This window comes from Streptomyces flaveus (genome assembly GCF_014647675.1).
Taxonomy (GTDB): Bacteria; Actinomycetota; Actinomycetes; order Streptomycetales; family Streptomycetaceae; genus Streptomyces; species Streptomyces flaveus.
The window spans coordinates 1-56,651 of sequence record NZ_BMPQ01000031.1 but is presented as its reverse complement, the minus strand read 5'-3'; the positions used below and the strand labels follow the sequence as shown (position 1 = coordinate 56,651).

Annotated in this window: 52 protein-coding genes and 2 pseudogenes (1 of these 54 running past the window's edge); 30 read left to right on the top strand and 24 right to left on the bottom strand. The window is 70.5% G+C overall.

The window, feature by feature from the left end:
- Positions 1-525 (top strand): annotated as a pseudogene (locus tag IEZ21_RS38130) (ATP-binding cassette domain-containing protein); its annotated part reaches 719 nt to the left of the window's first position; the annotation flags it as partial.
- Positions 526-563: 38 nt separating this feature from the next.
- Here the strand turns inward: IEZ21_RS38130 and IEZ21_RS38125 are convergent.
- Together IEZ21_RS38125 and IEZ21_RS38120 are read right to left on the bottom strand one after the other, a co-directional pair.
- Complete coding sequence (locus tag IEZ21_RS38125; protein ID WP_189326410.1) at positions 564-2,822, bottom strand: heavy metal translocating P-type ATPase; 2,259 nt, start codon at positions 2,820-2,822, stop codon at positions 564-566.
- Positions 2,823-2,859: 37 nt separating this feature from the next.
- Positions 2,860-3,168, bottom strand: a complete 309-nt coding sequence (locus IEZ21_RS38120) for a DUF1490 family protein (RefSeq protein WP_246568571.1) — start codon at positions 3,166-3,168, stop codon at positions 2,860-2,862.
- Between the two features lie 220 nt (positions 3,169-3,388).
- On the opposite strand from IEZ21_RS38120, the gene IEZ21_RS38115 reads away from it, so the two are divergent.
- The gene (locus IEZ21_RS38115; RefSeq protein ID WP_189326409.1) at positions 3,389-4,813 is read left to right on the top strand and encodes an alpha/beta hydrolase; all 1,425 of its coding nucleotides are present in this window, start codon (positions 3,389-3,391) and stop codon (positions 4,811-4,813) included.
- Positions 4,814-4,936: 123 nt separating this feature from the next.
- Here the strand turns inward: IEZ21_RS38115 and IEZ21_RS38110 are convergent, their stop codons facing one another.
- From IEZ21_RS38110 to IEZ21_RS38080, 7 genes are all read right to left on the bottom strand, one after another.
- Entirely contained in the window at positions 4,937-5,332 is a 396-nt protein-coding gene (locus tag IEZ21_RS38110) for a hypothetical protein (protein WP_189326408.1), read from the bottom strand.
- A 2-nt stretch (positions 5,333-5,334) separates the two neighbouring features.
- Positions 5,335-7,098, bottom strand: a complete 1,764-nt coding sequence (locus IEZ21_RS38105) for an AbeC-like domain-containing protein (RefSeq protein WP_246568569.1) — start codon at positions 7,096-7,098, stop codon at positions 5,335-5,337.
- A 543-nt stretch (positions 7,099-7,641) separates the two neighbouring features.
- A protein-coding gene (locus IEZ21_RS38100; protein WP_189326407.1) for an IS3 family transposase occupies positions 7,642-8,846 on the bottom strand; the annotation gives its coding sequence in 2 pieces (ribosomal slippage) (positions 7,642-8,606 and positions 8,606-8,846; 1,206 coding nt in all).
- A gap of 92 nt (positions 8,847-8,938) precedes the next feature.
- The gene (locus tag IEZ21_RS38095; protein ID WP_189326406.1) at positions 8,939-9,781 is read right to left on the bottom strand and encodes an alpha/beta fold hydrolase; all 843 of its coding nucleotides are present in this window, start codon (positions 9,779-9,781) and stop codon (positions 8,939-8,941) included.
- Between the two features lie 4 nt (positions 9,782-9,785).
- A complete protein-coding gene (locus IEZ21_RS38090) occupies positions 9,786-10,403 on the bottom strand; it encodes a dihydrofolate reductase family protein (protein ID WP_189326405.1) in 618 nt (205 codons plus the stop codon).
- A gap of 183 nt (positions 10,404-10,586) precedes the next feature.
- The gene (locus IEZ21_RS38085; RefSeq protein WP_246568567.1) at positions 10,587-10,889 is read right to left on the bottom strand and encodes a CPCC family cysteine-rich protein; all 303 of its coding nucleotides are present in this window, start codon (positions 10,887-10,889) and stop codon (positions 10,587-10,589) included.
- Entirely contained in the window at positions 10,889-13,081 is a 2,193-nt protein-coding gene (locus IEZ21_RS38080) for a zinc ribbon domain-containing protein (RefSeq protein ID WP_189326404.1), read from the bottom strand. The genes IEZ21_RS38085 and IEZ21_RS38080 overlap by 1 nt, the downstream gene beginning before the upstream one ends.
- Positions 13,082-13,346: 265 nt before the next feature.
- Here IEZ21_RS38080 and IEZ21_RS38075 point away from each other — a divergent pair, with 265 nt between their 5' ends.
- The 5 genes from IEZ21_RS38075 (at position 13,347) to IEZ21_RS38055 (ending at position 17,177) form a co-directional block, all read left to right on the top strand.
- The gene (locus IEZ21_RS38075) at positions 13,347-13,751 is read left to right on the top strand and encodes a nuclear transport factor 2 family protein (RefSeq protein ID WP_189326403.1); all 405 of its coding nucleotides are present in this window, start codon (positions 13,347-13,349) and stop codon (positions 13,749-13,751) included.
- Between the two features lie 429 nt (positions 13,752-14,180).
- On the top strand, positions 14,181-15,083 hold the full coding sequence (locus tag IEZ21_RS38070; protein WP_189326402.1) for a helix-turn-helix domain-containing protein: 903 nt from the start codon (positions 14,181-14,183) through the stop codon (positions 15,081-15,083).
- The gene (locus tag IEZ21_RS38065; protein ID WP_189326401.1) at positions 15,080-15,265 is read left to right on the top strand and encodes a DUF397 domain-containing protein; all 186 of its coding nucleotides are present in this window, start codon (positions 15,080-15,082) and stop codon (positions 15,263-15,265) included. The genes IEZ21_RS38070 and IEZ21_RS38065 overlap by 4 nt, the downstream gene beginning before the upstream one ends.
- A 243-nt stretch (positions 15,266-15,508) precedes the next feature.
- Positions 15,509-16,204, top strand: a complete 696-nt coding sequence (locus tag IEZ21_RS38060) for a type 1 glutamine amidotransferase domain-containing protein (protein WP_189326400.1) — start codon at positions 15,509-15,511, stop codon at positions 16,202-16,204.
- A gap of 64 nt (positions 16,205-16,268) precedes the next feature.
- Complete coding sequence (locus IEZ21_RS38055) at positions 16,269-17,177, top strand: NAD(P)-dependent oxidoreductase (protein ID WP_189326399.1); 909 nt, start codon at positions 16,269-16,271, stop codon at positions 17,175-17,177.
- A gap of 50 nt (positions 17,178-17,227) precedes the next feature.
- Here IEZ21_RS38055 and IEZ21_RS38050 read toward each other — a convergent pair whose 3' ends face one another.
- The 3 genes from IEZ21_RS38050 to IEZ21_RS38040 are packed head-to-tail and all read right to left on the bottom strand — an operon-like array spanning position 17,228 to position 19,764.
- Complete coding sequence (locus IEZ21_RS38050; RefSeq protein ID WP_189326398.1) at positions 17,228-17,953, bottom strand: FAD:protein FMN transferase; 726 nt, start codon at positions 17,951-17,953, stop codon at positions 17,228-17,230.
- Positions 17,954-17,963: 10 nt separating this feature from the next.
- Positions 17,964-18,416, bottom strand: a complete 453-nt coding sequence (locus IEZ21_RS38045; RefSeq protein ID WP_189326397.1) for an FMN-binding protein — start codon at positions 18,414-18,416, stop codon at positions 17,964-17,966.
- A 10-nt stretch (positions 18,417-18,426) separates the two neighbouring features.
- Positions 18,427-19,764: a ferredoxin reductase family protein gene (locus IEZ21_RS38040; RefSeq protein ID WP_189326396.1), complete on the bottom strand. Its 1,338-nt coding sequence runs from the start codon at positions 19,762-19,764 to the stop codon at positions 18,427-18,429.
- Between the two features lie 155 nt (positions 19,765-19,919).
- On the opposite strand from IEZ21_RS38040, the gene IEZ21_RS38035 reads away from it, so the two are divergent.
- From IEZ21_RS38035 to IEZ21_RS38005, 7 genes are all read left to right on the top strand, one after another.
- Entirely contained in the window at positions 19,920-20,618 is a 699-nt protein-coding gene (locus IEZ21_RS38035) for a response regulator transcription factor (protein ID WP_063741876.1), read from the top strand.
- Positions 20,615-22,057, top strand: a complete 1,443-nt coding sequence (locus IEZ21_RS38030; RefSeq protein WP_189326395.1) for a sensor histidine kinase — start codon at positions 20,615-20,617, stop codon at positions 22,055-22,057. Before IEZ21_RS38035 ends, IEZ21_RS38030 begins: the two co-directional genes overlap by 4 nt.
- Positions 22,058-22,219: 162 nt before the next feature.
- Positions 22,220-22,870, top strand: a complete 651-nt coding sequence (locus IEZ21_RS38025) for a GntR family transcriptional regulator (RefSeq protein ID WP_189326394.1) — start codon at positions 22,220-22,222, stop codon at positions 22,868-22,870.
- A gap of 50 nt (positions 22,871-22,920) precedes the next feature.
- Positions 22,921-23,673 (top strand): PIG-L deacetylase family protein, encoded by a 753-nt coding sequence (locus IEZ21_RS38020; protein WP_189326393.1) that lies wholly within the window; start codon positions 22,921-22,923, stop codon positions 23,671-23,673.
- Positions 23,670-24,380 (top strand): 4-carboxy-4-hydroxy-2-oxoadipate aldolase/oxaloacetate decarboxylase, encoded by a 711-nt coding sequence (locus IEZ21_RS38015; protein ID WP_189326392.1) that lies wholly within the window; start codon positions 23,670-23,672, stop codon positions 24,378-24,380. Before IEZ21_RS38020 ends, IEZ21_RS38015 begins: the two co-directional genes overlap by 4 nt.
- Positions 24,381-24,406: 26 nt before the next feature.
- Complete coding sequence (locus IEZ21_RS38010; RefSeq protein WP_189326391.1) at positions 24,407-25,471, top strand: 4-oxalomesaconate tautomerase; 1,065 nt, start codon at positions 24,407-24,409, stop codon at positions 25,469-25,471.
- Positions 25,468-26,418 (top strand): catechol 2,3-dioxygenase, encoded by a 951-nt coding sequence (locus IEZ21_RS38005; RefSeq protein ID WP_189326390.1) that lies wholly within the window; start codon positions 25,468-25,470, stop codon positions 26,416-26,418. The genes IEZ21_RS38010 and IEZ21_RS38005 overlap by 4 nt, the downstream gene beginning before the upstream one ends.
- Positions 26,419-26,452: 34 nt before the next feature.
- Here IEZ21_RS38005 and IEZ21_RS38000 read toward each other — a convergent pair whose 3' ends face one another.
- Positions 26,453-27,388, bottom strand: coding sequence for an alpha/beta hydrolase fold domain-containing protein (locus IEZ21_RS38000; RefSeq protein ID WP_189326389.1), 936 nt, complete (start codon positions 27,386-27,388; stop codon positions 26,453-26,455).
- Between the two features lie 307 nt (positions 27,389-27,695).
- Between IEZ21_RS38000 and IEZ21_RS37995 the strand changes: the two genes are divergently transcribed.
- The 8 genes from IEZ21_RS37995 (at position 27,696) to IEZ21_RS37960 (ending at position 34,592) form a co-directional block, all read left to right on the top strand.
- Positions 27,696-28,454, top strand: coding sequence for an FHA domain-containing protein (locus IEZ21_RS37995; RefSeq protein WP_189326388.1), 759 nt, complete (start codon positions 27,696-27,698; stop codon positions 28,452-28,454).
- Positions 28,455-28,520: 66 nt separating this feature from the next.
- Positions 28,521-28,925, top strand: coding sequence for a TOBE domain-containing protein (locus tag IEZ21_RS37990; protein WP_189326387.1), 405 nt, complete (start codon positions 28,521-28,523; stop codon positions 28,923-28,925).
- Positions 28,926-28,983: 58 nt separating this feature from the next.
- A complete protein-coding gene (modA, locus tag IEZ21_RS37985) occupies positions 28,984-29,766 on the top strand; it encodes a molybdate ABC transporter substrate-binding protein (RefSeq protein WP_189326386.1) in 783 nt (260 codons plus the stop codon).
- 2 nt (positions 29,767-29,768) lie between these two features.
- On the top strand, positions 29,769-31,709 hold the full coding sequence (locus IEZ21_RS37980; RefSeq protein WP_189326385.1) for an ABC transporter permease: 1,941 nt from the start codon (positions 29,769-29,771) through the stop codon (positions 31,707-31,709).
- 166 nt (positions 31,710-31,875) lie between these two features.
- The gene (locus tag IEZ21_RS37975) at positions 31,876-32,265 is read left to right on the top strand and encodes a cell division protein SepF (protein ID WP_033318765.1); all 390 of its coding nucleotides are present in this window, start codon (positions 31,876-31,878) and stop codon (positions 32,263-32,265) included.
- Between the two features lie 92 nt (positions 32,266-32,357).
- On the top strand, positions 32,358-33,623 hold the full coding sequence (locus IEZ21_RS37970) for an AAA family ATPase (RefSeq protein ID WP_189326384.1): 1,266 nt from the start codon (positions 32,358-32,360) through the stop codon (positions 33,621-33,623).
- Positions 33,620-33,949, top strand: coding sequence for a nucleotide pyrophosphohydrolase (locus IEZ21_RS37965; protein ID WP_189326383.1), 330 nt, complete (start codon positions 33,620-33,622; stop codon positions 33,947-33,949). Before IEZ21_RS37970 ends, IEZ21_RS37965 begins: the two co-directional genes overlap by 4 nt.
- 172 nt (positions 33,950-34,121) lie before the next feature.
- Positions 34,122-34,592, top strand: a complete 471-nt coding sequence (locus IEZ21_RS37960; protein ID WP_189326382.1) for a DUF6099 family protein — start codon at positions 34,122-34,124, stop codon at positions 34,590-34,592.
- A 131-nt stretch (positions 34,593-34,723) separates the two neighbouring features.
- On the opposite strand, the gene IEZ21_RS37955 is transcribed toward IEZ21_RS37960, so the two are convergent.
- The 4 genes from IEZ21_RS37955 to IEZ21_RS37940 form a co-directional block, all read right to left on the bottom strand.
- Positions 34,724-36,328: a polyamine aminopropyltransferase gene (locus IEZ21_RS37955; RefSeq protein WP_189326381.1), complete on the bottom strand. Its 1,605-nt coding sequence runs from the start codon at positions 36,326-36,328 to the stop codon at positions 34,724-34,726.
- A gap of 12 nt (positions 36,329-36,340) precedes the next feature.
- Positions 36,341-36,778, bottom strand: coding sequence for a DUF350 domain-containing protein (locus tag IEZ21_RS37950; protein WP_189326380.1), 438 nt, complete (start codon positions 36,776-36,778; stop codon positions 36,341-36,343).
- 98 nt (positions 36,779-36,876) lie between these two features.
- Positions 36,877-37,281 (bottom strand): DUF4247 domain-containing protein, encoded by a 405-nt coding sequence (locus tag IEZ21_RS37945; protein ID WP_189326379.1) that lies wholly within the window; start codon positions 37,279-37,281, stop codon positions 36,877-36,879.
- Positions 37,278-37,784 (bottom strand): DUF2617 family protein, encoded by a 507-nt coding sequence (locus tag IEZ21_RS37940; RefSeq protein WP_189326440.1) that lies wholly within the window; start codon positions 37,782-37,784, stop codon positions 37,278-37,280. The genes IEZ21_RS37945 and IEZ21_RS37940 overlap by 4 nt, the downstream gene beginning before the upstream one ends.
- Positions 37,785-37,969: 185 nt before the next feature.
- Between IEZ21_RS37940 and IEZ21_RS37935 the strand changes: the two genes are divergently transcribed.
- On the top strand, positions 37,970-38,671 hold the full coding sequence (locus IEZ21_RS37935; protein WP_308429684.1) for a 2-phosphosulfolactate phosphatase: 702 nt from the start codon (positions 37,970-37,972) through the stop codon (positions 38,669-38,671).
- Between the two features lie 102 nt (positions 38,672-38,773).
- Positions 38,774-39,697, top strand: a complete 924-nt coding sequence (locus IEZ21_RS37930) for an LLM class F420-dependent oxidoreductase (RefSeq protein WP_189326377.1) — start codon at positions 38,774-38,776, stop codon at positions 39,695-39,697.
- A 120-nt stretch (positions 39,698-39,817) separates the two neighbouring features.
- Here IEZ21_RS37930 and IEZ21_RS37925 read toward each other — a convergent pair whose 3' ends face one another.
- From IEZ21_RS37925 to IEZ21_RS37915, 3 genes are all read right to left on the bottom strand, one after another.
- Entirely contained in the window at positions 39,818-40,471 is a 654-nt protein-coding gene (locus IEZ21_RS37925; protein WP_189326376.1) for a response regulator, read from the bottom strand.
- Positions 40,472-40,475: 4 nt separating this feature from the next.
- Positions 40,476-41,942, bottom strand: coding sequence for a sensor histidine kinase (locus IEZ21_RS37920; protein WP_246568565.1), 1,467 nt, complete (start codon positions 41,940-41,942; stop codon positions 40,476-40,478).
- Between the two features lie 94 nt (positions 41,943-42,036).
- Positions 42,037-43,305, bottom strand: coding sequence for a Clp protease N-terminal domain-containing protein (locus IEZ21_RS37915; RefSeq protein WP_246568563.1), 1,269 nt, complete (start codon positions 43,303-43,305; stop codon positions 42,037-42,039).
- Between the two features lie 351 nt (positions 43,306-43,656).
- On the opposite strand from IEZ21_RS37915, the gene IEZ21_RS37910 reads away from it, so the two are divergent.
- Together IEZ21_RS37910 and IEZ21_RS37905 are read left to right on the top strand one after the other, a co-directional pair.
- Positions 43,657-45,126, top strand: coding sequence for a 3' terminal RNA ribose 2'-O-methyltransferase Hen1 (locus IEZ21_RS37910; protein ID WP_189326374.1), 1,470 nt, complete (start codon positions 43,657-43,659; stop codon positions 45,124-45,126).
- On the top strand, positions 45,123-47,702 hold the full coding sequence (locus IEZ21_RS37905) for a polynucleotide kinase-phosphatase (protein WP_189326373.1): 2,580 nt from the start codon (positions 45,123-45,125) through the stop codon (positions 47,700-47,702). Before IEZ21_RS37910 ends, IEZ21_RS37905 begins: the two co-directional genes overlap by 4 nt.
- Before the next feature lie 8 nt (positions 47,703-47,710).
- Here IEZ21_RS37905 and IEZ21_RS37900 read toward each other — a convergent pair whose 3' ends face one another.
- Positions 47,711-48,610, bottom strand: a complete 900-nt coding sequence (locus tag IEZ21_RS37900; RefSeq protein ID WP_189326372.1) for an NAD(+)/NADH kinase — start codon at positions 48,608-48,610, stop codon at positions 47,711-47,713.
- The gene (locus IEZ21_RS37895; RefSeq protein ID WP_189326371.1) at positions 48,607-49,611 is read right to left on the bottom strand and encodes an SPFH domain-containing protein; all 1,005 of its coding nucleotides are present in this window, start codon (positions 49,609-49,611) and stop codon (positions 48,607-48,609) included. The genes IEZ21_RS37900 and IEZ21_RS37895 overlap by 4 nt, the downstream gene beginning before the upstream one ends.
- A 120-nt stretch (positions 49,612-49,731) precedes the next feature.
- Between IEZ21_RS37895 and IEZ21_RS37890 the strand changes: the two genes are divergently transcribed.
- Positions 49,732-50,958 (top strand): arginine deiminase, encoded by a 1,227-nt coding sequence (locus IEZ21_RS37890; RefSeq protein WP_189326370.1) that lies wholly within the window; start codon positions 49,732-49,734, stop codon positions 50,956-50,958.
- 146 nt (positions 50,959-51,104) lie between these two features.
- Positions 51,105-52,112, top strand: a complete 1,008-nt coding sequence (argF, locus tag IEZ21_RS37885; protein ID WP_189326369.1) for an ornithine carbamoyltransferase — start codon at positions 51,105-51,107, stop codon at positions 52,110-52,112.
- Positions 52,113-52,131: 19 nt separating this feature from the next.
- Here argF and IEZ21_RS37880 read toward each other — a convergent pair whose 3' ends face one another.
- Entirely contained in the window at positions 52,132-52,587 is a 456-nt protein-coding gene (locus IEZ21_RS37880; RefSeq protein ID WP_189326368.1) for an ATP-binding protein, read from the bottom strand.
- Positions 52,588-53,000: 413 nt separating this feature from the next.
- Between IEZ21_RS37880 and IEZ21_RS37875 the strand changes: the two genes are divergently transcribed.
- Positions 53,001-53,828, top strand: a complete 828-nt coding sequence (locus IEZ21_RS37875; RefSeq protein WP_189326367.1) for an enoyl-CoA hydratase family protein — start codon at positions 53,001-53,003, stop codon at positions 53,826-53,828.
- Positions 53,829-53,839: 11 nt separating this feature from the next.
- The gene (locus IEZ21_RS37870; RefSeq protein ID WP_189326438.1) at positions 53,840-56,107 is read left to right on the top strand and encodes a bifunctional salicylyl-CoA 5-hydroxylase/oxidoreductase; all 2,268 of its coding nucleotides are present in this window, start codon (positions 53,840-53,842) and stop codon (positions 56,105-56,107) included.
- 236 nt (positions 56,108-56,343) lie between these two features.
- Here the strand turns inward: IEZ21_RS37870 and IEZ21_RS37865 are convergent.
- A pseudogene (locus IEZ21_RS37865) lies at positions 56,344-56,651 on the bottom strand (sulfate adenylyltransferase subunit CysD); the annotation flags it as partial.

Genomic DNA, 56,651 nt, shown 5'->3' with positions numbered 1-56,651 from the left:
GAGTGCTTCAGGCCCGTACGCGACCTGTCCCGCGAGTGGCACGCCGGGTACCTGGGAGTGTCGGCTGCGGACGGACTCGCGGCGCTGAGCACCGCCGAACCCCAGGTCCCCGACACCGGAACGGCACGAGCGCACTGGCCGGATCCGCCCCAAGTACGTTTCGAACAGGTGGAGTTCAGCTACGACGGTGCTGAGGCACCCGCCCTTCGCGAGGTCACCTTCACCGCCGAGGCCGGGCGCACCACCGCCATCGTCGGCCCTTCCGGCGCCGGCAAGTCCACCCTGCTCGCCCTGCTCCTGCGGCACCGCGACCCGCAGCAGGGCCGGATCACCGTTGACGGCCACGACGTGGCCGCGTACGCGCTCGACTCACTGCGACAGGGCATCGCCATCGTCTCCCAGGAGACCTACCTCTTCCACGGCACCCTCGCCGAGAACCTGCGCCTCGCCGCACCCGACGCGGACGACGAACTCCTCGCCGAAACCACCCGGTTGTGCGGCGTCGACGGCGCGCTCAACCGCGTACTGACCGTCACGCCTTCCTGAAGCTCCCTGCTGGTGGGTCAGCGCACCCGCCGCTCCTCGAGCGGTGCGGCCCGCAGCCGTGCGGCGGCATCGCTCGGCAGATGGGGCTTATGGCCCACGAGCCGGGCGGAGTTGGCGACCACGGCGATGCTGCTGGTGTTGTGGAGCAGGGCGGCCAGTACGGGGTTGATGGAGCCGCCGGCGCCCGCGATGAGGCCGACGAGGTTCACGCCGATGGACAGGGTGTAGTTCTGCCGTACGACGCGCAGGGTGTGCCGGCTGAGTTCCACGACGGCGGCGACGTTGCGCAGGTCGTTTCCGGCCAGGGCGATGTCGGCGGTTTCCAGCGCGACATGGGAGGAGTGGGCGCCCATGACGATGCCGACGTCGGCGAGCGCCAGTGCGGGGGCGTCGTTGGTGCCGTCGCCGACCATCGCCACGCTGTGCCCCTCCGCCTGGAGGTCGCGGATCAGCTGGAGCTTGGCCTCGGGCAGCGCGTGGGCGTGCACCTCCGTGATGCCGAGGGTGTCGGCGACGGCCTGGGCGGTCTCGGGTGCGTCGCCGGTCAGCAGGATGATGCGGGTCACTCCAAGGTCGGTCAGCTGGCGGACGACGGTGTCGGCTCCGCCGCGTACCGCGTCGGACAGGCCGAGCATGCCGATCAGCTTCTCGTCGTGGGCGAGGCAGATGACAGTCTCGCCTCCGGCGCGCAGCCGGCTGGTCCATGCCTCGGCCACCTCGGAGAGTTCCAGGCCATGGCGGCGCAGCAGGGCGGGGCTGCCCACCAGCAGGCGGGTGCCGTCGAGTTCGGCGCGTACGCCCATGCCGAGGACGACCTCGCAGGCCTGGTGGATCGGGATGTGCAGGTGCTGTTCCTCGGTACGCCGGACGATGGCCTCGGCGAGCGGGTGCCGTGCGTGCAGCTCGCCGGAGGCGGCCAGGCTCAGTATCTGGTCGGTGGTGAACGCCTCGTCGAGCTGCACCACGCTGGTGACCAGGGGGCGGCCGAGGGTGAGGGTGCCGGTCTTGTCGAAGACCACGGCCGTGACGCGGCCGATCCCTTCCAGGTGGGTGCCGCCCTTGATGAGGGTGCCCCGGCGGGCGCCGTTGCCGATGGCCGCGCTGATCGCGGTCGGGGTGGCCAGGCCCGCGGCGCACGGGCAGGCGATCAGCAGCATGGTCATCGCCCGCCGGGCGTCCCGGGTCAGCACGTACGTGATCCCGGCGAGGGCGAACGAGACGGGCACGAAGCGGCGCGTGAAGGCGGCGGCGACGGTCTGGATCGGGGCCCGGTCTGCCTGCGCCTCCTCGACCCGGCTGATGATCCGCCCGACGACCGTGTCCTGTCCGACCGAGGTGGCCCGTACGGTCAGGGAGCCGGTGGAGACGAGGGTGCCCGCGTAGACCTCGGTGCCGGGCTGCACGTACACCGGGAGCGCCTCGCCGGTGATCGCCGCTTGGTCCACCAGCGCCTCGCCGGACTCGGTGATGCCGTCGACGGGGATGCGGTGGTGTTCGTAGACCGCGACCACGTCCCCGGTCCTGACGTCCGCGAGATCGATCTCCACCTCCACGCCGTCGCGGACCAGCCAGACGCGCTCCTCGCCGATGGAGAGGAGTTCCTCGATGGCGCGCCGGGTCCGCCGCAGGGTGATGGCCTGCAGGAACTCGCCGATGTTGAGCAGCCACAGCACCATCAGCGCGACCACGTTCTCGCGCAGGACGAGTGAGATGACGGTCGCCGTGGTCACCAGCAGATCGGTGCCCACATGGCGTCTGCCGCCGAGGGTGCGTGCGGCGCCGCGGAAGAACGGCAGCCCGGTGAAGACGGTGACCGCACCGAGGAAGCCGGCCGAGCCCGCCGGGGTCCACGGGGACCGGCCGAGCAGTCGCCGCAGTCCCAGCAGGGCGAGCACCGCACCGCCGACCACCAGCCGCGCGACCTCCCCCGTGGAGGAGTCGGGCACGGAACGGCTGGCTCTGGCGGGCACCCCCGGCGGCGGCGCCTCGGCGAGGGCGGCGACCAGCCGGTCCACGTCGACCAGGTCGGACTGGACCCAGACGATCACGGCGCCGGTCCGCGGGAAGATCCGCAGCGCCCGGAAACCCGGCAGATCGGCGAACCGCTCATCGACGAGTCCGGCGCAGCCCGGCCGCGCCCGCAGCCAGGGAACCATCAGCCGTACGCGGCCCGCGGCGGCGGACCGCACCACCACCCCGGAGCCGGGGCCGGGGCCGGAGGCCGGACCGGGAACAGCGACGTCGCCGGGTGCGGATCGCGGGCTCGTGCCGGACATGGCGACCATCTCTCAGATGCCCACTCGGTGCTCGTGCTCAGTGCTCGTGGTCGTGTTCCTCGACACCGACCGCCGAGGGCGGCGGCGCCTCCTCACCCAGCTGCTCCCTGGCCTCCGCCAGCAGGTCTCCGGCCTTCAGACGGGCCTCCTCGGCAGCCTCCCCGAGCCGCCGCCCCGTCGTGATGCCACCGGCGATTCCGCTGACCAGAAGCCTGCGGGCCGCGGGTTTCGCCTTGGGCGCGACCCTGGCGGCTCCTCGCAGAACCAGGACCCCGGCGGTTCCGGACAAGGCGTAGTGCGTGATGCGGCCCAGGGCCGCACCTGTGAGAGCGGCGGGATGCATCATGGTCTCCTTCCGCGGAGCGGGTTCGACCGTCTTCGATGCGGTATGTCCATTCTCGTCCCATGGTGGACATCGCGCATCAGCCGTATCGGTGTCGACGCCAGATTCCACAGGTAGAGCCGGAGTCCCTGGGGGCTACCCCGGCGCGAGGCCCGCCCGGGGCTCGCGAGAAGGTGGGGACCATCGGTGTCTCACCCCCCAACTTCCAAGGACACGACCGAAAATGACGAACCGTCCGACGCGCGGAAATCCATCCCGCAGGACTCTGCTCGGCGGGACCTTGCTGAGCGGCGTCGCGCTGGCCGCAGGAGCGACCGGGACCGCACAGGCTGCGTCCGCCGGAGGCCGCACCTCCCACACCGGCCGGGCAACGCTCCCCGAGCAGTACACCGCGATACCCGTCGCCCCCGGCGGTGGCCCCACCCCCACCGACCGTGTACACGTCCTCAAGATCGGTCCCCGGAACGCCGCCACCGTGCTGGTGCTGGTGCCGGGAATGTTCGGGGCCGCCAATGATTTCCGGCTCATGGCGAGAGACCTGGTCGCGGCCGTGCCCGGGATACAGGTGTGGGCATTCGACCGCAGGGAGGAGAACCTGACCGACCGGACCGGGTTCGGCCGCTCCGACCCCGCTTCCTACTACCTCGATGGCCACTACCGCTCCCAGGACCCGGCCGCTTCCGCCTTCGCCGCCAAGTGGGGACTGGCACTCACCCTCGACGACCTCCGTACGGTCGTGCTCGCCGCCCGGGCCGGCGGGAGCCGGCGCGTGGTGCTGGGCGGTCACTCCTGGGGCGCCACCAGTGCACTGGCGTACGCCGCCTGGGACTTCGCGGGGCACCCCGGGTTCCGCGATCTGGCCGGCCTCGCAGTGATCGACGGCGGGGTGCTCGGGGCATTCGACGGGACCGGTACGCCCGTGCAGGACTCGCCGGAAGAGGTCCGGCAGCGACTCGCGGCGATCGACGGCGGGGCTGTCTTCGACATGACCCTGACCGGGGTCGGGCTGGGCGGCCGGGCCGAGAGCACTCAGATCTGGTACCAGCTCGCCGGATGGTACGCCCAGCAGAATCCGGGCGCCCGCTCCGTGCTCCAGCCCCGCCTGCCGGACGCCCTGCGGCCCTCGTTCCCGGTCAGCAACGCGGCCCTGCTCGGCCTCCTCGTCGACGCCGGGTTCGGCTGGCCCAACGACATCACCGTCCACTCGGGGCACTTCGCCGAGAGCGCGGACAGCGAGGGCGTACGTGGCTGGGTGGATGCGGGGATCACGCCGATCTCGCGCGTCGCCGAGGCGTACGCCGGTCCGGTACCGGGCGTCTGGGAGTGGTACTGGCCCGCCCGGCTGTCCGTGGACCTCGACGTCGCCGACGTCTACGCCGACACCGACCTCACCCGCTCCCTGGGCCTGCGCCTGCACCACGGCACCGGGATCGACGTACCGCTCTACGCCTTCGGTACCAGCTACTCCAAGGGCACGGTCCTGGAGGCGGCCCGCAAGGTCGCGACCGACTCCAGAGTGCCGTACGGACTCTACGAATTGGACAACGGCATGAATCACCTGGACCCGCTGTTCGCCGCGCCAGCTCACAACACGGCGACGCACACACTTGCGGGGTTCCTGCACAAAGTGCTCGCCACGACCCGCTGAGGCCTGACCGCTCACACCACCGTGCCCCGCACCCGGGCCCAACTCCGATGCGGGGCACAGTCGTTCATCTGGCCCTGTCCCGCCGCGCCTGCCGAGCGGTCGACGAAGGTGGCGCTCGACAGGTCACAGGAACAGGCCGCTTATCGCTTCTCGCAGGGCTTCGGCGACAGCGAGGACATCAGCGGCGGAGCCGATGGCGGCGAGCAGACCGCCCAGGGCCACGTTCAGCATCGGCTGCTGGGGTTGCCCCGTGTTCAGCTGTCCGTCGATCAGGGTGACTGCCGCCTGGCACTGGTCGATGTCGTCGACCTCGCCCGCATGATCCCTCAGCGCCGTGCGCAGCGCGTCGAGTCGCGCCTTGGCGGCCTCGAGCTTCAGATCCCCTTCGGGGATGTCCGCGGACACCAGGTTCTGCTCCAGGTCGCCCCCCGACGCCCCGGAGATGACATGGTTGCCGCTGCCGCTCACTTCGGTGCGGTTGCTCACCGGGTCCTGCCGTTGTCCTCGTCGCAGTGCCATGCTCACCCCTTGGTGTTCGGTTTGGCCGGCGCCTTCTCCGCTCCGGTCTGAGTGCTGCCCTTGCCTGCCGAGGCCGTCATCACTGTGTTGTTGTTGCCGATGGTGATCGTCTGGTTGATGACGCTCGACAGCTGCTTGTCGAACTCGCCGAGATCAGCCCCGTGCTCGTGGAGGAACACCCGCACCCTGGCGAACATCCAGGTCTGGAGGATCGAGACATGACGCAGCACGTCCTCCCACTGGTGCATGTCCTCGACGCTCGTCCGGGAGCAGTATTCGCGCAGGCTGACGGGATTCCCTTTGTCCTCGTCGTCGACCGCCATGGTCAGCGCCCAGTCATCGGTCTTCGCCGGCCGTAGGTTGTGCCGCACCACCTGGTACGCCCGGTGGGCCAGGTCCACCGCATCACCCACCGCATGCAGCGGGACCAGCGCCAGATCACCGGCGAGTTCCCAGCCCCCACGCGCTCCGACGGCCGTCTCTTTGAGAAGAGGCGTCATGATGTGAGGTCGGGTGACGAAATGCAGGGTGCGGCCCTCGAGTGCCGCATGGGCGAAGACCGTGACTACGATGTCCCCGTCCCAGCCGACCACCTGCGCCGCGAGATAGCGGCGCGCCACCACGCCGGACGGTGCGCCTCGCGCGCCACGGACCATCTCGTCCGCTTCCGGCCATGTCGCCGCCTCAGCAGCGGGCATCTCCTTCCACCGCAACTCCGGAACGCCGAGCATCTCCGAGACATCGCAGTTGGGGAGGGAGTGGGTTTCGATGAGGACTTCGCGCAACCGCTCGAGTTCGTCCCGGACCTGGTCCATCAGCTCGTCCGCTTCGAAGTCCCTCAGCCCGTCCAGTTCGTCGTGATTCTGCTTCCGGCCGTCGTCCTCGTCGCTTCCGCCGGCTGCCTTGAGTTGAATGCGCGACGATGCCTTCTGCATGATCAAAAGGCCCGCACCGACGAACCGGTCCTGCTTCTGATACCTCTGGTAGGCGATGGACTGCCAGGTCTCCGTCACCTTGATCGTTTTGATCTTCCTGGCGGCCAGCGGAGCGGCATATGGCCTGTCGCCGATCCTCTTGCGCCCTTCCCGGACCGCGAGGACGTATCCCCAGGCCACCCACCGGTCCAGTGCGTAGACGGCGGTGACGGCCAACGCCAGCAGCAGGGCCGCCCGTTCGCCCTGCCTCACTGCCTGGCGGAGCAACGGCGCATGGGTGCCCACCAGTTGATAAACCCCGACGACCGCGAGCCCGAGCAGCCCGAACGAGACGATCGACGTGGTCCCCCACCTCAGGATCCACCGCACCTTGCCGCCCCTGAGCGCCATGTGCAGCAGCGCCACCGCGGCGATGGCCGCCGCACCGAACGGATACCGAAGGCACGTCACGGCGACCACGGCGACCAGCACGGCGGCACGCAAGCGCCACTGCCTTCGCGCCGCGACACAGTGGCTGAGTACGGGCGCGAGCTCGAACCCGTACGAGGGCACCGGCCGCTTGTCCGCGAACAGCACCTCGCGCAGGGCCCAGCGCGCCAGTTGTTCACCCGCGAACGAACCGAGCTGCGGAATGGCCCGATTCCGCCGACGAAGCACACGGTCCTGCTGGCGACCCAGGAGCGCTTTCAGCTGCTTCAGCCGGTGCGGCCGGTCATGGACGGATGCGGCGATCTGGCGCGTGGCGGCGGTATGGGGGATCGGATCGCGCTCGGCATACGTCCTGCTCCACGCCGCCGGCTTCTCGAGCGGCACCACGGGGATGAGCTCCACCGGCTTCGCATCGGAACGGGATCCCGGGCGCAGTCTTCGCCCGTTCCGCGCACTCTTCCAAGACGGCAAAGCCATGCGCTCTCCCCCACCCGACCGGCCGACGCAGGGGAGCATCTTCCAGCCAGGTGACGGCGCACACCAGACCCCAATCGCGACATTGGGTATAGGTCGGACAGCATCAGGAAATTGGCTGAAACAGAGCACTCTGTCATTCACGGCTCAGGCGATCGGGGACAAAGATCCACTTCAGTACGGACGGGCTTGCCAGGGGTCCGCCGTCCAGGACCTGGCAGCTGCTGTGGCCGCGAAGGGAGGGAGGCTGTTGCGTAGAGTTGTGACACTTTCCCGCTAAGTGTCACAACTCTGCGCAACAGCCTCCCCTTCCCCCGCAGCTCATTACGGAGCATCAGACTCCGCGTTTACGGTGCCGTCGTCGCAGTTCTTGCAGCCTTGCGTGAGCCGTGTCATCTCGCCGCGTCGGCAGGGTTGCATGTGCCGGACGAGGTACTTGTGAGGTGACCCCCGGAGTGTGGACACAGGGGTTCATGCGGCGAGTGAGAGTTTAGCTGTCCTGTGGTGCTGCTGTTCGAACTCCATCGGGGAGAGGTAGGACAGTGCACTGTGCCGGCGTCGGGCGTTGTAGTAGGTGAGCCACGCGAAAATCTCCAGCCTGGCCTGGCTCATCGTCGGGAACAGCTTCGTGTGCATCGTCTCCCTCTTCAGGCCCTGCCAGAAACTCTCGGCCAGGGCGTTGTCATAGCTCGAGCCGACCTTGCCCATGCTCCTGCGGACGCCGTACCGGTCGCAGACCTGGGCGAACGCGGTCGAGGTGTACTGCGATCCGCGGTCCGCATGGAAGATCACTCCGGTGACGTTGCCGCCGCGGGTCGCGACCGCAGCCTGGAGCGCGTCGATGACGAGTTCGGCGCGCATGTGTGGGGCCATGGACCAGCCGAGCACCCGGCGGGATCGGATGTCCAGGACGCAGGCGAGGTAGAGCCACGTAGCGCCGACCTGCACGTATGTGATGTCTCCGCACCACTTCTCGTCCAGGGCGCGGGCGGTGAAGTCCCGCTGGAGCAAGTCCGGCGCCGGTGGCGAGAGCCGGTCTGGGATCGTGGTGCGTCTCTTCCGCCGCAGGTGGCGGCCGACGATGTGGTGTTTACGCATCAGCCTGGCGACCCGCTTGCGGTTGACCGTGTGGCCGAAGCCACGCAGTTCGGCATGGATCCGCAACGCGCCGTAGTTCCCACGGTGTTCGGCATGGATCTCGCGGATCTCCTCGACCAGGGCGTCCTCCTCGGCCTGGCGGGCAGCCCGAGCTTTCGTACCGGCGATCCACCGGTAGTAGCCCGAGCGGGAGACTTCCAGTACCTGGCATATTCGCTTGATGCCGAACCTCTCGGCATGGGCGGAGATGAAGTCCCAAGCGGCGGTCTTCACTTCATCTCCCGGGCGAAATACGCCGCTGCCCGGCGCAGGATCTCCCGCTCGAGCTGCCATTCCTTCTCCGCCTTGGCCAGCCGGGCGTTCTCAGCCCGCAACCGGACCAGCTCGTCCGCGGCATCCGCCGGCACGCCGGCCGCCGCTGGACGGCCGTCGGCGTCACGCACCCAGGTCCGCAGCGTCTCGGGGTTGACGTTCAGATCGGCCGCGACGTCCCTGAACGTCCGTCTGCCGGCCGAAGCCCGCCACAACGCGATCGCGTCGGACCGGAACTCCGGACTGTACTTCGAGGGCCGTGCCATGTGGATCTACACCTTCCTGGACCATCAAGATCCATTGTCAGGCGTGTCCACACCACAGGAGTCACCTCAGACGAGGCCACGACCGGAGTCGGCTACCCGAGCGTGAGCATCGCCTCGGCGACCTCGCCGGCCGCCGCATCGGGGATCGCAGCGGCGGCCTCCTCGAGGACGAGCAGCCGCGCCCCGGGGATCTCGCGCGCGATCGCCTCGCCGTTGCCGACGGGGAAGAACCGGTCGCGGCGGCCGTGGACGACGAGCGTGGGCATCTTGATCTCGGGCAGGCGCTCGCGCCAGCGGGGTTTGCAGTCGAGCCTGGAAAACACCATGCCCATCTGGTTGGCCATCTGGACCGGGGGTGCGGTGCCGGGCGTGCGGTCCCAGATGCGCGCGGCGATCGCGCGCGCGGCGACGGGGTCGTCGCCGAGGATCTCCGCGCCGGCGGCGGCGAACTCCGCCACCGCCTCGCGGTCGGTCCAGTCGGGCATCGGATGCGCGAACAGCCGGCTCATCGTCGCCTGGTCATGGTCGGGGAGGTCGTCGTCGGGCGGGCCGGGCGCAACCGCGCGGGTGCCGGCCAGGGTGAGCGCCGAGAACGCGCCCGGATGGTCGAGCGCGGCCACCTGGGCGACCATCCCGCCGACGCCGATCCCCGCGAGGTGCGCGGGCCCGCCGCCGAGCGCGTCAGCAAGGGCCGCCGCGTCGGCGGCGAGGTCGCGCAGGGTGTAGGCGGGCGCCTCCGGGTCCGCCGTCGTCGACTCTCCGCTGTCGCGCAGGTCGTAGCGCACCACGCGGCGCCCGCCGGCGGCGAGGTGCTCGCACAGCGCGTCGGGCCAGGAGAGCATCGTGGTCCCGCCCGCGAGCAGGACGAGTGGCGCGTCGTCGTCACCGAACGACTCGATGCCCAGGGCGATCTCATTGACGTTGACGGTGGTCATCGGGTCACCTCTGGACGTCGTAGGTCAGGTGCGTCGCGGTCGATGTCGAGGTCACGCTCCGCTGCGCCAGCATGCGCGGCGCTCCGCCGGTGAACAGTGGCGTCCCGGCACCCAGCACGACGGGCGCGAGGTGCAGCGTCAGCGCGTCGACCAGCCCGGCGTCGAGCGCCGAGCCGATCGTGGCGCCGCCGCCCATGAGGACGACGTCGAGGTCCTTGCCGCTGTCCGACGACGCCGCCTCGGCGCGCTCGCGCGCGGCGGTGACGGCGTCGGGCAGACCGGTGGTGACGAACGTCCAGTCCAGGTCGGTGAGCCGCACCGACTCCGGCGGCGAGCTCGTCACGACGACGAACGCGGGCTTGCCGACCTCGCCGGCGCCGTAGCCGGTCTTGTCGTCCCAGCCGTTCGGCCCGTCGACCACGTCGAAGAGGTGGCGGCCGAGGACGACGGCGCCCGAGTGGGCGGTCGCCTCGCGCAGGACCCGGCGGTCGTCGGGGTCGTCGGAGAATGCCCAGGTGTGCAGGGCTTCACCGCCGGTGCCCAGACCGTTGTCCGGGCCGGGGTCGGGCCCGGTGACGAAGCCGTCGAGGGAGACCGAGATGTCAGCGATGATTCGAGTCATGCCAGGGCAGACTCGGTCCGCTGCCCGAACTCATCGCTCACGCATGAAGCGTGTGCCGGAAGTGAAGTGGACGCGGGCCGTCCTTCTGGCGTAGTCGTCACGGAAACGCAGTCACAACCCTCCAGTTGGCCATTCTGAGTGTCCTGGTCGGCCAAGGAGGCCAACCGCGGTGAGCTGCCCGGCTCAGCCCTCCGGTGGGAGAGGAGTTGGGGTTGTCGGGTGCGCGTTGCGTCGCCAGAAAGTGGGGCGCCACCAGTACAGGGCCGCTGGGTCATCGGGCCACTCGCCACTACTGGCCGGCTCTTCGAAGGAGTCCCGAGACGGGTCGATCGGACGCCACCCGGGATCCAGCGGCTCGTCGTGAGCCGGAGGCCGCACGTTCTTCAGGAAGCGCTCCTCCATGGCGCCGAAGCGCCGATAGTTCCGTTGCGCGTCCACCAAGCACACTGCATTGGCTCCAAAACTCCACGGCCACCGCAGCTGCACTAGATCGTCCTCCCAGTTGCACACGAAGCAGATCTCATAGCGTCTCGGGAACTCTGTGTGTGCCTGAGTAACTCAGGCTTTTCGGGCGCGGCGTGGCCGTGTGCCGCCATGGTGGGGTCCGAACCTCGGGGTGAGGGGGTGGACCTCGGTGGCGTGCACGTGGTGGAAGCCGGTCCGCCCGGCGGCGCTGCTGCGCCGCCGACAGGTTCCGCGGGAGAGCCGCCCCAGCCACGCCGGAGGAGGCTCCGGCCGGTTGTCAGGGGCGGGTATTCCATGACCTGGCACCGGCCCGAGTGCTGCTGGTGTCTGGGTGTCATGCCCCGCCGGACGCTGGACCGCCCCGGTGGGGGTGGTGGCGGGGGCCGTACGCACGTCGGGCATACGGCGGGAAGTCTGCGACCGGCGGTTCGGGGAGGGCCGGGCCGGAGTGGGCCGGGATTTGCCGGGGTGGCCTTCGGCCCGGCCGACTGGGGCGATGCGGCCCCTTGTTGGCGGACGCGGCGCAGCCGGCGGGTGGTCTTCCTCGGCCGGCGCACGCAGGTGACGGTGCCCTCCACGGTGGTGCGGATGGTCCGGGCGCCGGTGGCCCGCTCGGTGGCGGTGTGGGCCTGGGCAAGCAGGCCGCGGGAGACGATCCGGCGGGCGGCGGCCTGGTCGCGGTCCAGCGACAAGTGGCAGCCGGGGCAGTGCGCCCAGGCCCAGCCACGCTCGGAAAGCCGGTCCGGGGCCGGGTGGTGGCCCAGCGGGCCCAGGCAGCCGGGACAGCGGGCGGAGGTGCCCCGCGCGGGAACGGTGACCACCGCGATGCCCGCCTTGGCGGCCAGGTGCCGGACTGCCTCGACGACACTGCCGCGGACCTGCCCGGACAGCCTCGCGTTGCCTTGGCGTTTGCCGCGGGCCTCCAGGGTAGCCAGGTCCTCCAGGTAGATGACGCTGGCGCCGAGCGCGAGGGTCTGGTCGACGGCCCAGCGGGCCGCCGACCAAGCCAGTGCCTGGTTCAGACGGCGGATGCGGGCACACACCCGCTCATGCTCGACCTCCAGCACCGCAGCCTTGCTCAGAAGTTCGTCCCAGGCCAGGTGCGGGGCACCGAGTCCGTCCGCCAGCGCCCGGTAGTGGTCGCGTCGGGCGGCGAGGTGTTCGCGGTGGCCGCGCAGCCGGTGCAGTTTCGCGCTGATGGCGGTGGCGTCGAAGAGCAGCGGGCGGCCGTCGGTGACCACCCGCGCCGCCTTGGCTTGTCCGGTCAGTCGGCCGACCGTGCCGGTGAGCAGGGTGTTGATGCCCCAGTCGAAGCCGACCGCCACGGTGTGCCCGGCGGCCGGGACGGCGGAGAGTGGCCGGGAGTGCGGCAGGTCCACGGCGATCCGCCCGCCTGCGGTGGGGCGCAGGGTCGGGGTGTGCAGCACCGCCTCCGGGCCGACGGTGGCGGGCAGCCGCAGGTCGAGCACGTGCCAGGCCCAGTCCCGGCCCGAGGCGGGGGCCGGGCACAGCGGGAGCTTCACCCGCAGCCGGGCCAGCCCCGCGTCCATCCGCTGCAGGGTGACCTGCTGGCGGTCCATCGCGGCCAGCAGCACCTGCCCGGCGATCTCGGGCGGCTCCTCCAGCTCATACAAACCGGCGGGCAGCTTCCCGTGCTCGGCCAGATACGCGCGCACCTGCCGGGTGCGGTTGCGGATCTCCGCCCCGCTGACCCCGGGCGGCAGCAGCGCCCGCAGCGCGGCCCACTCCGCCCCGGTACGCCGGTGGGGGTCGGCGGGCCAGGTGGCCAGCACGGCCGCCAGCAGGGTGCGCCGGTGCAGGGCCAGGCGCAGGGTGCGCGCCGCGTACTCCTCCGCCGCCCGGCGCACCCGGTCCGAGACGTACGCCCCCGCGGCCGGTGCGGCGGCCTTGGCCCAGCCCAGGCGGCGCAGCGCCATCCACCCCTTGGACGGCAGCTTCTCACCGTGCTCGTCGACCCCGGCGGCCAGCACCTCCAGCGAGGCCTCGTCCCACCGGGAAGCCACCAAAGCGGAGGTCAGCTCCCGGCTCAACTCGGCGAGAAACCCCACCCGCTCGTACAGCACCGCTTGGCCGACCCGCTCGCCGCTGCCCTCCACCACGCCACCGAAGGCGGTACACGGCGCCGTCGCCATCAACCGGCCCACACCCGCCACCCCCTGCCGCACCGCCTCGAACAGCCCCGGACCGGGCACATCCCTGCACCCGATCGGCCTAACGAGCGACCCCCGCACAAAGACACGCACCCGGCCGACACCGCCCGAATCGCACAGGAAAACTCAGCAAAACCGCCAACTGTTCAGGACCCTACGAGACGTCCCGATCAAGCAGGTCGACGGTGATATGCAGGGGCGATGCGGCGCGTAGGTGTCCGTGACGTTCCGGTCTCCGTTGCCAGTCTCGTGACTGACACAATCAGGGAGATCCGCATCGCTCTTGAGCTCCGGTGAGAGGACTGTCATGACACTTTCAGCCGAGGATCGATGCGCCATCGCCGAGCTGATCTCGATGCACGGTCACCTGTTCGACGGCGGAGAGTTGGACAGGCTCGACGAGTTGTTCACCGCCGATGTCGTCTACGACGTCACAGACTTCGGACAGGAGCCGTTGACGGGAGTGGCGGCCGTTCGAGAGGCCGCCCTCGCGTTGGGCGAGTCGAATCCTGTTGGCCATCACGTCACGAACATCGTCCTCACTGAGATTGTTGACGGCCAGGTGCACGCTCGTTCCAAGGGAATCGGCATCAACGCAGACGGCACGACCGGAAGCGTGACCTACGAAGACACCATCACGCGTGGTGACCAGGGTTGGCGCATCAGCTATCGCAAGGTCCTCGCGCGACGGGCGCCTCTGGGCGGCAAGTAAAGCTGTTCTTTATCCGGGTGCCGCGTCTGTAACCGCGCAGCCAGCCAGTCGCCATCGACGGTGATACCGCAGCAGCCTGACCATGGGCTGGGCCGGTGGGCGCTGGCGGGGCGGCCGGGAAGGCCGGCTCGACCTCCAGGTGCTCGGTGGGCAGCCGGACGGCGCGCTGGAACCAGCGGCCTCATTTGGTGTCGCTGAGTGGGTGGCGCTGAAGCGCTGGGTGAACACACGTACGGTGACGGGGTGTTGACGGGTGGCCGGTCGTGTCATGCGCCCAATGCGGCGGTCCGGAGGGGCACTTCACCAGGTCCGGCCCGCGTACGCTGCGCGAGCGTACGCGATTACGGACTGGACGGTATTCGTGACGTCCCGTAACCATGGGCGGGTTGAGTGTGTGCGGCGGGGTGGGTGCGCGGGAGGTGGCCAAGGGTGACCGATGACACGGTCGGTACGGATGTCGGCGGAGCGGACGCGGACGGTACGTCGGCGGAGGCGACGGTCGGAGTCCCGGCCACCTTCCGGAGTGAGCCGGAGTCCTCGGACAGTCTGCGGACGTTCGGTGCGGTGCTCCAGGCCCTGCGTGAGCATGCGGGGCTGAGCAGGCAGGAGTTCGCTGAGCTGGTGCGGTTCTCCAAGCACACGGTGGCGTCGGTGGAGTTGGGGCGTCGGATGCCGGACCCGGCGCTCGTGGAACGGTCGGAGGAGGCGACGGGCAACACCGGGGCGCTGCGGAAGTCGGTACGGCATCTGGCGCGGCAGCCGGGGTTGGCGGCTTGGTTCCGGACGTGGGCTCGCCTGGAGGCGACGGCGATCACTCTGTATACGTACGAGTGCCGCATGATCCCAGGGTTGCTTCAGACGGAGGCGTACGCGCGGGCAATGTCCGCCGACCAGTTGCCGCCGTTGGACGACGCGCAAATCGAGGAACGGTGGGCTGCCCGGACGGAGCGACAGCGGCTACTGACGGAGCGGCCGAACACCACCTTCGGCTTCATTCTGGAAGAGCAGCTGTTTGTACGGCGGACAGGCGGCGCGGAGGTCACGCGGGAACTCATCGACCACGTACTGGAGATCGGCCAGCTGCGGAACGTCGAGATCCAGATCATGCCTCTGGTGCAGGAGTCACACGCTGGGCTACACGGCCCCGTGCAACTGCTGGAAACCCCCGAGAACAAGTGGTTCGCCTACACCGAGGCCCCGGAGAGCGGCCAGTTGATCTCGGACTCGAAAGTGGTCAGCGTGCTTCAGAGGCGGTATGCCAGGATGCGTTCACAGGCTCTTACCATCCAGGACTCCATGAGCCTGTTGCAGCGGATGCGAGGAGACCTATGAGCACGTCCGACCTGGCCTGGTTCAAGAGCAGCTACAGCAGCAGCGCTTCCGGCGACTGCGTAGAGGTCGCCACCTGCCCCGACTCGGTCCACGTCCGCGACTCCAAGGACAAGCAGGGCCCGCAACTCGCCCTCTCTCCCGCCACCTGGACCGACTTCGTCTCGTACGCCACCCAGACCTGACCGTTCACAACACCGTGCCCCGCACCCGGCCCCAACTCCGGTGCGGGGCACAGTCGTTCACTTGGCGCCAGGCCGCCTCGGAACAGGGCGGCCAGCGCGCTCCAGCGGTCCCCGGCTGCGGTGGGTCTCGGCGCCGGGTCGTTGGGCGAGGCAGTAGCGTCGTGGATGTCGTCAGGGCGCCACTCGGTGGTGGAGCCCAGCAGGAGCGGCGACCATGCAGCCAGGACTACCCAGGGAGTACACATGGCGAAGATCCTTTTCGTGATGACCGGCGCCGACCAGTGGACGCTGGCCGACGGCAGCACGCATCCCACCGGTTTCTGGGCCGAGGAGGCCACCGTCCCCTACGAGACGTTCAAGGCGGCCGGCCACGAGATCACCGTGGCCACGCCCGGCGGTGTCGTCCCGCCCGTCGACCTCGCCAGCCTGAGCCCCGAGGCCAACGGGGGCGCGGAGAACGCCGCGAAGGTCCGGGGCGTGGTGGAGGGCGCCGTCGAGTTCCACAGTCCTCTCGTGCTGGCCGATGTACGCCTCGACGACTTCGACGCGGTGTACGTCCCCGGCGGTCACGGTCCGATGGAGGACCTGGCGGTCGACGCAGACTCCGGCCGCCTCCTCGCCCGGGCGGTGGAGCGCGGACTGCCCGTCGGCGTCGTGTGCCACGGCCCGGCCGCCTTGCTCGCGGCCGTCAAGGCGGACGGCACCAACGCCTACGCCGGTTACCGCATCACCGCCTTCACCAACACCGAGGAGCGGCTGGCCGGCAACGCCGAGGGTGCCAAGTGGCTGCTCCAGGACCGGCTGACCGAGGCCGGCATAAAGGTGGAGACCGGCGAGCCGTGGGCGCCGCACGTCGAGGTCGACCGCAACGTCGTCACCGGCCAGAACCCTGCCTCCTCCGGCCCGCTCGCGGCCGAACTGCTCAAGAAGCTCGGCTGAATCCCGGCTGAATCCCGACACGGGGGCAAGACCAACGCACCGCACGGACAGGGAAGTTGACGTCATGACCGAGAAGCTCACCGTGAGCGTCCTGGGCGCCGGCATCATGGGCGCCGCGATGGCCCGTAACCTCGCCAAGGCCGGGCACACCGTCCGCGTCTGGAACCGCACCCGCGCCAAGGCCGAGCCCCTCGCGGCCGACGGGGTGCATGTCGCCGGTACTCCCGCCGAGGCGGTGACCGGCGCCGATGTCGTCCTGACCATGCTGTACGACGGTCCGGCCGCCCTGGAGGTCATGCGCGAGGCCGCGCCCGCACTGCGCCCCGGCACGGCCTGGGTGCAGTCCACCACTGCCGGGATCGAGGGCGTCGGCGAGCTGGCCGGCTTCGCCCGCGCACACGAGCTGGTCTTCTACGACGCGCCCGTGCTGGGCACCCGGCAGCCCGCCGAGGCCGGCCAACTGCTGGTCCTGGCGGCGGGCCCGGTCGAGGGCCGGGAGACGGTGGCTCCCGTGTTCGACGCGGTCGGCGCCCGTACGGTGTGGACCGGCGAGGACGGCGCGGCCGGCAGCGCGACCCGGCTGAAGCTTGTCGCCAACAGCTGGGTGCTGGCGGCCACCGCGGCGACCGGTGAGGTTCTGGCACTGTCCAAGGCGCTGGGTGTGGACCCGCAGAGCTTCTTCGACGCGATCGCCGGTGGCCCGCTCGACATGGGCTACCTGCGAGCCAAGGCCGGACTCATCCTGGACGACCGGCTTTCTCCGGCCCAGTTCGCGGTGGCCACCGCCGCCAAGGACGCCCGTCTGATCGTCGAGGCGGGCGAGCAGCACGGCGTACGCCTCGACGTGGCCGCCGCGAGCGCCGCCCGCATGCAGCGCGCCGTCGCCCAGGGCCACGGCGACGAGGACATGGCCGCCGCGTACTTCGCCAGCTTCGACCCCGACTTCGCCCCCGACGAGGACGCGTCCGCCTGAGCCGCGCACGACGGACGGGACGAGCGCCCACGTAAACGCTCAGAACCCCGTCAAGCCGCCACCGGAAACCCCGCCGTCCGGAACACCTTCCGCTCCGCGTCCACGGCGAACACCTCGCAGTCCTCGCGCGCGGCGGCCCAGACGATGCCCTCCGGGCCCATCGCGAAGGCCGCCGTCGCCGTGGCGTCCGCCTCCGTCAGGGACGGGGACACGACCGTCACGCTGAGCAGGCCCGTGGCCGGGCGGCCGGTGCGGCCGTCGATGATGTGGTCGCCCCGTTCGTAGCGTGCGGAGGTCGCCACGGCGCCGTCCGTCACGTCCAGGACCGTGCACAGCTTGTCGGCCTGTTCGGGGTGCCGTACGCCCACCCGCCAAGGACCGCCGGTCGCGACCACGTCGCCGCCGGCGTTCAGGCAGAACCGGGACGCCCCGGTCGCCGTCAGCAGGTCCGCCGCCCGCTGCACCGCCCAGCCCTTCACCATGGCGCACGGATCGAGGCCGCGACCGGGCAGCCGTACGTCGAAGGCGCCCCCGGTCGCGACCCGGTACCGCTCGCACAGGTCGAGGATCTCCGCCAACTCCGGGCTGACTTCGTCGAGTTCGAGCTCACCCCGGTCGAGGCGCGACACCTCGCTGCCGGGCTTGAACGGGCTGAACCGTTCGTCGACCTCGCGCAGCCAGTCGAAGGCCCGGTCCGCGGCCTCGGCGGCGTCCCCTTCCCTCTCGTCCATCCGTACGGAGATCGGGAATCCCATGATGTGCTCGACCCGGCGCACCCTCGGCCCCTCAGCCCTTCGCGTCGATGGCGGCCTGGAGGGACTTGACGTATCCCTCGCTGGTGATCGTGGCGCCGGACACCGCGTCGATGTCGGCGCTCTGCGCCTCGAGCGTCGCCTCGATCAGCTTCGGCACGGCGGCCTCGGTCTGCGGGTGGTTCGGCTGCTGCAGCATCCGTACGGAGCTGATCTCGTCGCCGGTGAAGGTGACCTCCACCTGCACGGGGCCCTTCTCGGTGTTGAGGGTCGACCCCGCGACGACCAGGTTCGAGGTCCCCGCGTCGGACGATCCCGAGTCCGAAGAGCCCGATCCCGACGAGCCCGACGAGGGAGCCGCGGAAGGCGTCGAAGCCGGCGCGGCGACCTCGGTGCTCGACGACGAGGTTTCGGCCGACGGTGCGTAGCGCCAGACCGGGATCAGGGCCGCGACGCTCAGGGCAAGGACAGGTAGTGCTCGCTTCATGGTGTCCCCCTCATCCGGCCAGGCTGAAGCGTTCGAAATGGATCTGCTGCTTGGGCACGTCCAGATCGCGCAGGGTGCGCAGGACGGCGCCGGTCATGCCGGGCGGGCCGCAGACGTAGACGTCCCGGTCGGTGATGTCGGGGACGAGCCGGCTCAGTTCGGCCGGCGCCAGCTTGTCCGGGGCGGCCGGGCCGGTGACCAGGAACAGGTGGGCGCCCTTGGCGTGGGCCAGTTCGCGCAGCTCGTCGTAGAGCACGGCGTCCTGGTCGGTGGCCACCCGGTAGATGACGGCGGCGTGGCCGTGCAGGTCCTCCAGCAGGGCGCGGATCGGGGTGACGCCGACGCCGCCCGCGATGAGCAGGGCGTCAGGCCGGGTCCGGTGCATCGTGGTGAAGGCGCCGTACGGGCCCTCGGCGAACACCCGCGTGCCGACCTTCAGGTGCCGCAGCGCGGCCGTGCCGTCGCCGGCCGTCTTCGCGGTCAGCCTGAGGCTCCGGCCGTCCGGGGCGGCGGACAGCGAGAAGGGGTTGGCCTGCCACCAGCGGCCCTTGGTCATGAACCGCCACAGGAAGAACTGGCCGGCCCGCGCGGGCAGCCGGTCCAGATCGCGGCCGGTGATGTAGATCGACACGACGTTGTCGGACTCGGGGACGACGGCCGAGACACGCAGCTGGTGCCGCAGGTTGCGCCACAGCGGCAGCACGAGCCGGCCCACGAAGACCGAGCCGAGCGCCACTCCCCACATCGCGTACCAGTACGTCTTGGCCGTCGAGTTCGTGGTGAAGGTCGTGCCCACCGCGACCTGGTGCGTGAACGCCAGCACCACCGCGACGTATGTGTACAGGTGGATGAAGTGCCAGGTCTCGTACGCCAGCCGACGCCGGGCCCAGCGCGCCGAGACCGCGCCGACGACCATGATCAGCACCAGGGCGACGATCGCGCGCAGCACACCCTCGACGGTCTCGGCGAGGTCCACGAGCTGGCTGACGGGGTCCATCGACGAGAACTCGGCGTAGCCGAAGGTGATGAACACGCCGTGCCCCAGCAGCGACCACAGCAGACCGAAACCGACCCAGCGGTGCCAGGAGGTCATCCGGTCCATGCCGATCCGGTGGTCGAGCCACGGCAGCCGGGCGACGAGCAGCAGCTGGAAGGCCATGAGAAGGGCGGCGTACAGGCCGGTCAGTCGCCCCAGCAGGAGGAGGGCGTTCGAGTCGAGACCGGACTGGAAGAAGAAGACGGTCACCACCGCGACGTTCGCGGCCAGCAGGGTGTACAGGCCGGTGCGGGCCACCACCTTGGGGCGTATCGCCGGTGTGGGGGGTCTGACGTGTTGGACAGTCGTCACGGGACGGCAACTCCTCGATCAATGATCCGGGGATACCGAGCCTGCCTGGTGGGAGCTGTCGTTTAGCTGTCTGTCAACTTTCAAGTTTTTATCGATGTGGGTTCGGAGGGCGGACGGCTGTGGGCGCCGAGCGATACGTGCAGCACTATGAGCGGGTGGAAAAAGTACGTCTTCTCGTGGTGGACGACGATCCGCCCATCGCCGACCTGGTCGCCACCGTCGCCCGCTATGAGGGCTGGGACGCGGTGACCGCGTACTCCGGCGAGGAGGCGCTGCGCCAGGCCGCCGAGTTCCATCCCGACATCGTGGTGCTCGACCTGATGCTCCCCGACCTGGACGGATTCGGTGTCCTCGACCGGCTGCGGCTGTCCGGGACGATGGTGCCCGTCGTGTTCCTCACCGCCCGCGACGGCGTCGCCGACCGGATCGCGGGCCTCACCCGGGGCGGCGACGACTACCTGGTCAAACCGTTCGCGGTGGAGGAGCTCATGGCCCGGCTGCGCACCGTGCTGCGCCGCAGCGCGGGACCCGGCTTCCAGCGGTCCGTGCTCCAGGTCGCCGACCTGACGATGGACGAGGACACCCGCGAGGTGCGCCGCGCCGAGAAGCTGCTCACGCTCACCCCGACCGAGTACGAGGTGCTGCGCTACCTGATGCGCAAGTCACCGACCGTGCTGACCAAGGCGCAGATACTCGACCACGTCTGGGAGTACGGCTTCGGAGGCCGCTCCAACGTCGTGGAGCTGGTCATCAGCCGCCTGCGCCGCAAGCTCGACGAGCCCGACGACGGCAGAGCACCGCTGATCCACACCGTGCGGGGCGTCGGGTACGTGGTGCGGCAGGTCGCCGAGTGATCGGCCGGCTGCGGCGGACCTATCGCAGAATGCGCCTGGGCACCCGGCTCGCGCTGGGCATGGGGGTGCTGTCCCTGATGGTGTTCGCGGTCGTCGGTACGGGGCTGACGACGTACATGCGGGACTACCTGTCGGAGCAGCTCGACACACAGCTGGCGCAGGGGCAGATCGCCCAGTCCAAGAACATCGAGGAACACGGCACGCTCACGGGAAAGAAGTACTACAGCTGGTTCTACGCCGTGTACGACGTGTCAGGCGGCAAGCCCGTGCTCCGCAAGCCCGAGGACCCCGCAGACCTGCCGAAGGACGTCGACAGCTTCACCGCCGTGGCCCGGGCGCAGATGACCTCGGACACGGAGGTCCTGCGCACCGACGATCTCAAGGGCAAAGGCAGCTACCGGCTGCGCGCGTGCGAGTTCGAGCCCGGCGTCATCCTGGTCAGCGCCGCGCCCATGGACGGCATCGACGACACGGTGGGCCGGCTGGTCGCGATCCAGGCCGTCGCCTTCGGTGTCGCGCTGCTCGCCCTCGTGCTGTCCGGCCGGGGGATGCTGCGGCGCGGTCTGAAGCCGCTGAGCGACATGGCGCACACCGCCCGCGGCATCACCTCGCACGACCTGACGGACTCGGCACGCCTGCCGGTGCGCCACGACGGGCGCAGCGGCGGCCCCGAGGTCGAGGAGCTGCGTACCGCCTTCAACACCATGCTGGAACACATCGACGACTCGCTCGCCGTCCGCACGCAGGCCGAACAGCGGCTGCGTCGCTTCGTCGCCGACGCCTCGCACGAGCTGCGTACACCCCTGATGTCGGTACGCGGCTACGCCGACCTGTTCCAGTACGCGGCCGCCAACGCCCCCGAGGAGCGCGACAAGCACCTGGCCCGGCTGCGTGCCGAGGCCGCCCGGATGGGCATCCTGCTGGACGACCTGCTGCTGCTCGCCCGCCTGGACGCCGCCGATGTGGAGGCACCGCTGCGGCTGGAGGAGATGGACCTGGTGGAGCTGGTGCACCAGGCGGCCGACGCCTTCCGCGCGGGCCGAAGCGATCACCCGCTGACCGTCGCGCTCCCTCCCGACCCGGTACGGCTGCGCCTCGACCCCCTGCGCCTGAGGCAGGTGCTGGACAACCTGCTCTCCAACGCCGCCGTGCACACCCCGGCCGGTACGAAGGTGTCGGTGGAGGTGTGCGTCGAGTCCGGCATGGCGCTGGTACAGATCAACGACGCAGGACCCGGCATCCCGGCCGCCGACCAGCACCGCGTCTTCGACCGCTTCTACCGCGTCGACAAGGCCCGCAGCCGCGACCGGGGCGGCAGTGGCCTGGGCCTCGCGGTCGCGCACTCACTGGCCCGCGCCCACGGCGGCACCCTCGAACTGACCAGCAGCCCGGGCTCGACGACCTTCACGATCAGGCTGCCGCTCGGCCGGACGGCCTGAGCCACGATCGTCCCGGGCGTCGAGTTCCTTCCGAAGGAACCCGGCGCCCTCCGTCTTTCACGGCCCTGAGCTTCCTGTGCGCCCGCACTATGGTGAACGAAATCGTTGACAATCTTGTTCGCCTACATTTACGGTCGACAGGCACCCACTCAGGGAGAGCAGATGGCGAACCAGGCCAAACCGAGCACCGGAGAGCAGGCCAAGCAGCACGCGCTGGCGCAGCTGCGGCAGGCGATCCTGGGCGGCGAGATGTCACCGGCCCAGCGGCTGGTGGAGAACGAACTCGCCGAGCAGTTCGGTGTGACACGGGCCAGTGTGCGCGCGGCACTGATCGATCTGGCGGGCGAGGGACTGGTCGAACGGATCCCCAACCGCGGCTCACGGGTGCGGGTGGTCACGGTCGAGGAAGCGGTCGCCATCACCGAGTGCCGCATGGTCCTCGAAGGGCTGTGCGCGGCCAAGGCGGCCGTCGAGGCCACCGACGACCAGCTGACCGAACTGGCCGAGATCGGCACGGCGATGGGCAAGGCCGTCGCCGACGGCGAGCCCATGACCTACTCCGGGCTCAACCAGGAACTGCACGCCAAGATCCGGCAGTTCTCCGGCCAGCAGGTGGCCGTGGAACTGCTGGAACGGCTCAACGCGCAACTGGTGCGCCACCGTTTCCAGCTCTCGCTGCGACCCGGACGGCCCCAGCAGTCCGTGAACGAACACCTGGCCATGATCGAGGCGATCAGGGCCCGGGACCCCCAGGCGGCCGACGCGGCCGCCCGCGCCCACCTCGCGAGCGTGATCGACGCCTTGCGCGAATAGACGCTCCGGGAATGGGTCAACTGACCTATCCAGCAAGGAGATTCAAAGCCATGACGCACGACGACAAGGCGCCCGCACCCCCACGCTCGACCCTCGTCATCACCGCGCACGCCGGGGACTTCGTATGGCGGGCCGGTGGAGCCATCGCCCTGGCCGCCTCCCGCGGCGAGCGGGTGACCATCGCGTGTCTGACCTACGGCGAGCGCGGCGAGTCCGCGAAGGCGTGGCGCCAGGGGAAAACGCTGGAGGAGATCAAGGGGATACGCCGCGAGGAGGCCGAGAAGGCCGCGGCCACCCTCGGCGCGGAGGTCGTCTTCTTCGACGCCGGCGACTATCCCCTGCTCGCCACTCCCGAGCTGACCGACCGACTCGTGGGCGCCTACCGCAAGACCCAGCCCGACGTCGTACTCACCCATCCCCTGGACGACCCGTACAACGGCGACCACCCGGCAGCCGCCCGTATGGCCCTGGACGCCCGCGTCCTCGCCCAGGCCATCGGCTACCCCGCCGAGGGCGAGGTCATCGGTGCCCCGCCGGTGTTCTTCTTCGAGCCGCACCAGCCCGAGATGTGTGGCTTCAAGCCCGAGGTCCTCCTCGACATCACCGAGGTGTGGGAGACCAAGCGCCGGGCCATGGAGTGCCTGGCCGCGCAGCAGCACCTGTGGGACTACTACACCGACCTCGCCGTCCGCCGCGGCGTCCAGCTCAAGCGCAACGCAGGCCCCAACCTCGGCCTGCCGCACACCACTTACGCCGAGGCCTACATGCGCCCCTACCCGCAGATCACCGCGGAGCTGGCATGAGCGGCGTGATCGTCACCAACCCTCCCAAGGCCTCCGAGAAGGACGTGGACGCTCTGTCCGCGTACGGCGTGGCCACCGTCCACGAAGCCCTCGGCCGCACCGGCCTCCTCGGCCCGCACCTGCGCCCCGTCCAGCAGGACGTACGTATCGCCGGCACCGCCGTCACCGTCCTGAGCTGGCCCGGCGACAACCTCATGATCCACGCGGCGGTCGAGCAGTGCGGCGAGGGCGACCTCCTCGTCGTCACCACCACCTCGCCCTCCACGGACGGCATGTTCGGCGAACTGTTCGCCACCGCGCTCCAAAGGCGCGGCGTACGCGGCCTGGTGATCAACGCGGGCATCCGCGACACCTCCGAACTGCGCGAGATGCGCTTCCCCGCCTGGTCCGCCGCCGTGTCCGCCCAGGGCACCGTGAAGGCGACCGGCGGCTCGGTCAATGTGCCGGTCGTCATCGGCGGGCAGGTCATCCGGCCCGGCGACGTGATCCTCGCCGACGACGACGGCGTGATGTGCGTGCCCCGCGAACGAGCCGCCGAGGCTGTCGAGGCGTCCGCCGCCCGTACGGCCAAGGAGGAGGCCTCCCGCGCCGCCTTCGCCGGGGGCCAACTCGGCCTGGACCACTACGGGTTGAGGGAGACCCTCGTACGCCTGGGGGTGCGGTACCGCTCGTACGAGGACCACGCCCGCGACGAGGCGGGATTGTGAACGGTGGCCCCGAGGAGGTGCGCTGCATGCTGATGCGCGGCGGCACCTCCAAGGGCGCCTACTTCCTGGCCGCGGACCTGCCGGCCCAACCCGCCGTACGTGACGACCTGTTGCTGCGCATCATGGGCAGCCCCGATCCGCGCCAGATCGACGGGCTCGGCGGGGCCCACCCCCTGACCAGCAAGGTGGCCGTGGTGTCGGCCTCGGCCGGTCCCGAGGCGGACGTCGACTATCTGTTCCTCCAAGTCGGCGTCGAGAGGGGCGAGGTGTCCGATCGTCAGAACTGCGGCAACCTGCTCGTCGGCGTCGGCCCCTTCGCCGTCGAGCGCGGCCTCGTCGCCCCGACGGACGGCGAGACCTCCGTACGGATCCGCATGCTCAACACCGGGGACCTCGCCACCGCGACCTTCCCCACCCCGGGTGGACGGGTCGACTACACCGGCTCCGCCGAGATCTCCGGCGTGCCGGGAACCGCCGCGCCCGTGGTCATCGAGTTCCCGCCGGGCGGCAGCCCGTTGCTGCCCACCGGGAACGTCCTCGACACCGTCGCCGGTACCCCGGTGACCTGCGTGGACAACGGGATGCCGACCGTACTGATCGCCGCCTCCGCCCTGAAGATCACCGGTTACGAGGCCCCTGAGCACATGGAGAAGGACCCGGCCCTCGCCGACCGGCTCCGTGAAATCCGCCTGGCGGCGGGCCCGTTGATGGGCCTCGGCGAGGTCGAGGGCACCACCGTGCCCAAGCTCAGCCTGCTGGCCCCGCCCGCGCACGGCGGCGCGGTGATGACCCGCACCTTCATCCCGGTCCGCTGCCACACCTCCATCGGCGTCCTGTCCGCCGCGAGCGTCGCCGCCGGGCTGCGGATCGAGGGCGGCATCGGCCAGGACGTGGCCGAACTCCCGGCAGCGGGGGAGCGGTTGCGCATCGAGCACCCCACCGGGTTCCTGGACATCGAGGCCGGCGTCGACACCGGAGGCAGCGACCCCCTGGCCCGCCGCACGGCCGTCGTACGCACCGCCCGGAAGATCTTCGACGGCACCGTCTTCGCCCGGCCCGCCTCCACACTCGACCCAAGGAGCCCTCGATGACCCCTCCCCTCGGGGACATCGCCCATCTCGGGCATGTCGAACTGCTCACCCCGCACCTGGACCGCAGCCTCGCGTTCTTCACCGACTACCTGGGCCTGACGGTCAACGGCGAACGCGGCGACTCCGTCTACCTGCGCACCTGGGACGACTACGAGCACCACAGTCTGGTCCTCACCGCGCACGAGACCTCCGGCATCCGCCGCACCGCGCTGCGCGCCTCCAGCGAGGAGGCCCTGCAGCGCAGGGTCAAGGAGCTGGCGTCCGCGGGCCACGAGGGTCGCTGGACCGAGGACGAGCCCGGCCTCGGCCCGCTCTATGTCACCACCGACCCGGACGGCCACGAGGTCGCCCTGTACTGGGAGTCCGAGTGGTACCGGGCCCCGGAGGAGCTCAAGCCGGGCCTGAAGAACCAGCCCCAGGCCAAGCCGGGCCACGGCGTGGCCGTACGCCGCCTCGACCACGTCAACTACCTCGCCGCCGACGTCGCCGCCAACGCCGACTTCCAGCAACACGTCCTCGGCGCCCGCCCGACCGAGCAGATCCGGCTCGACAGCGGCAGGATCGCCGCGAAGTGGCTGACGTTCACCGACAAGTCGTACGACGTCGTCTACACCGAGGACTGGACCGGCTCCCGCGGCCGACTGCACCACATCGCGTTCGCCACCGACACCCGCGAGGACATCCTGCGCGCCGCCGATCTCGCCCTGGACACGGGCGTGTTCATCGAGACGGGCCCGCACAAGCACGCCATCCAGCAGACGTTCTTCCTGTACGTCTACGAGCCGGGCGGCAACCGCATCGAACTGTGCAACCCGCTCACCCGCCTCGTCCTGGCCCCCGACTGGCCCCTGATCACCTGGACCGAGGAAGAGCGGAAGAAGGGCCAGGCCTGGGGCCTGAAGACCATCGAGTCCTTCCATACGCACGGCACGCCACCGGTCGGCTGACGACGCGATCGGCAGCTCAACTCGCTGCCCCTGCCTACGCGTTGACGGCCCGCCGCACATGGTCCGCGATCAGCGCGTAGACCGGCCGGGCGGCCTTGGTGCCCTTGAGGTCGTAGCCGTGGTCGGCCTTGAGCACGACGTGGTGCTCGGCCAGCGCCCTGGCCTTGTACAGCCGCCCGGCGTACCGCTCGCTCTCGGCTCGGAGGAGGTCGTACTCCGCGGTGATGACGAGCGCCGGGGCGATACCCGTGAGGTCCGCGGTGTCCGCCGGGTTGGCCGGAGAGACCAGTCGGTCGGTGCGCTGGGCCGGGTCCGGCACGTACGCGCTGTCGAAGACCGCGGCCATCCACGGGCGCAACACCGGCTTGGGGATGTGGGCCTTCTTGTCCTTGGCGCTCGTCGCGAGGTCGAGCGGCGGATAGTGCAGGACCTGGAGCGCGATCGCGGGGCCGCCCGTCCCCAGGGCCTGACGCGCCACCGCCGCCGCGAGACCGCCGCCGGCGCTCTGTCCGCCCACGGTGAGACGGCTGCCGTCCCAGCCGTGCTCGGCGCCGTGCTCGGCCACCCAGCGGACGACCTCGTACGCCTGCTTCGGCGGGGCGGGGAACGGGTGCTGCGGGGCGACGACGTAGTCCACGTTGATCACGACCACGCCCGCCTCCGCGGCGAGGAAACGGCACAGTGCGTCGTCCATCTCCGCGCCCCGCAGCACGTACCCACCGCCGTGGAAGTTGACGTGGACCGGCGGGAGTACCCCATCCTCGGATTTGGGCATGTACACCTCGACCGGGGCCGGAGCTATGGACGTCGGTACCGTCAACTCGCGGACGTCGCGCGGAAACTCGGGAAGCCGCTCGCGCCACGAGGCCGCGGAACCGCGCCCACTGGCTCGTCGGCTCGCGAGCCCGAGCATGCGCTGCATGGTCTTCGCGGCGAAGGAGGCCACTGCGGGCCTGGCCAAGAGGGACATACGGCTCCGTTCGGGGCTGTTCATTGTTGAGGTCAATCATCAGGATTCCTGGCGATTGACTGATGGGGGCGATGGTAGCGAACGGTCGCACGTACGGGCAGGGGTGCGGGGCTGGGAAATGGCTCCCATCGTGGGCGCGACCAGCCGCAAGCTGCCCGCGGTGGCCGTACGGTGCTGCCCGGGCGCACCCCGCCGGGGACCGGTCCCGTATTCCTGCGGGCACACTGGCGCCGGGGTGCGCGGCGGAGGGGGGCGCGCACCCCACCCGACCCACTCCCCGACACCGAGAAGACAGATGGAGGCCACCATGGATCAGCTCGCGAGTCTGGCTCGCGGTGTCACCGAGGCCAGTCCAGGCACCCTGCACGCGCGCTCACTGACCGGCGGCATCAGGGTCCCGCCACGACCGGGCCTGACGATCTGCTTCGGCCGCGGCGAGGAACCGGACGTGGACCTGGCGGTGGGCGAGGACGACCTGCGGGTCAGCCGCAGGCACGGCGAACTCACGTACCAGGCAAGCCAGTGGTGGCTGCGCAACACCGGACAGCAACTCGTCCGCCTGCCGCACGGCCGCCTGATGCACACCACCACCGAGCCCATCCCGCTCGCGCCCGGCTACACCCCGCTGTTCGTCAAGGGCTCGGGCTACCGGGAACACCTGGTCGAGCTGTACGTGACGGGGCACGACGCCCCCGGCCTCGTACCGCGCCGCCAGGCGAGCACCCTGAAGCCGCACCTCTGGCCGCTCGCCGAGGACGAACGGCTGCTGCTGGTCGTGATCGGCCAGCACTACCTCCTGTACGAGGACGGCCCGCGCCCTCTGTCCTACCGGAAGGCCGCCGCCCTGCTGGAGTGTCTGCGCCCGGACGACAACTGGACCGAGCGCCGTATCGAGCACAAGATCACGGAGGTCCGCAAGCGCCTCCACAGCGGCGGCTTCCCCTACCCGCTGATCCACGACAAGGAGTCCGGAGCGCCCACGGACAACAACCTCCTGCACAACCTCCTCAGGGGCCTGGTCGAATCAACCACCCTCGTCCCGCCGGACCTGGAGATGATCGACTAGCACCTGCCGGTCTTGAGTCAGAGAATTCCTTGCAGATGCGAGGTGTTGCGGCTTAATCTTGCGCACATGCAGTCCTACAGCATCGGGCAGGCGGCCCGGCTCCTCGGTGTCAGTGCCGACACCGCGCGCCGCTGGGCGGACGCCGGCCGCGTCGCGACGCACCGCGACGAAGGCGGCCGTCGCCTCATCGACGGGCGTGATCTGGCCGCCTTCTCCGTCGAGATCGCGCAGAGCGCACAGAGCGGCACCGGCGAGGAGGAGCACCCGTACACCTCGGCGCGCAACGCGTTCCCCGGCATCGTCACCGCCGTGAAGCTGGGCGACGTCGCGGCCCAGGTCGAGATTCAGGCGGGCCCGCACCGCCTGGTCTCCCTGCTGACCCGGGAGGCCGTCGAGGAGCTGGGCCTGGAGGTCGGTATGCAGGCCACCGCCCGCGTGAAGTCGACCAATGTGCACATCGACCGTGCCTGACCACCCGCAGGGCATGGTCCCCGGCACCTCCCCTCGCCCTCGCAAGGAGCCCCACGGCATGTCCATCCTCCGTACGGGGCGCCGCGCCGGCGCCGTACTCACCGCCGTCGCCCTGCTCGGCTCGCTCGCCGCCTGCGGCGATGACAACACCGAGCAGACCGGCGGGAGTTCGGACACGGCGAACCTCACCGTCCTGGCCGCCTCCTCCCTGACCGACGCCTTCAGGACCGCGGGCGCCTCGTACGAGAAGGACCACCCCGGTACGAAGGTGACCTTCTCCTTCGCCGGATCCCAGGAACTGGCCGCGCAGGTGAGGCAGGGCGCCCCCGCCGACGTACTCGTCACCGCCGACACGAAGACGATGGACGGGCTGCGGGCCGACACCGGCACCGCGACCGTCATCGCCAGGAACCGACTGGTCATCGCCGTCGGCGCGGGAAACCCGAAGCAGATCGAGGGCCTTGAGGACCTCGCCGACAGCAGGACGAAGGTCGTACTCGCGGCTCCCGAGGTGCCGGTCGGCCGCTACAGCAGGCAGGTCCTCGCCGACCGGAACATCACCGTGAAACCGGTCTCCGACGAGCCCAACGTCCGCGCGGTGCTCAGCAAGGTCGAACTCGGCGAGGCGGACGCGGGCATCGTCTACAAGACCGACGCGGCCACGGCGACCGACAAGACCGACGCGATCACCATCCCCGCCGACCAGAACGCCATCGCCTCCTACCCCGCCGCCACCCTGAAGGAGTCACAGCACTCCACGGCGGCCACGGCCTTCGTGAAGTGGCTGTCCTCGCCCCAGGCCCAGCAGATCCTCCGCGGCGCGGGCTTCGAGAAGCCGTGACCATGAGCCGCGCCGGGACCACCCGTTCCTCCCGTGCGCCCCTCACCCTCGCCCTCCCCGCTCTGCTCGCCATCGCCTTCCTGCTCCTCCCGCTGGCCGGCGTCCTCGCCCGCACCGACTGGGGCGACCTGGGCGAGCACCTGACCAGCCCGGGCACCAGCGAGGCGCTGAAGCTCTCCCTGGTCGTCTCCTTCTGGTCGCTCGGTCTGTCGCTCGTGCTCGGCGTTCCGCTGGCCTGGCTGCTGGCGCGCGTACCGTTCCCCGGCAAGGCCCTCGTCCGCTCGCTCGTCCTGCTGCCGATGGTGCTGCCGCCCACCGTCGGCGGCGTCGCGCTGCTGCTCGCCTTCGGCCGGCGCGGGCTGCTCGGGCCCTGGCTGGAGGACGTCTTCGGGATCACGCTGCCGTTCCACACCTCGGGCGCGGTCGTCGCCGCCACGTTCGTCTCGATGCCCTTCCTGGTGATCAGCCTCGAAGGGGCGATCGCCGGACTCCGGCCGCGTTACGAGGAGACCGCCGCCTCCCTGGGCGCCTCGCCGCTACGGGTCTTCCGCACCGTGACGCTGCCCATGGTGGCCCCCGGCCTGGTCGCCGGAGCCGCGCTGACCTGGGCCCGCGCCCTCGGCGAGTTCGGCGCCACCATCACCTTCGCGGGCAACCTTCCGGGCACGACGCAGACCCTGCCCCTCCAGGTGTACCTGCTGCTCCAGGAGAACCCGCAGGCCGCGACCTCCGTCTCGCTGCTGCTGCTCGCCATCGCCATGGCGGTCCTCGTCGCCCTGCGCGGCCGCTTCACGGGTACGCCGGGCAGCGCTCGCCCGTATCCGCCCAAGCCGCCCGCGGACGAGGGGAGTTCACCCGCGGACGCCCCTGCTGTGTACAAGGATCCCGCCCCGGCGGACAGGGAACGCTGGTCGCTGCACGCCGAGGTCACCGGCTTCACCCAGCTCGCCCTGGACGCGGCCCCCGGCACCACCATCGCCGTCGTCGGCCCCAACGGCGCGGGCAAGACCACCCTGCTGCGGGCCCTGCTCGGCCTGACCCCGCGCGCCCACGCTGTACTGCGCCTCGGCGACACCGACGTCACCCCGCTGCCCCCACACCGCAGAGCAGTCGCCTGGGTCCCCCAGGACGGCGCGCTCTTCCCGCACCTGACCGCACTCGCCAACACGGCGTACGGACCGCGCGCCCACGGCGTACCGTGCACCGAGGCCCGCCACGTCGCGCAGGACTGGCTCGACCGGCTCGCGGTGGGCCACCTCGCGCACCGTAAACCCGCCCAGCTCTCCGGTGGCCAGGCCCAACGCGTCGCCCTGGCAAGGGCATTGGCCGTACGTCCCCGACTCCTGCTCCTCGACGAACCGCTCGCCGCCCTCGACCAGACCACCCGCGCCCAGGTACGGCACACCCTGCGCCGTCACCTCGAAGGTTTCGGCGGAGTCTGCCTGATCGTCACCCACGACCCGGTCGAGGCGGTGTCGCTGGCCGACCGCGTACTCGTGCTCGACGAGGGCCGCGCCGTCCAGGACGCCGCGCCCGCCGAGGTCACCCGCCATCCGCGCTCACCGTGGGTGGCCCGCATGCTCGGCCGCAACGCCTGGCCCGGCACGGCGACCGCCGACGGGCTCGAACTCGCCGACGGCGGAGGGCGGTTGGTGATCGCGGACCCGCTGCCGACGGGCACGGAAGCGCTCGCGATCATCGCCCCCGAAGCGGTCGCCGTCCACCGGGAGCGGCCCAGCGGCAGCCCCCGCAACGTCTGGCCCGGCACCGTCCGCGAGATCACCGCCACCGGCAGCAGACTGCGCGTCCTCATCACCTCCGACCGGGCACCGGACGTGGTCGCGGAGATCACCCCCCAGGCGGCCACCGAACTCGGCCTCGCGGACGGAGCGTCCGTATGGACGAGCATCAAGGCGACGGAGACGACGGTCGTACGCCTCTGATTCCGTCGTGCCCGCGGCAGAGCTCTGTGGCCTGTCGCCGACGTGATGTGACGTGATGTGCGGCACGACCGCCTCGCGGACCGTGTCATTGTTGGGCCGAACGGGTGAGCATGCGCAAGAATTGGCCGGTGCAGGAAATCAGTGCGAAACAGGTCGGGGGGAGCCGGTGAACGGCTACGACGTCACCGATGAACAGTGGGAAGGGCTCGCCCAGGTCGTCCCGCTGCGAGGCCGCGACGCCTGGCCCTCGGCGGTCGACCACCGGTCGATTCCCGACGCGGACACCGAGCCGCGCCGCCGTTTCGTCGTGCTCCGGGTCAATATCTTCGGGGACGCGCGCGAGGTTGCCGAGACGCTGATGGCCGGTATCCCGGTCCTCCTCGATCTCACCAGCGCCGAACCGGACGTCGCCAAGCGCGTACTGGACTTCAGTACGGGCGTGGTCTTCGGCCTGGCGAGCGGCATGCACCGCGTCGAGCGGAACGTGTTCCTGCTCACGCCGCCGGGCACCGAAGTGGCCGGGCTGATGGAGGGGGCGGGAGTCCCCGGAGCCTGACGATCACCTGCTTGACCTGCTGATCCCTCGATCGTAGGAAGGTCCGCCGGGCGGAACGGTTCGGCAGGCCGACGGAAGCCTACGGTCCGGACATGACCGTGCCATTCCTGAGCGCCGCCGCGGACGCTGTACCTGCCGAAGAAGCTGCTTGCGGCGGGCCGCCCGGCCCGGACCGGCGGCCGAGCGTCACCGCACTCCGCCTTTCGGCCTTCGCCGGGCACCGGCGCGCGGAGTTCCCGCTCGGCCCGCTGACGCTCCTCGCGGGGCCCAGCGGCAGTGGCAAGACCAGTGCGCTGCGGGCGTACGAGGCACTGGCGCGACTGGGTGGTGGGGCGTCGCTGGGCGAGGTGTTCCCGGATCCCGGCGCCTGCGTTCCCGAGCGGGCCCGGCCCGATGCCGGGCGGCGACGCGGGTTCCGTATCGGCTGCACGGTGGACGGCCCCGCAGGAGTCGTACGACTCGACCTCGCCGTGCAGGCCGAGCCCGAACTCCGCATCGTGGGCGAGCGGTTGACGACCGGCGGAGTGACCCTGCTGGAGACGGCCCTGCGTGACCCGAGCCGCCCCACCGTGCAGGCGGCCTGGTACACGGCGGGCTCGTCCTCCGTGACCCGGGCCCCGCTCCCCGACGACCGGCTCGGCACCGCGCTGCTGCCGCTGCGCGTGGCCGGCAAGACGGACGGCCAGCGCCAAGTCCTCGCCGCCGCCGAGCAGATGGTGGTCGCCCTGCGCTCCGTCTTCGCCTGCGACCCGGTGCCCCGGCACATGCGCGCGCCCGTACCGCTCGGCGCGGGACGGCTGCTGCCCGGCTGCGCCAACCTCGCCGAGGTGCTGTGGCGTACGCGGTCGGAGTGCGGGAGGCGGCACGGGCTGCTGGTCGCGGCGGTGCGGGACGGGTGTGCGGGGCGGGTCGTGGACGTACTGGCCGAGCAGGTTTCGTCCGACGCCGGGCAGGGATCGGTACCGAAGGCTCGGGCGGGCCAGACGGTCCAGGCCGTCCGGGCAGTCCGGGCGGCACCGGCAGTCCGAGCGGTACTGGACCGGGGCGACGGGCTGCGGACGCCTCTCGGACTGCTGGGGGACGGGGAGTTGAGGTACCTGGCCCTCGCCCTGGTGCTGCTCACCGGGCCGGGTGTGCTGGAGGTCGACACGGCGGGGGAGGTGCCCGAGGCGCTCCAGACGCTCACGGTGCTGGCCGACGGGTTCGACCGCGATCTGGACGGGCGCCAGCGGGACCAGCTCGTACGGCTGGCGGCGCGGATGTGCGAGCGCGGGCACATCCGGCTGGTGGGGGCCGTGAGCGACGCCTCCTGGGCCTCGGGAGTGGACGGGGTCACGGTGGTACACCTGGAGCCGTGACAGAACTTGATGTGGCCCAGCTCCAGCGCAGACTGGCCGAGTTCGCGGCGGCGCGGAACTGGCAGCAGTACCACACCCCGAAGAACCTGGTCGCCGCGCTCAGCGTCGAGGCCTCCGAACTAGTGGAGATCTTCCAGTGGTTGACGCCGGAGCAGTCGGCCCGGGTGATGTCCGACCCGAAGAAGGCGTTCCGCGTGACGGACGAAGTCGCGGACGTCCTGTCGTACTTGCTCCAGCTGTGCGAGGTGCTCGACATCGATCCCCTCGCGGCACTGTCCGCGAAGATCGACCGGAATGAGGAGAGATTTCCGGCGGAGGGGACGTGACGCGACGCGCATTGTCACTCTCCGGAGTCATCGAGTTGTCCACATCTGATTTATTGTCCACAGATTTCCGGCTTCCTCTGGCTTTTCGTCACGAGGCCCTTCACTCTGGGTAGTGGAAGGCGGAGTTCGGGCAGGCGTGTGAAGAACGCGTCGGGACAGACGAGGACAGCGCATGGACGCGGTGCGGCTCATCGGTGCGAGCAGACGGGCCCTGATGGGAAGTGAGGACGCGGGGGGCATCATGGCGGAGGCCTGCCAGGCACAGGCCCTCGCCCAGGCGATAGGCAGTCGCCTCGCCATGTCCGGCCCTCCCGAATTACGAGGCGAGGCAGTGGGGTTGACCGAACTGGCGAGCAGAGGCTGCAGCGTCCTGGACGTGCCCCTGCCGAGAGCCGGCACCCTGCGCGCCGCACAACTCACGGAACTCGGCGACGCCCGCCAAGCGCTCGTCGACCTCAGCGGCCTCTTGGGCGAGGTGGGCATCGCCCTCGTGAGTATCGCCTCGGCGGCGGATGAGGCCATGTACTGGCAGTGCATGGAAGCGATCGACGCGGCGGACGAGTCCCGCGACAGGGTGTTGGAGATGCTGCGGCGGCTGGCGGTGCGGGATGAGGCTGAGCGGGAGCGGGGGTCTGCGGCGTAGGGGGCTGGTGGGCGCGGGCCCCAAACCGCGTCGCTGATCGTGCCCTCGTAACGGTTGACCGTGCACGGCGAACCCTGGGGCGGGACGAACCCGTCCCTGCCCACAACGCAGATGATCTCGACCGCGGGCGGTCAGTAGTTCTCCCACTCGTCCAGTACGTACTCCAGCACGGCCGGGTCCATCAGCGTGCTCGGCCGTACGTCCTGGCGGCGGCGGTCCACGGGGAACACCGCGGCGGCCTTCAGGACTGCCTCGTCCAGGTAGCGCAGTTGCGGGGCGTCCGATGCCAGCCGCAGAGGTGGGGACGTGCCGCCGCCCGGGGTGGCCAGGACGTAGCCCCAGTTGCCGAAGCTCGGTACGTCGACCTGGAACTGGTTGGTCGCGTAGCCCGCCGTCTCGATCGTCTTCGCGATCGACCAGTACGTCTTCGGTGCGAAGAACGGCGACCCGCTCTGCACCATCACCCTGCTCTGCGGCGTCAGGACCTGGCCGAGCAGGTGGTAGAACTCCACCGAGTACAGCTTGGCCAGCGCCGCCGTGTCCGGGTCGGGGAAGTCGATGACGACCGCGTCGTAGTGCTGGCGGGCGCCGCGCAGCCAGTTGAAGGCGTCGGCGTTGACGACCTTGACCCTCGGGTCGTCCAGCGCCTTGTCGTTGAGGTCGCGCAGGGGCTTTAAGGCGCGTGCGAGGCGGGTCATCGCCGGGTCCAGTTCCACGAGCGTGACGTGCTGGACGTCGTCGTAGCGCAGCACCTCGCGCAGGGCGAGCCCGTCGCCGCCGCCCATGATCAGCACGTTGGCGCGGGAGCCGGAGAGGGTGGGGTGGACGAGGGACTCGTGGTAGCGGTACTCGTCGACGGAGCTGAACTGGAGGTCGCCGTTGAGGAAGAGGCGGACGTCCGGTTCGCCGGTGAAGGCGGTGGAGCGGGTGACGACGATCTCCTGGTACGGCGTCGTCTCCGCGTGGACGATCGGGTCCCGGTACATCTGCTGACGCGCCGTCACCTCCAGGTCGTCCGCGAACGTGTACGTCGTACCGAGCACCGCCAGGACCGCCGTGACCCCGGCCAGCAGGGCGCCTCGCACCCAGCGCCGCATCTGCCGGCGGAAGATGAACACCACCACGATGACCCCGGCCACCGCGTTGACCGCGCCGACCACCAGCGTGCCCTTCAGCTGGCCGAACGTCGGCAGGAGCCACAGCGGGAAGCCCAGGCCGCCGACCAGCGCGCCGATGTAGTCGACGGCGAACATGTCGGCGACCGCGCTGCCCGCCTCCTGCCGCCGGATCCGCTGGAGCAGGGTCATCAGCAGCGGGATCTCGGCGCCGATCAGCATGCCGACGGCCACCGCGACCACGATCATCGCCGGGGTGTACAGCTGGAGCCAGGCGAACGCCGCGTACAGCACCAGCACCGACAGTCCGCCGACCAGCGCCAGCACGCCCTCCACGAGCGCGAACGCGCCCACCGCGCGGCGGCGCAGGGGTTTGGCGGCGAGGGAGCCGAGGCCCATGGCGCACACCATCACGGAGATCACCACGGAGGTCTGGAGCACCGAGTTGCCGATGAGGTAGCTGCCCAGTGCGGTCAGGGCCAGCTCGTAGACGAGGCCGCAGGCCGCGCAGAGGAAGACGGCGAACAGCAGCAGGAAGCGAGCCCCCCGGGTGTGCCGGACGACCGCGGCGCGGGAGGGCGCCGCGGTGCTGTCGTGGCCTTGCGCGGTGGTGCCGCTCATCGAGGGGCGCCGCTACGAGATCGCCGCGCCGACCATGAACCCGGTGCCCAGGTACATGCCGGCCTGGACCCAGGCGGCGGGGTGCGGACGGTCGCCCTGGTCGTCGAGGACGACCGCGCCCATCTGGCCCGGCGTGAGAACGCCGATCACGATGCCGACGACGGTCATCACCAGCACCCCGGCCAGGCCGTACAGCAGCGTGCTGACCAGGCCGTAGCCGAGGCCCTGCTCGGACTCGCTCGCCTCGATGGCCTTCATGATGACCAGGCCCACGGCCACGGACTGACTGCCCAGCAGGACGGCCGCGCCACGATTCCGGTCGGTCCACACCACGTGGTACAGCTTGCCCGGCGTGACGAGGTCGAGGGCGATGAAGCCGACGGCCATCACGACGAGGCCCACGACTCCGTAGAGCAGGGACTGGCCGGTCGACTCGAAGATCTCGGTCACTGCGTTGCCTTTCTTGGGGGCGGGGTCGGGGCGTGATCAGGTGCTGTGCGGGAGGAACGCCGAATGCGTCGGGGCCTGGTCCGGCCGGTCATCGGGCGTTACTTGCCCTCGCCGGGGCCGCCGCCGCGGAAGCTCGCGCTGTCCGGGTCCGGCCAGTGGATGAGGTGCCGCTTGTGGCGGCGGTACCCGTCGCGGTAGTCCTCGATCTCGATCAGGCTGCCGCTCCGGTGCGGCGAGACGGTGACCAGGTCGTCGCCGTAGCGCAGGAACTCCATGCTGTCGCCGGAGGTACGGTCCTCTGCCGCCCGCTCGGTGTGGACCGCCTGGGCGACCTCGCTCGGGGTGCTGTTCGGGTCGCGCCAGTCCGCCCCGGTCTCGGTGTACGTCTTCCTGATCCACTCGCGCGGGACCGCGTCGTCGTCCCCGTCGCTGGAGCAGGCGGTGAGCAGGGTCGCGGCCAGCGCGGCCGCCACCGCTGCGCGGACGAGTCGGGCGCTGTTCATCGGGCCTCCAGCCGGCTGTACGTCGATACGATCTGGCCGTTCTGCGGATACGTGTGCCAGGTGCGCCAGACGAGCCCGGCGCCGTACGGTCCCTCGACCGTCTCGACGACCACCGCGGTGACCGCCTCCGGCGAACCGGGAAAGACTCCGCACAGGCTGTGCTCGGCGTCGGTGGCCCGGCCGAGGACCTGTGCCACCTCGGCACTGAACTCTTCGGGAGTCAGTTGGCGAGTGGTGGCGCCGAAATCGTAGCCCCAGCCCGGCAGTTGACGGGTGCAGGTCTCGGGCAGACCCCTCACCGCGCCCTGCAGACAGGCCACCGTCTCCCGCACGGGACCGGCGAACACCTGGTGCGAGGCCCCGAGCAGCCGCAGCCGCACATCCAGCCCGCCGAGCAACACCACACGCTCTGCCAGCGCCGGACGCTCCGTCAGGTCCAGCGAGAAGCAGAGTTGATCCGCATCCGTGTCCAGATAGGGGGCGTCCAGGGAAACGGCGTACACACGGCCCCCCGGTCGTTTCATGCCATGATCAGCGCCCGAGTATGGCACATGGGTTAGTGGGGCTTGAGGGATGGGCCGTCACTTTCGCGACGCGGGCAACTGGACGTGTTGCATTCCGAGACCGTCGATGTGGTGCGCGTCACTTTCTGGGCGCTTCGGGTCGGGCATGCGCGATCATGATCAGAATGGACGCTCGTTTCCTTGGCATCTCTGAGCTGGTCGAAGCCCCGTCCGTGGCGGTCGTGGTCGACGTCATGCGTGCTTTCACCGTGGCCGCCTGGGCCTTTGCCCAGGGCGCGGAAAAGATCGTTCTTGCTGAGTCGCTGGACGAAGCCCTGGCGCTCAAGGCCCGTCACCCGGATTGGGGGGCGCTCAAAGACGGTCCGCCCGCGCCCGGGTTCGACCTGGTCAACTCGCCGGGCCTGCTGCGGTCTGTCGACCTTGGCGGACGGACCGTTGTGCAGAAGACCACGGCAGGGACGGTCGGCGCCCTCGCGGTCAAGGAGGCGTCGCTGGTGCTGTGCGCCGGCTTCGTGGTGGCGGAGGCAACGGCTCGGCTCTTGCGGACGCGCAAGAGTGCCAGCATCACGTTCGTGGTCACTGGCGACGATGGGCAGGCCGATGAAGATCTGGCGTGTGCCCAATACATCGCGCGGAGAGCCACCGAGGCCGGGACGGACGCTGCTGAGTTCGTCCGCCGCGCTGCCGAGTCGCGCGCCGCCGCCGAGCTGGCGGAGGGTGTGCGTCAAGGAGTCCACCCTGATGACGTCGCACTCTGTCTTGAGGTCGACCGGTTCCCCTTTGCCATGGCGGCGACCTTGGAAGACTCGCTCATGGTCCTGCGCCCGTGCGCCATGGCTTCGCTGGCCGACGACGCTCCGAACTGAAAGGTGCAGAGCGGCAGTCTTTGGAGCATCGCCTTCCGGAGGACGCGGAGGAACGGTGGAACCCGTGGCGTGGGCCGGTGTTCGACCGTGCAGGATGGAGGCATGGATCTTCGAATCTTCACCGAGCCCCAGCAAGGGGCCGGCTACGACACCCTGCTCGCCGTGGCCAAGGCCACCGAAGACCTCGGCTTTGACGCCTTTTTCCGCTCCGACCACTACTTGCGCATGGGGTCCGGGGACGGCCTCCCGGGTCCCACGGACGCCTGGATCACCCTCGCCGGGCTCGCCCGCGAGACGAAGCGCATACGCCTCGGCACTCTGATGACGGCCGGTACCTTCCGGCTGCCCGGCGTTCTGGCGATCCAGGTCGCCGGGGTCGACCAGATGTCCGGTGGCCGGGTCGAACTGGGCCTGGGCGCGGGCTGGTTCGAGGAGGAGCACAAGGCGTACGGCATACCGTTCCCGAAGGAGAAGTTCGCTCGCCTGGAAGAACAGCTGGCGATCGTCACGGGCCTGTGGGCGACGGAGGCCGGCCAGACCTTCAGCCACCACGGCACGTACTACGACCTGACCGACTCGCCCGCGCTGCCCAAGCCCGCACAGGCCAAGGTCCCGGTCCTCATCGGCGGCCACGGCGCGAGCCGTACGCCGCGCCTCGCCGCCCAGTACGCCGACGAGTTCAACATGCCGTTCGCGTCGATCGAGGACACCGAGCGCCAGTTCGGCCGCGTACGGGCGGCCGCGGAAGAGGCGGGGCGTAAGGGCGACGACCTCGTCTACTCCAACGCCCTCGTCGTCTGCGCCGGCAAGGACGACGCGGAGGTCGCCCGCCGCGCCGCCGCGATCGGCCGCGAGGTGGACGACCTGAAGACCAACGGCCTGGCCGGCTCCCCGGCCGAGATCGTCGACAAGATCGGCCGCTACGCGCAGATCGGCTCCCAGCGCGTCTACCTCCAGATCCTCGACCTCCACGACCTGGACCACCTCGACCTGATCTCCGCCCAGGTGCAGTCCCAGCTCCGGTAACCGACGACCACCGCAAGCTCGTCCCGGTCTCCGGGCCTCCGGGTCTCCCGGTGTCCGGGGTATCCCGCTCCTGGTCGGCGGACGCCTGCCGACCGGGAGTGGGGCGGACCTGGTCACGGCTCAGCGGTCGTCGAGCAGTCCGGCGTCGTGGGCCAGGACGGCGGCCTGTACGCGGTTGGCGCAGCCCGTGCGGGTCAGGATCCGGCTGATGTGCGCCTTGACCGTGCCGGCGCTCAGATACAGCTGGTCGGCGATCTCCGCGTTCGACAGGCCCGTGCCGAGCAGCCGCAGGACCTCCCGTTCGGCCGGCGTCAGTTCCTCCGTCCTGCGCAGGGCGGCCTCGGTGTCACGGCCGGACTGCACATGACGGTCCAGCAGTTGGCGGGTGATGCGGGGCGCCAGCACCGGTTCGCCCTTCGCGGCGAGCTGCACGGCACGGATCAGTTCGGAGGGGCCGGTGTCCTTGAGGAGATAGCCGCTCGCCCCGGCCCGCAGGGCGCGCGTCACGCTCGCCTCCTCGCCGAACGCCGTCAGCATCACGACGTACGTACGGGGCGAGATGCGGGCGATGTCCTCGGCGGCCGCGATTCCGTCCCTGGTCGGCATCTGGATGTCGAGCAGGGCGACATCGATGTCCTGGGAGCGGCAGGCCGCGGCGGCTTCGAGACCGTCGCCCGCCTCGGCCACGACCTCGATGTCCTCGGCGTTCTCCAGGATCAGCCGGATTCCGACGCGCATCAGGGCCTCGTCGTCGGCGATGAGGACTCGGATCATCAGCTCATCTTAGGGCCGCCGTGATCAGCAGTACGACGAGGAAACCCGCCGTCGGCAGCACCACGAGCGCCGCCGCGCAGCCCGCTCCGAGGACACGCGGCCAGGTCAGCACCTCGGCCGACATCGGGGCGCGGGACCCTTCCCGCTCGGTGGTGCGGGAAGGAGGGAAGGGGGCATGAGGGGGCGGCACCGCGGCAGCCTGCGAAGGAGTGGGCAGGGGCCTGTTCGTCCGGGACGGCAGCCACGCCGCCACGCGGAAGCCGCCGTCCGTCAGGGGGCCCGCCGCGAAGGTGCCGCCGAGCAACGAGATCCGCTCCTGAAGACCGGCCAAACCGCTGTGAGTTCCTCCGTGGGAGCGGCGGGCGACGAGCGGCACCGCGTTGGTGACGGACACCTCGATCCCATCGGCCGTGGCCCTGACCTCCACCCTGGTGGGCGCGCCGGACGCGTGTTTCAGCACGTTCGTCAGACCTTCGCGGACCACCCGGTGGATCGCCTGCCGGGTACGGGCCTCGACCTCGACCGTGTCGGGAACCGACCAGTCCAACTCGATCCGGCCGCCGTCCGCCTGCTGTGACTGGGTCACCAGAGCGGTGATGTCCTCACGCGTCCCGCGGTCGCTCCCGGTCTCGTCCGCCAGGTCCGTGTGCCGCAGGACACCGAGGATCTCGCGCAGCTCCTCCATGGCAGTGCCCGCGGTCGTGCGCAGCAGTTCCGCCTGTCCCGCGAGGGGAGGTGCCTGCCGCGCGGCGGCCATTTCCAGCGCCCCCGCGTGCACCGAGATCAGGCTCAGCCGGTGGCCCAGCAGATCGTGCATCTCGCCCGCGATCCGGGTCCGTTCCTCCATCCGGGCCGCCGCGTCGGTCAGCGTACGGGTCTGTTCCAGATAGGTGTTGCGCTCCCGCAGCAGGTCGACCAGGGGCCGGCGCCGGCCCAGCAGGGTGCCGGCCAGGGCCGGGAGTAGCAGGAGGAGCACCGCGGAGATCGCGTTCTCGGCCAGTTTCGTCGGCAGGGTCTCCCACCGGAACAGGTCCAGGGCAACGGTCAGGACACCGGTCGCGGCGCAGGCCGCACCGACGACCCGCCAGGCCCGCCGAGGTGGTGCGATACGACGGGTGGCGGACAGCACGACGATCGGCGCCACCGGCAGCATCCACACGTTGACACCCAGGAGCAGCGGAGAGGTGCACAGGACCGCGGCGACCGGCCGACCGCGCCGCGCCGCCATGAGCAGCGTCGCCCACAGCGCCTCAAGGACCGCGAGAACCGGCCGTTCCGGACGCACCAGCAGCAGCGGGATCAGTCCGAAGGCCGCCGTGAGGGCGCACACGAGGATCTCCGCGCGGACCGTACGGCGTGGTACGGCGCGTATCGCGGTCAGGGTCTCGGCCGCCTCGCGACGCAGCCGCCGTGCCGCAGCACGCGGTCCGCGCCCCGGAGGCCCGGCCACCTGCCGTTCGTCTTCCGTCACTTGACTCATACTCACCTCTGCCCCGGCACCACGGATCCGCCGGAGGGAACGGTAGCCGCGGCAGGGACGGCCGCTGCCCGGCGGCGCCCTGATGTCACGCGCCCGACCGCGGACCCAGCTCCGCCCGCAACGCGGCGATGTCCACGTGCTCGGCGGCCAGCAGCCGTCCGACCGTGCGGCCCTCGTCGCCCGCCTCCGCGTCCACCGCGGGTGCTTCGAGCAGCGCGGCCAGCAGGTGGGCCGTACCGACCGTGGGCGAACCCTGCTCGGCGGCGATGAGCTGCGCGGCCGCCTTGGCCTGCTGGGCGGAGTCGGAGAGACGTGTGTGGGCGCCCGAGTCGACCACTGTGCTGATGGTCGCCGAACGGGCCAGGGACCCGTGCCGTACGCCGTGCCGGCGCAACAGTTCGGCGGCCGTGCTGACGGATGCCAGATCCTCGGGCAGTGACCGTCCGGCAACGGCCAGGGCCCGGTCCAGGGCCAGGATTCCCAGCAGGAGGTCCACGGGCTCCGTCTCGCCGCGCCCGTAGCGTGCCGCTTGCCGTGCGGCCTCGCCGGTCACCGCGAACATCACCGGTGAGCCGTAGACGGACGCCCCTGAGGTCCACGACGTTATCGCGCGGGACAGGCGGTTGCCGCTCTTGCCCAGCGTGCCGGCCCGGCGGAGAAGCAGGACGCCACGCGATTCCGGTCCCTCGGTCTCCGCCGAGGCCCTCGCGTCCAGTGCGTCGAGTGCCGTGGCCGCGGCGGCCAGGTCCAGCCTCTCCACGACCAGTGCCTCCCGGGCCCGGCTCGCCGGCAGGTTCAGCAGGGCCCGCGCCACGTGCCGGCAGCGCACCGCGACCGTCCCTTCGGTGCGGGCCGACCTGAGCGCGAGCAGCAGGCACATCCGCGTCGCGTCGGTCATCACGGGCAGAGGCCGGCCGCTCTCCCCGGCCGGTCCCTTCGTCTTGTGCGAGCCACGTGATGCGCCGGTCTCGAGCCCGAGGCGCCACTGTGCCTCGCGCCAGGTGGCGGTGACCTCGGCCTCGTCCTCGTCGGTGGCCTCGACCGGTGTGCCGCCGTCCCCGTCGTCGTTCGCCCAACCCGCTCCACCGCTCCCGGCCCGGCCCGAGACCAGGCCGCTGAGCGAGCCGGCCTTCCGTATCCCGGGGGCGATCGCCGAACCGGCCTCCGTCTCCCCCATCACGAGTGCGGACAGCAGGTGTTCGGTGCCCACAGCCGGTGACTCGAGCTTGACGGCCTCGCGCAGTGCCTTTACGAGCAGATCCATGACGTCGAGCTCGAACTCCGTGGGCGCTCCGGCCAGTACGGCCATGGCCGTGGCGTCGGCGTGTGCTCCGGTCGTCGGTCGCTGGTGCATTGAACGTTCCCCTCGGGCTGTGGTGGCCGGACGAGACCGACGCTAGACGGACACCGCACGCCGTCGCGTCGGCCGACCGGCCAAGGGCCCGGGCCGATCGGCCAGACGTCCAGTCCGATCGGCCCGGAAGGGCCCGGAAGCCGTCCGCGTACGGCGCGGAAGCCCTGCTCGTACGGCCCGGAAACCGTCCGCGTGCAGTCCGAGAGCCGCTCACCTGCCGTACGCGGAAGACGGAAAATGCCTGACTTCTCCGGAGAGGTTCGCTGTACGTTGTGCACGGTGCCGGACGGCGGCGCCCCCGATTTCCGCAGTTCAGAAGCGGTTCTGAAAGACGTTTCGAGGCAGACCACCGTGTTCCTGACGATCAGTACCAACGGCACCCCAGAGCGCCCGGCGACCGACCTCGGTTTCCTGCTGCACAAGCACCCCGACAAGGCGCAGGCGTTCTCCACCTCCTACGGCAAGGCGCACGTCCTCTACCCCGAGGCGAGCCCCGAGCGCTGCACGGCCGCGCTGCTGCTGGAGGTCGACGCGGTGGCGCTGGTGCGGCGCGGCAAGGGCAAGGGGCGTGGGGGAGCGCCGGACGCCGCGCTCGCGCAGTACGTCAACGACCGGCCGTACGCCGCCTCGTCACTGCTCGCCGTGGCGCTGAGCAGCGTGTTCTCCAGCGCGATGAAGGGAACGTGCCACGCCAGGCCCGAACTCCCGGAGCAGGCAAGGCCGTTGCGCATCGAAGTGCCCGCACTGCCCGCCCGAGGCGGCGCCGAGCTCGTCCGCAATCTCTTCGAACCGCTCGGCTGGACGGTGACGGCGGAACCCGTCGCGCTGGACGCCGAGTTCCCGGAGTGGGGCGAGTCCCGCTACGTAAGCCTCGTACTCGAAGGCGAACTGCGGCTGGCCGAAGCCCTGCGGCACCTGTACGTCCTCCTCCCCGTCCTCGACGACGCCAAGCACTACTGGGTCGCGACCGACGAGGTCGACAAGCTGCTGCGGGCCGGCGAGGGCTGGCTGCCGGAGCACCCGGAGCACAAGCTGATCACCAGCCGCTATCTGTCCCGCCGTTGGTCGCTGACGCGGCAGGCCATGGAGCGACTGGAACTCGTCCGGCTGGCGGAGGCGGACGACAGCGACGTCGAGGAGATCGACAACGCCATCGACGAGACGCAGGACACGGACGAGAAGCCGGTACCGCTCGCCGTGCGGCGGCGGGACGCGATCGTCGAGGCGCTGCGGGCCGCCGGGGCCGGGCGGGTGCTCGATCTCGGCTGCGGACAGGGCCAGTTGGTGCAGGAGCTGCTGAAGGACATCCGGTTCACCGAGATCGTCGGTGTCGATGTGTCGATGCGCGCGCTCACCATCGCCTCGCGGCGGCTCAAGCTGGAGCGGATGGGGGAGCGGCGGGCCGAGCGGGTGAAGCTCATGCAGGGCTCGCTCGCGTACACCGACACTCGGCTCAAGGGGTACGACGCCGCCGTGCTCAGCGAGGTCATCGAGCACGTCGACCTGCCGCGGCTGTCCGCCCTGGAGTACGCCGTGTTCGGCTCCGCCCGCCCGAGGACCGTCCTCGTGACGACGCCGAACGTCGAGTACAACGTCCGCTGGGAGACCCTCCCGGCCGGACATGTCCGGCACGGCGACCACCGCTTCGAGTGGACGCGCGAGGAGTTCCGTACCTGGGCGCGGGCGGTGGCCGAACGGCACGGATACGACGTGGAGTTCGTGCCCGTCGGACCAGAGGACCCCGAGGTGGGTCCGCCGACTCAGATGGCCGTCTTCACGATATTCACGACGAAAGCAGCGAAGGAGGAGAAGGCCGCATGACCAGCAATGACACCAAGGGTCGTACTCTGCCCGTCACCGACCTCTCCCTCGTCGTGCTCATCGGCGCCTCCGGCTCGGGCAAGTCCACCTTCGCCCGCCGGCACTTCAAGCCGACCGAGGTGATCTCGTCCGACTTCTGCCGCGGCCTCGTCGCCGACGACGAGAACGACCAGAGCGCCAGCGGGGACGCCTTCGACGTACTCCACTACATCGCGGGCAAGCGGCTCGCGGCGGGCCGGCGCACCGTGGTCGACGCGACCAGCGTGCAGCAGGAGAGCCGCAAGCAGCTGGTCGAACTGGCCAAGAAGTACGACGTGTTGCCCATCGCGATCGTGCTCGACGTACCGGAGGAGGTGTGCGCCGAGCGCAACGCCGCGCGCGAGGACCGGGCCGGCATGCCACGTCGCGTCATCCAGCGGCACATCCGCGAACTGCGGCGCTCCCTGCGGCACTTGGAGCGCGAGGGCTTCCGCAAGGTGCACATCCTGCGCGGAGTGGAGGAGATCGAGAGCGCGGAGATCCGCACCGAGAAGCGGTTCAACGACCTGACCCACCTCACCGGCCCGTTCGACATCATCGGCGACATCCACGGCTGCGGCTCCGAACTGGAGTTGCTGCTCGGCAAGTTGGGCTACGTGGACGGAGTCCACCCCGAGGGCCGTACGGCCGTGTTCGTCGGCGACCTCGTCGACCGCGGCCCCGACTCCCCGGGCGTGCTGCGCCGTGTGATGTCCATGGTCGCGTCGGGCGACGCGCTGTGCGTGCCCGGCAACCACGAGAACAAGTACGGGCGTCACCTCAAGGGCCGCAAGGTCCAGCACACGCACGGGCTCGCCGAGACGATCGAGCAGATGGAGGGGCAGAGCGAGGAGTTCAAGAAGCAGGTACGGGAGTTCATCGACGGGCTCGTCAGCCACTACGTGCTCGACGGCGGTCGGCTCGTCGTCTGCCACGCCGGTCTGCCCGAGAAGTACCACGGCCGTACGTCGGGCAGGGTGCGCTCGCACGCGCTGTACGGCGACACCACCGGCGAGACGGACGAGTTCGGGCTGCCGGTGCGCTACCCGTGGGCGGAGGAGTACCGGGGCCGCGCGGCGGTCGTGTACGGCCACACTCCCGTGCCCACCGCGACCTGGCTGAACAACACCATCTGCCTGGACACCGGCGCCGTCTTCGGCGGCAAGCTGACCGCACTGCGCTGGCCGGAGCGCGAGCTCGTCGACGTACCGGCCGAGCGGGTCTGGTACGAGCCGACGAAGCCGCTGCGGACCGAGGCACCCGGCGGTCACGACGGGCGGCCGCTGGACCTCGCGGACGTGCACGGGCGTCGGGTCGTGGAGACCCGCCACGCGGGCCGGGTGTCGGTCCGCGAGGAGAACGCGGCGGCGGCCCTCGAGGTCATGAGCCGTTTCGCCGTGGACCCGCGGCTGCTGCCGTACCTGCCGCCGACGATGGCGCCGACGGCGACCTCGCGTGTGGAGGGCTACTTGGAGCACCCGGCCGAGGCCTTCGCCCAGTACGCGGCGGACGGTGTCGCGCGGGTCGTGTGCGAGGAGAAGCACATGGGCTCGCGGGCGGTGGCGCTGGTGTGCCGGGACGCGGATGCGGCGCGTGAGCGCTTCGGGGTGGACGGGCCGACCGGCTCGCTCTACACCCGCACCGGGCGCCCCTTCTTCGATGACCCCGCGGTCACCGAGGAGATCCTCGGGCGGGTGCGCAGCGCCGTCACCGAGGCCGGGCTGTGGGAGGAGCTGGCCACCGACTGGGTGCTGCTGGACGCGGAGTTGATGCCGTGGTCGCTCAAGGCGTCCGGGCTGCTGCGTAGTCAGTACGCCGCTGTCGGGGCCGCTTCCGGGGCCGTGTTCCCGGGTGCGGTCGCCGCGCTCGAAGGGGCGGCGGCGCGGGGTGTCGACGTACAGGACCTGCTGGTGAAGCAGCGGGAACGGGCCGCGGACGCCGCCGCGTTCACCGAGGCGTACCGGCGGTACTGCTGGACCACGTCCGGTCTGGAAGGTGTGCGGCTCGCGCCCTTCCAGATCCTCGCCGTGCAGGGGCGGAGCCTGGCCGCGCTGCCGCACGACGAACAGCTCGCGCTGATCGACCGCTTCGTGTCGAGCGACGCGTCCGGGCTGCTGCAGACCACGCGACGGCTGTTCGTCGACACGGCTGACCCGGACTCGGTGCGGGCCGGTGTCGACTGGTGGCTGGAGATGACAGGGCGCGGCGGCGAGGGCATGGTCGTCAAGCCGGTGAATGCCGTGGTGCGGTGGGGGTCCCCCCGCTCGAGCGAAGCCGAGAGTGGGGGAGGTGAGGGTCGGCTGGTCCAGCCCGGCATCAAGTGCCGGGGCCGCGAGTACCTCCGGGTCATCTACGGCCCGGAGTACACGCGCCCGGAGAACCTCGACCGCCTCCGGGGCCGCTTCCTCAACCACAAGCGCTCGCTGGCGATCCGTGAGTACGCGCTGGGTCTGGAGGCCCTGGACCGCCTGGCGGAGGGCGAGCCGCTGTGGCGGGTGCACGAGGCGGTGTTCGGGGTGCTGGCGCTGGAGTCGGAGCCGGTGGACCCGCGGCTGTGACGGTCAGGTCAGCAGACCAGCCGCAGCCGCTCCCGGCGCACGCCCACCCGGACCGTCTGCCCCCAGGTCAGCTCGACCGCGTCCGTCTCCATCCCGTCCCCGAAGGCGACCAGCCGCTCGGACTCGACGGTGAGGCGGAGACTGGTCGCGGCGGCGAGTTCCCCGGCCACCAGTGACGTACCGGTGGCCGGGGACGGCCAGGCCTCCCGCACGAACCACAGCAGCCGTTCCTCGGTGGGGTCGGGCAACCGCAGCCGCGTGCCCCGTTCCTGCCACACGGACCGGATCCATCCGGTCGCCCCGGTCCCGGTGCCGACGATCACCCCGGAGGAGGCCTGGGCCTCGACGACACCCCCGTCGTCCTCGAGGCCCAGGCGGTATCGGGCCGTCTGGTGGCCGGCGGCACCCAGGTAGATCTCGTTCAGCGCCACGAGCCGCTGTGTGTCGTCGGCGACGGCCTCGACCATGGTGAGTTCGTCGAAGTCGCTCCTTCCGGATTGCGTGAACGCGAACAACTTGCCCGCGTCCTCGGGGCGATGGCGCACCAGGACGCCCGGATTGCGGCGGGGGTCGGTGTCGATGCCGACCACCGGCTGCCCGGCGAGGTACTTGGCGACGTTCGCCACCAGCCCGTCCTGTCCGACCACGACCACGACGTCCTCGGGGGCGAACAGGAAGCGGTCCAGGTCGGTTCGTTCCACGCGGGTCTGACGCCAGGTCAGGGGGATGGCCGAGGTCACCTCCGTCAGCGCCTGTCGCGTCCGGCGGTGGCGTTCGGCGATCTCCTGGATGTCCCGGCCACGGGAGGAGAGGAAGAACGCGGCCTGGCCGTGCGTGCCGTGCCGGGCCACCAACTCCTCGTACTCCGTGACGCGGTGGACGAGGACGATCCGGGGAGCGAGGCTCACGCCCGCTCCTGCGTACCGAGCCTGGCGAGCAAGCCCGTCAGCACGTCCGGCGACACCGTCACGCTGTCGATCCGCGGCAGGTTCTCCGCCAGTCGTGTCCCGGTGAGGGCGTGCAGCGTCGTCACGTCCACCTCCGCGTGCACCCGCAGCCAGGCCGCCTGTGCCTGCGCCCGTGCCTCACCGACCTCGCGCGCTCCCTCGGCCTCGGCCCGGGCCAGCCGTACGGACCGGGTGGCCTCCGCCTCGGCCCTGACCGCGTCGGCCGCCGCATGCTCCTCGGCTTCGCGCCGTGCGTTCGTCCCTCGCTGGTCCACCAACTGCTCCTCGCGGCGGGCGAGTTCGATCTGGCTGTCCAGTTCGTTCTCGGCGATCGCGCGCTCCCGCTCGACGGCCACCGCCCGCCGCTCGTAGGTCGCCCGGTCCGCCTCCTGCTGGATCTGCTCGCGGGCCGGCGTGCGCAGCGCTCGCTCCACCTCCGGTTCCGGGCGCAGCGCGATGACGCGTACGGCGACCACCTCGATGCCGGTCGCCGGGAGCCGGGGCTCCCCGCCCAGGCCCGCCGCGATCCGCTCCCGCACCGCCGTCACTCCGTCGACCAGCGCCGCCGACAGCGGCGTACGGGCCAGCACGTCCAGCGCGTGCTGCTGCGCCGTCTCCGTAAGGAGCGTCCCCAACTGCTCCAGCGGTGTGCCCCGCCACGCGCCGGTGTCCGGGTCGATGGAGAAGTCCAGGCGCGCGGCGGCCATCGCCGGGTCGCTGATCCGGTAGGTGACGGTCGCCTGGACGGCCACGTCCTGGAAGTCGGACGTACGGGCATGGAAGGTCATCGCCAACTCCCGGTCGTCGACCGGGACTTCGGAGAGCGCGGCGGTCAGCGCCCGGAACCAGAAGCTGAGCCCGGGGCCGTCGTGCAGCAGTTTTCCGCCGCGGTGATGGCGGATGTGCGCCGTGGGTGCGCCGCGCAGATGGCGCCAGCCGAGGCGCCGGGTGATGTCGGCCATGAAGCCCCCTCTTTTCGTCATGGAGACGGTAACCAGGAATCACGCTTGTCGTCAAGGTGACGAAAAAGGAAGAGGGTAAGCGGTGGGGTGAACACGGCCCCCGGTGGTCAAGATGGAGGCATGGGATTCCAAGTCGACTCCGAGGCCGGGCGGCTCCGCCGCGTCATCCTGCACCGGCCTGATCTTGAGCTCAAAAGGCTCACCCCCAGTAACAAGGACGCCCTGCTCTTCGACGACGTGCTGTGGGTGCGCCGGGCGCGAGCGGAGCACGACGGGTTCGCGGACGTGCTGCGTGACCGTGGGGTCACCGTCCATCTTTTCGGCGACCTGCTCACCGATGTGCTGGGGCTCCCGGCCGCCCGGGAGCTCGTACTGGACCGGGTCTTCGACGAGAAGGAGTACGGGCCGCTCGCCACGGACCACATCCGGGAGGCCTTCGACGCCATGCCGGCGGGCGAGCTGGCCGAGGCCCTGGTCGGCGGCATGACCAAGCGGGAGTTCCTGGACGCGCACGCGGAGCCGACGTCCGTGCGCTTCCACGTCATGGAGCTCGACGACTTCCTGCTCCGCCCGCTGCCCAACCATCTGTTCACCCGGGACACCTCCGCCTGGATATACGACGGGGTCTCCATCAACGCCATGCGCTGGCCCGCCCGCCAGCGCGAGACCGTGCACTTCGAGGCGATCTACCGGCATCACCCGCTGTTCGCGAAGGAGGCCTTCAACATCTGGTCGGAAGGGCAGGCGGACTACCCCTCCACCATCGAGGGCGGCGACGTGCTGGTCATCGGCAACGGCGCCGTGCTCATCGGCATGAGCGAGCGGACGACACCGCAGGCCGTGGAGATGCTCGCGCACAAGCTGTTCGCCGCCGGGTCGGCGACCACGATCGTGGCGCTCGACATGCCCAAGAGACGGGCTTTGATGCACCTCGACACGGTGATGACGATGGTCGACGGCGACATCTTCACGCAGTACGCGGGACTCGGCATGCTCCGCTCGTACACCATCGAACCGGGCGTGGACGACAAGGAGCTCAAGGTCACCGACCACCCGCCGGAGCACATGCACCGCGCGATCGCCGCGGCCCTCGGGCTGAGCGAGATCCGCGTACTGACCGCCACGCAGGACGTGCACGCGGCCGAGCGCGAACAGTGGGACGACGGCTGCAACGTCCTCGCGGTCGAGCCGGGTGTCGTGGTCGCCTACGAGCGGAACTCGACCACGAACACCCATCTGCGCAAGCAGGGTATTGAGGTGATCGAGATCCCGGGGAGCGAACTGGGGAGAGGGCGGGGCGGCCCACGCTGTATGAGCTGTCCGGTGCAGAGGGACTCCGTCGGTTGAGCGGAATGGGGAACTGCGGGCCGTCTGTGGCTGGTCGCGCAGTTCCCCGCGCCCCTAAGGGGGTGCATCCACACCGTGTCGCATAGAAATGCGAAGTCTCGTATAGACTTCCGGCTATCTGAGTCCCCGCATGTCTGGAGCGCCCCATGGCGACAGTCCCGACCGCCCTCGCCGGCCGCCACTTCCTGAAGGAGCTGGACTTCACGGCGCAGGAGTTCCGCGGTCTGATCGAGCTTGCCGCCGAGCTGAAGGCCGCCAAGAAGGCCGGGACCGAGACCCAGTACCTGCGCGGGAAGAACCTCGCGTTGATCTTCGAGAAGACCTCGACGCGCACCCGCTGCGCGTTCGAGGTCGCGGCCGCGGATCAGGGGGTGGCGACCACGTATCTCGATCCGTCCGGCTCCCAGATAGGGCACAAGGAGTCCGTGAAGGACACCGCGCGGGTGCTCGGCCGGATGTACGACGCGATCCAGTACCGCGGCGACAGTCAGGCGAACGTCGAGGAGCTGGCCGCGTACGCCGGCGTGCCCGTCTACAACGGCCTCACCGACGCCTGGCACCCCACGCAGATGCTCGCCGACGTGCTCACGATGACCGAGCACACGGACCGGCCCCTGGACGAGATCGCCTTCGCGTACCTGGGCGACGCCCGCTTCAACATGGGCAACTCGTACCTGATCACGGGCGCGCTCCTCGGGATGGACGTCCGCATCGTGGCCCCGCAGGCCTACTGGCCCGCCAAGGAGGTCATCGCCGAGGCGCTCAGGATCAGTGAGACCAGTGGCGCCCGTATCACCTTCACCGAGACCGTCGCCGAGGGCGTCGCGGACGTCGACTTCATCGCCACCGACGTCTGGGTGTCCATGGGGGAGCCCAAGGAGGTCTGGGACGAGCGGATCGCCGCCCTCGGTCCGTACGCGGTGACGATGGACGTCCTGCGTGCCACCGGCAACGCGGACGTCAAGTTCCTGCACTGCCTGCCCGCCTTCCACGACCTGGGTACGAAGGTCGGGCGCGAGATCCACGAGCGGCATGGCCTGGACTCCCTCGAGGTCACCGACGAGGTCTTCGAGTCGGCGCACTCGGTCGTCTTCGACGAGGCGGAGAACCGGCTGCACACGATCAAGGCGGTCCTGGTGGCGACGCTCGCCTGAGCCCTACGTCATCACTCGATCACTCGCTGGGTCTGCGCTGCTGTGGCACCGCAGGCAGCCTGAACCAGACCGCCTTGCCGGACTCGGTCGCCCGGTGCCCGCAGGACGAGCTGAGGGCGCGGATCAGCAGCAGGCCGCGGCCGTGCTCCTGCCAGGGGTCCGGGTTGTTGTCCGGGCCGGGGCGGGTGAGGCTGCCGGGCGGGGACGGGTCGGGATCGTGCACCTCGACCTGGCAGCCGGTCGGCAGCAGCTGCACGACCAGCTCTATGGGGTCCTCCCCCTTGGTGTGCTCCACGGCGTTGGCCACTAGTTCGGCGGTGAGCAGCTCGGCCGTGTCGCAGTCGGCGGGGTGCTCGATCTCGGCCAGGGCGGTACGGACCAGTGCGCGGGCGACGGGCACGGCGGCGGCGGAGTGCGGCAGCGCGACGCGCCAGGAGGCTGGGGCTGAGGGCTCGTGCAAGGCGGGTCCGTTCATGGAGCAGGTACTCCTGCTTTCAACAATAAGAAGGATACTGCGATGTCGGGCCGAATGCCCGGCGGGGCCTTTCTGTTCGTTTTGTTCTTCTGTCGTGCTGCATGGGCTGTACGGGCTGTACGGGCTGTACCCAGGTCAACGGTCCGGCTCGCGCCGGAACTCCCGCCGTTACGGCGCTGTCGCGCACCCGTGACTCCGTGACTGCTGTGTCGAGGTCACGTCTCGTGGCGATAGTGGCGTATCAAAGCTCACGTATCGCACTTCATGCCGGTTCATGTGGCGAAGCTCGCATACTGACGTCGCGTCGCCTCGGTCTTATCGCGCACTCCTGACGACAGTCAAAGATGAGTGATAGATTCATGGGTAGCGCCCGGCAGTGCCGCCCGCCGCCCCTCCCGAGGAGGCCGCACCTCATGAGTCCCTTCACCGGCTCCGCGACCCGCACGCCCGACTGGCAGCACCTGCGCTGCGAATACGTCGACGGGGTCGCCACCGTCACCCTGGCCCGCCCCGAGAAGCTGAACGCCCTCACCTTCGGTGCCTACGCCGATCTGCGCGACCTGCTCGCCGAGCTGTCCCGCGAGAAGTCCGTACGCGCCCTTGTGCTGGCCGGCGAGGGCCGTGGCTTCTGCTCCGGCGGTGACGTCGACGAGATCATCGGGGCCACGCTGTCGATGGACACGTCCCAGCTGCTCGACTTCAACCGCATGACCGGGCAGGTCGTCCGGGCCGTACGCGAATGCCCCTTCCCCGTGATCGCGGCGGTGCACGGCGTCGCGGCCGGCGCGGGCGCGGTCCTCGCCCTGGCCGCGGACTTCCGGGTGGCCGACCCGAGCGCCCGCTTCGCCTTCCTCTTCACCCGCGTCGGCCTGTCCGGCGGCGACATGGGCGCCGCCTATCTGCTGCCCCGCGTCGTCGGTCTCGGCCACGCGACCCGCCTGCTGATGCTGGGCGAGCCGGTACGCGCACCCGAAGCCGAGCGCATCGGCCTCATCAGCGAACTGACCGAGGAAGGCCACGCCGACGAGGCCGCCCAGGCCCTGGCCCACCGCCTCGCCCAGGGCCCCGCCCTCGCATACGCCCAGACGAAGGCCCTCCTCACCGCCGAACTGGACATGCCCCTGTCCGCCTCGGTGGAGCTGGACGCCTCGACCCAGGCCCTGCTGATGAACGGCGAGGACTATGCCGAGTTCCACGCGGCGTTCACGGAGAAACGGCCCCCGAAGTGGCGGGGGCGGTGACCGTGAGCGCGATGCGGGTGGCGGTGATCGGCGGTGGCCCCGGTGGGCTCTACGCCGCCGCCCTCCTCAAGCGGCTCGATCCTGCCCGTGACATCACCGTCTGGGAGCGCAACGCCCCCGACGACACCTTCGGCTTCGGCGTCGTGCTCTCCGACGAGACGCTCGGGGGCATCGAGCACGCCGACCCCATCGTGTACGAGGCGTTGCGGGACGAGTTCGTGCGGTGGGACGACATCGACATCGTCCACCGGAACACCCGCCACACCTCCGGAGGGCATGGCTTCGCGGCGCTCGGGCGGCGCAGGCTGCTGGAGATCCTGCACGAGCGGTGCCGTTCGCTCGGTGTCGAGCTGCACTTTCGTACGCAGGCGCCGGACGTGGCGCGGCTTTCGGAGTCGTACGACCTCGTGGTCGCGGCGGACGGAGTGCACAGCACCACGCGCGAGGCGTACGCGCAGGTGTTCCGGCCGCGGGTGGCCACCCACCGGTGCCGCTACATCTGGCTCGCCGCCGACTTCCCGTTCGAGGCGTTCCGCTTCGAGATCGCGGAGACCGAGCACGGGGTGATGCAGCTGCACGGATACCCCTATGCGGCCGACGCCTCGACCGTCATCGTCGAGATGCGCGAAGAGGTGTGGGAGGCGGCCGGGTTCGCGGAGGCGGACGTCGAGGAGTCCGTCGAACGGTGCGCCAAGATCTTCGCGGACGCGCTCGGCGGACGGGCGCTCAGATCCAACAAGTCGGCGTGGACGGCGTTCCGTACCGTCGTCAACGAGCGCTGGTCCCACCAGAACGTGGTCCTGCTCGGCGATGCCGCACACACCGCGCACTTCTCCATCGGCTCCGGTACGAAGCTCGCCGTCGAGGACGCGCTCGCCCTTGCCGCCTGCCTGGAGGAACAGCCCTCGCTCGACGCCGCGTTGACCGCGTACGAGGAGGAACGGCGCCCGGTCGTCGCCTCCACGCAGCGGGCGGCACGCGCCAGCCTGGAGTGGTTCGAGAACCTGGGGCTCTATCTCGACCAGCCCGCCCGGCAGTTCGCGTTCAACCTGCTCACCCGCAGCCGCCGGGTCACGCACGACAACCTCCGGCTGCGCGACGCGCGTTTCACCGAGAGCGTGGAGCGCGAGTTCGGCTGCCTGCCCGGTACGCCGCCGATGTTCACGCCGTTCCGGCTGCGCGGACTGACCCTGCGCAACCGGGTCGTGGTCTCACCGATGGACATGTACTCGGCCGTGGACGGCGTACCCGGCGACTTCCACCTCGTCCACCTGGGCGCGCGGGCGCTCGGCGGCGCCGGGCTGGTGATGACGGAGATGGTGTGTGTGAGCCCGGAGGGCCGGATCACGCCGGGCTGCGCCGGCCTCTACACCTCCCGACAGGGCGATTCCTGGCGGCGGATCACCGACTTCGTGCACGCACAGGCACCGGGTGCGGCGATCGGCGTACAGCTCGGCCACTCGGGCCGCAAGGGCTCCACCAAGCTGATGTGGGAGGGCATCGACGAACCACTGGAGGAGGGCAACTGGCCGCTCGTGGCCGCGTCCCCGCTTCCGTACAGGCCGGAGAACCAGACGCCGAGCGAGCTGACCCAGACTCAAATGGCCGATGTACGCGAGCAGTTCACGTCAGCCGCCCGATGTGCCGCCCACTGCGGCTTCGACCTGCTCGAACTCCACTGCGCCCACGGCTACTTGCTCTCCGGCTTCCTCTCCCCGCTGACCAACCGCCGCACGGACGCCTACGGCGGTTCTCTGAAGAACCGTTTGCGCTTCCCGCTGGAAGTCTTCGACGCCGTACGTGCCGTATGGCCCGAGGACCGCCCGATGACCGTACGCATCTCGGCCACCGACTGGGCCGACGGCGGCACCACCGCGGACGACGCCGTCACCATCGCCCGCGCCTTCGCCGCACACGGCGCCGACGCGATCGACGTCTCGACGGGCCAGGTGGTCGCGGAGGAGCAGCCGGAGTACGGCCGCTCCTACCAGACCCCGTACGCGGACCGGATCCGCAACGAGACGGGGATCCCGGTGATCGCAGTGGGCGCCATCTCCTCCTGGGACGACGTCAACTCCCTGATCCTGGCGGGGCGTACGGACCTGTGCGCCCTGGCCCGCCCCCACCTGTACGACCCGCACTGGACGCTGCACGCTGCGTCTGAGCAGGGCTACACGGGGGCGGGCGTCAGCTGGCCCGGGCCGTACCGGGCGGGCAGCCGGCGCCCGCAGACGGGGCGCACGGATGCGCCGAAGCCGCGGCTTACGTTGGGGAGTTGAGCTCCCCCAACATGCGCCTTCGGGGGTGGGGGGCGAATTCGTCGGCGAGTGCGGGTTGGTTGTGGCTGGTCGCTCCCCCACTCTCGAATTCTCCCCCAGTGCCTTAAGGGCCTGGGGGGACCCCCAGAGCGGGGGGACCCCCAGAGCGGGGGGACCCCCATCGCGGCGGAGCCGCAAATCGATACAGCCCCGCGCCCCTGAAGGAAGGCCTGCGGCCTTCTTCAGGGGCGCGGAGCTTAGAAGTACCCCTCGCGCTTGCGGTCTTCCATCGCGGCCTCGGACAGCTTGTCGTCCGCGCGGGTCGCGCCCCGCTCGGTGAACCGGGAGGCGGCGATCTCGGCGATCACCGCGTCCAGCGTGGTGGCGTCGGAGTCCACGGCACCGGTGCAGGACATGTCGCCCACCGTGCGGTAGCGCACCAGGCGCTTCTCGACGCTCTCGCCGTCCTTGGGGCCGCCCCAGTCACCGGCGGTCAGCCACATGCCACCGCGCTGGAACACCTCGCGCTGGTGGGCGAAGTAGATCTGCGGGAGTTCGATCTTCT

What these genes read in the sequence shown, in the direction of transcription:
- IEZ21_RS38125 (WP_189326410.1), bottom strand. Translation starts at nt 2,822, where the DNA reads ATGTCCGGCACGAGCCCGCGATCCGCACCCGGCGACGTCGCTGTTCCC.
- IEZ21_RS38120 (WP_246568571.1), bottom strand. Translation starts at nt 3,168, where the DNA reads ATGATGCATCCCGCCGCTCTCACAGGTGCGGCCCTGGGCCGCATCACG.
- IEZ21_RS38115 (WP_189326409.1), top strand. Translation starts at nt 3,389, where the DNA reads ATGACGAACCGTCCGACGCGCGGAAATCCATCCCGCAGGACTCTGCTC.
- IEZ21_RS38110 (WP_189326408.1), bottom strand. Translation starts at nt 5,332, where the DNA reads ATGGCACTGCGACGAGGACAACGGCAGGACCCGGTGAGCAACCGCACC.
- IEZ21_RS38095 (WP_189326406.1), bottom strand. Translation starts at nt 9,781, where the DNA reads ATGACCACCGTCAACGTCAATGAGATCGCCCTGGGCATCGAGTCGTTC.
- IEZ21_RS38090 (WP_189326405.1), bottom strand. Translation starts at nt 10,403, where the DNA reads ATGACTCGAATCATCGCTGACATCTCGGTCTCCCTCGACGGCTTCGTC.
- IEZ21_RS38075 (WP_189326403.1), top strand. Translation starts at nt 13,347, where the DNA reads ATGACACTTTCAGCCGAGGATCGATGCGCCATCGCCGAGCTGATCTCG.
- IEZ21_RS38065 (WP_189326401.1), top strand. Translation starts at nt 15,080, where the DNA reads ATGAGCACGTCCGACCTGGCCTGGTTCAAGAGCAGCTACAGCAGCAGC.
- IEZ21_RS38060 (WP_189326400.1), top strand. Translation starts at nt 15,509, where the DNA reads ATGGCGAAGATCCTTTTCGTGATGACCGGCGCCGACCAGTGGACGCTG.
- IEZ21_RS38055 (WP_189326399.1), top strand. Translation starts at nt 16,269, where the DNA reads ATGACCGAGAAGCTCACCGTGAGCGTCCTGGGCGCCGGCATCATGGGC.
- IEZ21_RS38045 (WP_189326397.1), bottom strand. Translation starts at nt 18,416, where the DNA reads ATGAAGCGAGCACTACCTGTCCTTGCCCTGAGCGTCGCGGCCCTGATC.
- IEZ21_RS38025 (WP_189326394.1), top strand. Translation starts at nt 22,220, where the DNA reads ATGGCGAACCAGGCCAAACCGAGCACCGGAGAGCAGGCCAAGCAGCAC.
- IEZ21_RS38020 (WP_189326393.1), top strand. Translation starts at nt 22,921, where the DNA reads ATGACGCACGACGACAAGGCGCCCGCACCCCCACGCTCGACCCTCGTC.
- IEZ21_RS38015 (WP_189326392.1), top strand. Translation starts at nt 23,670, where the DNA reads ATGAGCGGCGTGATCGTCACCAACCCTCCCAAGGCCTCCGAGAAGGAC.
- IEZ21_RS38010 (WP_189326391.1), top strand. Translation starts at nt 24,407, where the DNA reads ATGCTGATGCGCGGCGGCACCTCCAAGGGCGCCTACTTCCTGGCCGCG.
- IEZ21_RS38005 (WP_189326390.1), top strand. Translation starts at nt 25,468, where the DNA reads ATGACCCCTCCCCTCGGGGACATCGCCCATCTCGGGCATGTCGAACTG.
- IEZ21_RS38000 (WP_189326389.1), bottom strand. Translation starts at nt 27,388, where the DNA reads ATGTCCCTCTTGGCCAGGCCCGCAGTGGCCTCCTTCGCCGCGAAGACC.
- IEZ21_RS37995 (WP_189326388.1), top strand. Translation starts at nt 27,696, where the DNA reads ATGGATCAGCTCGCGAGTCTGGCTCGCGGTGTCACCGAGGCCAGTCCA.
- IEZ21_RS37990 (WP_189326387.1), top strand. Translation starts at nt 28,521, where the DNA reads ATGCAGTCCTACAGCATCGGGCAGGCGGCCCGGCTCCTCGGTGTCAGT.
- modA (WP_189326386.1), top strand. Translation starts at nt 28,984, where the DNA reads ATGTCCATCCTCCGTACGGGGCGCCGCGCCGGCGCCGTACTCACCGCC.
- IEZ21_RS37980 (WP_189326385.1), top strand. Translation starts at nt 29,769, where the DNA reads ATGAGCCGCGCCGGGACCACCCGTTCCTCCCGTGCGCCCCTCACCCTC.
- IEZ21_RS37970 (WP_189326384.1), top strand. Translation starts at nt 32,358, where the DNA reads ATGACCGTGCCATTCCTGAGCGCCGCCGCGGACGCTGTACCTGCCGAA.
- IEZ21_RS37960 (WP_189326382.1), top strand. Translation starts at nt 34,122, where the DNA reads ATGGACGCGGTGCGGCTCATCGGTGCGAGCAGACGGGCCCTGATGGGA.
- IEZ21_RS37955 (WP_189326381.1), bottom strand. Translation starts at nt 36,328, where the DNA reads ATGAGCGGCACCACCGCGCAAGGCCACGACAGCACCGCGGCGCCCTCC.
- IEZ21_RS37945 (WP_189326379.1), bottom strand. Translation starts at nt 37,281, where the DNA reads ATGAACAGCGCCCGACTCGTCCGCGCAGCGGTGGCGGCCGCGCTGGCC.
- IEZ21_RS37935 (WP_308429684.1), top strand. Translation starts at nt 37,970, where the DNA reads ATGGACGCTCGTTTCCTTGGCATCTCTGAGCTGGTCGAAGCCCCGTCC.
- IEZ21_RS37930 (WP_189326377.1), top strand. Translation starts at nt 38,774, where the DNA reads ATGGATCTTCGAATCTTCACCGAGCCCCAGCAAGGGGCCGGCTACGAC.
- IEZ21_RS37925 (WP_189326376.1), bottom strand. Translation starts at nt 40,471, where the DNA reads ATGATCCGAGTCCTCATCGCCGACGACGAGGCCCTGATGCGCGTCGGA.
- IEZ21_RS37915 (WP_246568563.1), bottom strand. Translation starts at nt 43,305, where the DNA reads ATGCACCAGCGACCGACGACCGGAGCACACGCCGACGCCACGGCCATG.
- IEZ21_RS37905 (WP_189326373.1), top strand. Translation starts at nt 45,123, where the DNA reads ATGACCAGCAATGACACCAAGGGTCGTACTCTGCCCGTCACCGACCTC.
- IEZ21_RS37895 (WP_189326371.1), bottom strand. Translation starts at nt 49,611, where the DNA reads ATGGCCGACATCACCCGGCGCCTCGGCTGGCGCCATCTGCGCGGCGCA.
- IEZ21_RS37890 (WP_189326370.1), top strand. Translation starts at nt 49,732, where the DNA reads ATGGGATTCCAAGTCGACTCCGAGGCCGGGCGGCTCCGCCGCGTCATC.
- argF (WP_189326369.1), top strand. Translation starts at nt 51,105, where the DNA reads ATGGCGACAGTCCCGACCGCCCTCGCCGGCCGCCACTTCCTGAAGGAG.
- IEZ21_RS37880 (WP_189326368.1), bottom strand. Translation starts at nt 52,587, where the DNA reads ATGAACGGACCCGCCTTGCACGAGCCCTCAGCCCCAGCCTCCTGGCGC.
- IEZ21_RS37875 (WP_189326367.1), top strand. Translation starts at nt 53,001, where the DNA reads ATGAGTCCCTTCACCGGCTCCGCGACCCGCACGCCCGACTGGCAGCAC.
- IEZ21_RS37870 (WP_189326438.1), top strand. Translation starts at nt 53,840, where the DNA reads ATGCGGGTGGCGGTGATCGGCGGTGGCCCCGGTGGGCTCTACGCCGCC.